54 protein-coding genes (2 of these 54 running past the window's edge) are annotated in these 57671 nt (G+C 58.1%); 38 read left to right on the top strand and 16 right to left on the bottom strand.

Going from position 1 to position 57671, the window contains the following annotated elements; translation table 11 throughout:
* The 16 genes from yidD to C6366_RS07525 form a co-directional block, all read left to right on the top strand.
* A protein-coding gene (gene yidD, locus C6366_RS07595) for a membrane protein insertion efficiency factor YidD (protein WP_306460424.1) crosses the window boundary here: on the top strand, nt 1-301 show its 3' portion. 50 nt of this gene lie to the left of the window's left edge; 301 of the gene's 351 nt are visible here — the last part of the coding sequence; the start codon falls outside the window, past its left edge; the stop codon is at nt 299-301.
* 3 nt (nt 302-304) lie between these two features.
* Nucleotides 305-2002 carry a membrane protein insertase YidC gene (gene yidC, locus C6366_RS07590; protein ID WP_107736722.1) on the top strand — a complete coding sequence of 566 codons (1698 nt, stop codon included), beginning with the start codon at nt 305-307 and terminating at the stop codon, nt 2000-2002.
* A gap of 74 nt (nt 2003-2076) precedes the next feature.
* Nucleotides 2077-2763 carry an RNA-binding cell elongation regulator Jag/EloR gene (jag, locus tag C6366_RS07585; protein WP_107736738.1) on the top strand — a complete coding sequence of 229 codons (687 nt, stop codon included), beginning with the start codon at nt 2077-2079 and terminating at the stop codon, nt 2761-2763.
* Nucleotides 2760-4238: a tRNA uridine-5-carboxymethylaminomethyl(34) synthesis GTPase MnmE gene (gene mnmE / locus C6366_RS07580; RefSeq protein ID WP_107736721.1), complete on the top strand. Its 1479-nt coding sequence runs from the start codon at nt 2760-2762 to the stop codon at nt 4236-4238. The genes jag and mnmE overlap by 4 nt, the downstream gene beginning before the upstream one ends.
* On the top strand, nt 4228-4710 hold the full coding sequence (locus C6366_RS07575; protein WP_158269688.1) for a SoxR reducing system RseC family protein: 483 nt from the start codon (nt 4228-4230) through the stop codon (nt 4708-4710). Before mnmE ends, C6366_RS07575 begins: the two co-directional genes overlap by 11 nt.
* 618 nt (nt 4711-5328) lie before the next feature.
* Nucleotides 5329-7086 carry a sulfate respiration complex hexadecaheme cytochrome HmcA gene (gene hmcA, locus C6366_RS07570; RefSeq protein WP_107736719.1) on the top strand — a complete coding sequence of 586 codons (1758 nt, stop codon included), beginning with the start codon at nt 5329-5331 and terminating at the stop codon, nt 7084-7086.
* A 23-nt stretch (nt 7087-7109) separates the two neighbouring features.
* Nucleotides 7110-8204 (top strand): sulfate respiration complex iron-sulfur protein HmcB, encoded by a 1095-nt coding sequence (hmcB, locus tag C6366_RS07565; protein WP_107736718.1) that lies wholly within the window; start codon nt 7110-7112, stop codon nt 8202-8204.
* On the top strand, nt 8201-9373 hold the full coding sequence (gene hmcC / locus C6366_RS07560; protein WP_107736717.1) for a sulfate respiration complex protein HmcC: 1173 nt from the start codon (nt 8201-8203) through the stop codon (nt 9371-9373). The genes hmcB and hmcC overlap by 4 nt, the downstream gene beginning before the upstream one ends.
* A 20-nt stretch (nt 9374-9393) precedes the next feature.
* Complete coding sequence (hmcD, locus tag C6366_RS20010) at nt 9394-9570, top strand: sulfate respiration complex protein HmcD (protein WP_199221459.1); 177 nt, start codon at nt 9394-9396, stop codon at nt 9568-9570.
* A gap of 148 nt (nt 9571-9718) precedes the next feature.
* Complete coding sequence (hmcE, locus tag C6366_RS07555) at nt 9719-10396, top strand: sulfate respiration complex protein HmcE (protein WP_107736716.1); 678 nt, start codon at nt 9719-9721, stop codon at nt 10394-10396.
* Nucleotides 10397-10435: 39 nt separating this feature from the next.
* Nucleotides 10436-11842 (top strand): sulfate respiration complex iron-sulfur protein HmcF, encoded by a 1407-nt coding sequence (hmcF, locus tag C6366_RS07550; RefSeq protein WP_107736715.1) that lies wholly within the window; start codon nt 10436-10438, stop codon nt 11840-11842.
* A 44-nt stretch (nt 11843-11886) separates the two neighbouring features.
* Nucleotides 11887-12786: a universal stress protein gene (locus tag C6366_RS07545; protein WP_107736714.1), complete on the top strand. Its 900-nt coding sequence runs from the start codon at nt 11887-11889 to the stop codon at nt 12784-12786.
* A 168-nt stretch (nt 12787-12954) separates the two neighbouring features.
* Nucleotides 12955-13308, top strand: a complete 354-nt coding sequence (gene divK, locus C6366_RS07540; RefSeq protein WP_107736713.1) for a DVU0259 family response regulator domain-containing protein — start codon at nt 12955-12957, stop codon at nt 13306-13308.
* Between the two features lie 343 nt (nt 13309-13651).
* A complete protein-coding gene (locus tag C6366_RS07535; protein WP_107736712.1) occupies nt 13652-15616 on the top strand; it encodes a response regulator in 1965 nt (654 codons plus the stop codon).
* A gap of 320 nt (nt 15617-15936) precedes the next feature.
* Nucleotides 15937-16317 carry a DUF5320 domain-containing protein gene (locus tag C6366_RS19250; protein ID WP_158269687.1) on the top strand — a complete coding sequence of 127 codons (381 nt, stop codon included), beginning with the start codon at nt 15937-15939 and terminating at the stop codon, nt 16315-16317.
* Nucleotides 16318-16388: 71 nt separating this feature from the next.
* Nucleotides 16389-17252, top strand: a complete 864-nt coding sequence (locus C6366_RS07525) for an Mrp/NBP35 family ATP-binding protein (RefSeq protein WP_107736737.1) — start codon at nt 16389-16391, stop codon at nt 17250-17252.
* Nucleotides 17253-17383: 131 nt separating this feature from the next.
* On the opposite strand, the gene C6366_RS07520 is transcribed toward C6366_RS07525, so the two are convergent.
* The 8 genes from C6366_RS07520 to C6366_RS07485 form a co-directional block, all read right to left on the bottom strand.
* Nucleotides 17384-18241 (bottom strand): MBL fold metallo-hydrolase, encoded by an 858-nt coding sequence (locus tag C6366_RS07520; RefSeq protein ID WP_107736710.1) that lies wholly within the window; start codon nt 18239-18241, stop codon nt 17384-17386.
* 58 nt (nt 18242-18299) lie between these two features.
* Nucleotides 18300-18545, bottom strand: a complete 246-nt coding sequence (locus C6366_RS20655; RefSeq protein ID WP_107736709.1) for an FmdB family zinc ribbon protein — start codon at nt 18543-18545, stop codon at nt 18300-18302.
* Nucleotides 18546-18572: 27 nt separating this feature from the next.
* A complete protein-coding gene (locus C6366_RS07510) occupies nt 18573-18968 on the bottom strand; it encodes a hypothetical protein (protein WP_107736708.1) in 396 nt (131 codons plus the stop codon).
* A gap of 138 nt (nt 18969-19106) precedes the next feature.
* The gene (locus C6366_RS07505; RefSeq protein ID WP_107736707.1) at nt 19107-19490 is read right to left on the bottom strand and encodes a NifB/NifX family molybdenum-iron cluster-binding protein; all 384 of its coding nucleotides are present in this window, start codon (nt 19488-19490) and stop codon (nt 19107-19109) included.
* Between the two features lie 70 nt (nt 19491-19560).
* Entirely contained in the window at nt 19561-20448 is an 888-nt protein-coding gene (locus tag C6366_RS07500) for an ATP-binding protein (protein WP_107736706.1), read from the bottom strand.
* Nucleotides 20441-21334 carry an ATP-binding protein gene (locus C6366_RS07495; RefSeq protein ID WP_107736705.1) on the bottom strand — a complete coding sequence of 298 codons (894 nt, stop codon included), beginning with the start codon at nt 21332-21334 and terminating at the stop codon, nt 20441-20443. Before C6366_RS07495 ends, C6366_RS07500 begins: the two co-directional genes overlap by 8 nt.
* Nucleotides 21331-21762, bottom strand: a complete 432-nt coding sequence (locus tag C6366_RS07490) for a NifB/NifX family molybdenum-iron cluster-binding protein (RefSeq protein WP_233248424.1) — start codon at nt 21760-21762, stop codon at nt 21331-21333. Before C6366_RS07490 ends, C6366_RS07495 begins: the two co-directional genes overlap by 4 nt.
* 840 nt (nt 21763-22602) lie before the next feature.
* Nucleotides 22603-23916 (bottom strand): sigma-54-dependent Fis family transcriptional regulator, encoded by a 1314-nt coding sequence (locus C6366_RS07485; RefSeq protein ID WP_107736704.1) that lies wholly within the window; start codon nt 23914-23916, stop codon nt 22603-22605.
* A gap of 496 nt (nt 23917-24412) precedes the next feature.
* Between C6366_RS07485 and C6366_RS07475 the strand changes: the two genes are divergently transcribed.
* The 8 genes from C6366_RS07475 (at nt 24413) to tmcB (ending at nt 33847) form a co-directional block, all read left to right on the top strand.
* The gene (locus C6366_RS07475; RefSeq protein ID WP_107736702.1) at nt 24413-25342 is read left to right on the top strand and encodes a universal stress protein; all 930 of its coding nucleotides are present in this window, start codon (nt 24413-24415) and stop codon (nt 25340-25342) included.
* A 3-nt stretch (nt 25343-25345) separates the two neighbouring features.
* Entirely contained in the window at nt 25346-27061 is a 1716-nt protein-coding gene (locus tag C6366_RS07470) for an FAD-dependent oxidoreductase (protein ID WP_107736701.1), read from the top strand.
* Between the two features lie 484 nt (nt 27062-27545).
* Nucleotides 27546-29927: a PAS domain S-box protein gene (locus C6366_RS07465; protein WP_233248423.1), complete on the top strand. Its 2382-nt coding sequence runs from the start codon at nt 27546-27548 to the stop codon at nt 29925-29927.
* Nucleotides 29920-30048 carry a hypothetical protein gene (locus C6366_RS20480; protein ID WP_255412086.1) on the top strand — a complete coding sequence of 43 codons (129 nt, stop codon included), beginning with the start codon at nt 29920-29922 and terminating at the stop codon, nt 30046-30048. The genes C6366_RS07465 and C6366_RS20480 overlap by 8 nt, the downstream gene beginning before the upstream one ends.
* 14 nt (nt 30049-30062) lie before the next feature.
* Nucleotides 30063-30464, top strand: a complete 402-nt coding sequence (locus C6366_RS07460) for a cytochrome c3 family protein (RefSeq protein WP_107736699.1) — start codon at nt 30063-30065, stop codon at nt 30462-30464.
* Nucleotides 30465-30570: 106 nt separating this feature from the next.
* Entirely contained in the window at nt 30571-31845 is a 1275-nt protein-coding gene (gene tmcD, locus C6366_RS07455; protein ID WP_107736698.1) for an electron transfer complex subunit TmcD, read from the top strand.
* Between the two features lie 4 nt (nt 31846-31849).
* On the top strand, nt 31850-32509 hold the full coding sequence (tmcC, locus tag C6366_RS07450; protein WP_107736697.1) for a TmcC family electron transfer complex membrane anchor subunit: 660 nt from the start codon (nt 31850-31852) through the stop codon (nt 32507-32509).
* An 18-nt stretch (nt 32510-32527) separates the two neighbouring features.
* Entirely contained in the window at nt 32528-33847 is a 1320-nt protein-coding gene (tmcB, locus tag C6366_RS07445; RefSeq protein WP_107736696.1) for an electron transfer complex ferredoxin TmcB, read from the top strand.
* 167 nt (nt 33848-34014) lie between these two features.
* On the opposite strand, the gene C6366_RS20650 is transcribed toward tmcB, so the two are convergent.
* Both C6366_RS20650 and C6366_RS07430 read right to left on the bottom strand, forming a co-directional pair.
* Nucleotides 34015-35259 carry a (Fe-S)-binding protein gene (locus C6366_RS20650; RefSeq protein ID WP_368731479.1) on the bottom strand — a complete coding sequence of 415 codons (1245 nt, stop codon included), beginning with the start codon at nt 35257-35259 and terminating at the stop codon, nt 34015-34017.
* A 25-nt stretch (nt 35260-35284) separates the two neighbouring features.
* Nucleotides 35285-35941, bottom strand: a complete 657-nt coding sequence (locus C6366_RS07430; RefSeq protein WP_107736693.1) for a nitrate reductase — start codon at nt 35939-35941, stop codon at nt 35285-35287.
* A 324-nt stretch (nt 35942-36265) separates the two neighbouring features.
* On the opposite strand from C6366_RS07430, the gene C6366_RS07425 reads away from it, so the two are divergent.
* From C6366_RS07425 to C6366_RS07395, 7 genes are all read left to right on the top strand, one after another.
* The gene (locus tag C6366_RS07425) at nt 36266-36742 is read left to right on the top strand and encodes an Rrf2 family transcriptional regulator (RefSeq protein WP_107736692.1); all 477 of its coding nucleotides are present in this window, start codon (nt 36266-36268) and stop codon (nt 36740-36742) included.
* Between the two features lie 404 nt (nt 36743-37146).
* Complete coding sequence (locus tag C6366_RS07420) at nt 37147-37623, top strand: Rrf2 family transcriptional regulator (protein ID WP_107736691.1); 477 nt, start codon at nt 37147-37149, stop codon at nt 37621-37623.
* A gap of 132 nt (nt 37624-37755) precedes the next feature.
* Nucleotides 37756-38994, top strand: coding sequence for an NAD(P)/FAD-dependent oxidoreductase (locus C6366_RS07415; protein WP_107736690.1), 1239 nt, complete (start codon nt 37756-37758; stop codon nt 38992-38994).
* A gap of 18 nt (nt 38995-39012) precedes the next feature.
* The gene (locus C6366_RS07410) at nt 39013-39660 is read left to right on the top strand and encodes a DUF1641 domain-containing protein (protein ID WP_107736735.1); all 648 of its coding nucleotides are present in this window, start codon (nt 39013-39015) and stop codon (nt 39658-39660) included.
* A 79-nt stretch (nt 39661-39739) separates the two neighbouring features.
* On the top strand, nt 39740-40093 hold the full coding sequence (locus C6366_RS07405; RefSeq protein WP_107736689.1) for a two-component system response regulator: 354 nt from the start codon (nt 39740-39742) through the stop codon (nt 40091-40093).
* 68 nt (nt 40094-40161) lie between these two features.
* A complete protein-coding gene (locus C6366_RS07400) occupies nt 40162-42156 on the top strand; it encodes a response regulator (protein ID WP_107736688.1) in 1995 nt (664 codons plus the stop codon).
* 76 nt (nt 42157-42232) lie between these two features.
* On the top strand, nt 42233-44008 hold the full coding sequence (locus tag C6366_RS07395) for a PAS domain-containing sensor histidine kinase (RefSeq protein ID WP_158269686.1): 1776 nt from the start codon (nt 42233-42235) through the stop codon (nt 44006-44008).
* Nucleotides 44009-44049: 41 nt separating this feature from the next.
* Here C6366_RS07395 and C6366_RS07390 read toward each other — a convergent pair whose 3' ends face one another.
* The 6 genes from C6366_RS07390 to C6366_RS07365 form a co-directional block, all read right to left on the bottom strand.
* Complete coding sequence (locus C6366_RS07390; RefSeq protein WP_107736686.1) at nt 44050-45534, bottom strand: NAD(P)/FAD-dependent oxidoreductase; 1485 nt, start codon at nt 45532-45534, stop codon at nt 44050-44052.
* Between the two features lie 15 nt (nt 45535-45549).
* The gene (locus C6366_RS07385; protein ID WP_107736685.1) at nt 45550-46590 is read right to left on the bottom strand and encodes a glycoside hydrolase family 99-like domain-containing protein; all 1041 of its coding nucleotides are present in this window, start codon (nt 46588-46590) and stop codon (nt 45550-45552) included.
* 19 nt (nt 46591-46609) lie between these two features.
* Complete coding sequence (locus tag C6366_RS07380; RefSeq protein ID WP_107736734.1) at nt 46610-47323, bottom strand: TVP38/TMEM64 family protein; 714 nt, start codon at nt 47321-47323, stop codon at nt 46610-46612.
* 92 nt (nt 47324-47415) lie between these two features.
* Complete coding sequence (gene arsS, locus C6366_RS07375) at nt 47416-48384, bottom strand: arsenosugar biosynthesis radical SAM (seleno)protein ArsS (protein WP_107736733.1); 969 nt, start codon at nt 48382-48384, stop codon at nt 47416-47418.
* Nucleotides 48385-48431: 47 nt separating this feature from the next.
* Nucleotides 48432-48764 (bottom strand): arsenosugar biosynthesis-associated peroxidase-like protein, encoded by a 333-nt coding sequence (locus C6366_RS07370; protein WP_107736732.1) that lies wholly within the window; start codon nt 48762-48764, stop codon nt 48432-48434.
* A 244-nt stretch (nt 48765-49008) separates the two neighbouring features.
* Nucleotides 49009-51093 (bottom strand): molybdopterin-dependent oxidoreductase, encoded by a 2085-nt coding sequence (locus tag C6366_RS07365; protein ID WP_107736684.1) that lies wholly within the window; start codon nt 51091-51093, stop codon nt 49009-49011.
* Between the two features lie 618 nt (nt 51094-51711).
* Here C6366_RS07365 and C6366_RS19550 point away from each other — a divergent pair.
* The 7 genes from C6366_RS19550 to C6366_RS07335 all read left to right on the top strand — a co-directional run.
* Nucleotides 51712-51855, top strand: coding sequence for a hypothetical protein (locus tag C6366_RS19550; protein ID WP_158269685.1), 144 nt, complete (start codon nt 51712-51714; stop codon nt 51853-51855).
* Nucleotides 51856-51998: 143 nt separating this feature from the next.
* Nucleotides 51999-52523: a 4Fe-4S dicluster domain-containing protein gene (locus C6366_RS07360; RefSeq protein WP_107736683.1), complete on the top strand. Its 525-nt coding sequence runs from the start codon at nt 51999-52001 to the stop codon at nt 52521-52523.
* Between the two features lie 115 nt (nt 52524-52638).
* A complete protein-coding gene (locus C6366_RS07355; RefSeq protein ID WP_107736731.1) occupies nt 52639-53754 on the top strand; it encodes a sulfite exporter TauE/SafE family protein in 1116 nt (371 codons plus the stop codon).
* Between the two features lie 80 nt (nt 53755-53834).
* Nucleotides 53835-54455: a hypothetical protein gene (locus C6366_RS07350; protein ID WP_107736682.1), complete on the top strand. Its 621-nt coding sequence runs from the start codon at nt 53835-53837 to the stop codon at nt 54453-54455.
* A gap of 82 nt (nt 54456-54537) precedes the next feature.
* Nucleotides 54538-55464, top strand: a complete 927-nt coding sequence (locus tag C6366_RS07345; protein ID WP_107736681.1) for a phosphate/phosphite/phosphonate ABC transporter substrate-binding protein — start codon at nt 54538-54540, stop codon at nt 55462-55464.
* 32 nt (nt 55465-55496) lie between these two features.
* Nucleotides 55497-57590 carry an ATP-binding protein gene (locus C6366_RS07340; protein ID WP_107736680.1) on the top strand — a complete coding sequence of 698 codons (2094 nt, stop codon included), beginning with the start codon at nt 55497-55499 and terminating at the stop codon, nt 57588-57590.
* A protein-coding gene (locus C6366_RS07335; RefSeq protein ID WP_107736679.1) for a response regulator crosses the window boundary here: on the top strand, nt 57590-57671 show its start. It continues 281 nt past the right edge of the window; only the first 82 of its 363 coding nucleotides appear in the window; its start codon is at nt 57590-57592; its stop codon lies beyond the right edge, outside the window. The genes C6366_RS07340 and C6366_RS07335 overlap by 1 nt, the downstream gene beginning before the upstream one ends.

Genomic DNA, 57671 nt, shown 5'->3' with positions numbered 1-57671 from the left:
TACGTTCATCGCCATGCGCTACTTGCTTATCCTGCTGATCCGAGGGTATCAACTCGTCGTTTCCCCTCTTCTCCCTCCCAGCTGCCGCTTCATTCCTTCGTGTTCGGAATACGCCAAGCATGCGCTGGAAACGCACGGCCTTGTGAAGGGAACCATGCTCAGCGCATGGCGCTTGCTGCGCTGCCAGCCCTTTTGTGCAGGCGGGCTGGACCCGGTTCCGGAACCCCGGTCCACGGCATATAGGCCCGCCGCTGTTCCATCCCCGTCGGCCGTCGCAAACCTCAACCCCCCCAATTCCTGAATCATGGATCACAAAAGAGCTTTCCTGGCAATCACCGTTTCCTTGTTGTTTCTGGTCCTTTGGAGCTGGATGTTCTCTCCTCCTCAGCAACCAACTCCGCAACCGGACTCCTCCACCGCTGAGTCCCGACCAGAAACACGACCGCTCCCGGAAATCCAGCCCATCGACCCGGCCCTGGCTCCTCAACCCATCGCTCCCAGGGACCAAACGGAGGGAGAACCGGAAGCAGGGCCAGACGTCCAACCGGAAACACCGCTCGACCTGGGATTTATCGGCTCGGCGACGCCCCGCGGACAGCGGATCACGGTTCGCAGCCCGCTTTTCGAAGCGGTTTTCAACTCCGAGGGCGGGGTGCTGGAACATTTCAAGCTACTTCAGTACCGCCAAACCATCGAGTCGAACGCCCCTTTCGTAGACTTGGTCGACTCTCCTGACCCGCGCAAGCGGCCTCTCGGCTTGCTCTGGAACGACCAACCCACATGGATGCAGGGGGAGTGGACCGTCGAAGGGCATAACCTGGACCTTACCCGTGGTGAACGCGGCTCCCTGTCGTTTACCGGCCGCTTCGGACAACTGGAACTGGTCCGCACCTTCAGTTTCACTGGAGACAACTACCTGATCGAGGAACATCTTCAGGTCCGCAACCACTCACCCAACCAGATCGGCGCCACCCTCGGCTTCACCATGGCCAGCGAACCCTTGAGCGCCATCCAGGACCGCTACACCCCGACCCAGGTCATGTATTACGACATCGGTGGACTGGAAAAGGAGCGCAAGGACAAGAACCTGCTGCCGGGCATCCGTTCCGACACGGCGGTCCGCTGGGGCGCGGTCCAGAGCAATTACTTTCTGGCCGCCGTGATCCCCGGCTTTTCCGACCCGGTGTTCAAGGCGCGTCTTGAAGATGGCATGCACCGCTTGGTCATGGAAACCAGAAACTTTTTCCTGGACTCCCAACTGGAAATGCAGTTTCGGTCCACCTACTACTTCGGCCCGCGGGAACGGGAAGCTCTCTCGGTCGCTCCCGGAAACCTGCTCGAAGCCCTGCATTACGGCTGGTTCGACCTCATCGCCAGCCCGTTGATCCAAGTGCTGAACTTCTTCCACGGGTACGTCCACAACTATGGGCTGGCCATCATTCTGCTGACCTTGGTCATCAAGCTGATCTTCTTCCCCTTGTCCCAGAAGAGCTACAAGTCCATGCAGCAGATGAAGAAGCTGCAACCCATGATGCTCAAGCTGCGCGAGAAGCATAAAGACGATCGTCAGAAGATGAACGAAGAGATGATGCAGCTCTATAAGACTTACAAAGTCAACCCCCTTGGAGGCTGTCTCCCCATCGCCGTGCAGATTCCGGTGTTCATCGCTCTGTATCAGGCCCTGATGGGGGCCATCGAGTTGCGCCACGCCCCGTTCATCACCCATGTTCCGTTCACGGACATCATCTGGCTGGCCGACCTTTCGGCCCGTGACCCCTACTACGTCACCCCGATCATCATGGGGGCGACCATGTTCCTGCAGCAAAAGCTGACCCCCGCTCCGGGGGACCCCATGCAGGCCAAGATCATGCTGTTTTTACCGATCATTTTCACCTTTTTGTTCTTAACTTTCCCGTCGGGTTTGGTCCTCTACTGGCTGGTGAACAACGTCCTCTCCATCGCCCAACAGTGGTGGGTGATGCGCGAACCAGCCAAGTCGTAGGCCCCAACCGTCGCCGGTTCGTCCATCGGTCGCGGCCAGGCCGTCCACCGATGGTGAAGGAGACCAACGTCAACATGAGTGAGCCAAAGGAATTTCAAAGCAAAAGTGTCGATGACGCCATCGAAGAGGCTTGTTCGTTTTTTTCTTGTGTCCGCGATGAATTGGAAATAACGATAGTGGAGGGCGGTTCAGCCGGGATCTTCGGGCTGGTGGGCGTAAAAAAAGCCAGGATCAAGGCCCAACCCCGAGTCCGGCTGTCAGAGTTGGAAACCATGATCCGCGCGGTCACGGAACGGATCACCGCCGCCATCGTGGATAACCCTCGGGTCGTGGTTGAGCATCAGTCCGATCTGATCAAGGCCACCATAAAATCCTCCGACGACATGGACCGACTCCTGGGACGCGACGGACAGGTGCTCGGAGCGGTGGAATACGTCGTCAACCGGATCGTTGCCCGCCGCTGGCCCAGCGCCGTGCGGATCATGCTCGACGCCGACGGGTTCCGGGAGCGCCAGGACCAGGAACTCAGCGCCCTGGCCGTGACCCTGGCCGAAAAGGCCAAGTCCACGCAATCACCGCAAAGCACCAAGCCACTCCCCTCCTATCAACGCCGCATCGTCCATATGGCCCTGCAGACGGTCATGGACATCCAGACCAAGAGCAAGGGCGACGGGCCGTTAAAACGCGTCCTGATCATTGCCAAGGCCCCTCCTTCCCAGGACGACGCCAAAGCCGAGAGCCTGCCACAGCAAGATTCATGACCGCTTCGGCCCAGGAAGCCATCTCCACCATCGCCGCCGTGGCCACGCCTCTCGGCCACGGCGCGGTGGGCATCATCCGCGTCAGCGGCCCGCGGGCCAAGGTCGCCGTCCTGGCCCGATTCACATCGCTCCATCCGAAATTCACCGACTTTCGCCCCTATCACCTGCACCACGGGCACATCCTGGGCGAGGACGGGCGTATCCTGGACGAGGTTCTGGCAGCCTTCATGCCCGGCCCGGGATCGTTTACCGGGGAGGACGTGGTGGAAATCCACTGCCATGGGGCCCCGGTGGTTCTGCAAGCCGTCCTGGAGTCCATCCTGGCCCAGGGAGTCCTTCCCGCCGGTCCGGGCGAGTTCACGCAACGCGCCTTTCTCAACGGCCGCATGGACCTGACCCAGGCCGAAGCCGTGGCCGAAATCATCGCCGCCACGTCTCCATCGGCTTCTCTCCTGGCTCAAACCAAGCTTTCCGGAGCCCTGAGCTCCTGGCTCCACGACCTGCGATCCACCCTGGAGGAACTCCGGGCCCAACTGTGTCTCGCGGTGGATTTTCCGGAAGAGGATCTGGAATGTCTCGCGCCGGAAGATTTTTTACGCGCCGTGGAGCGCATCCGAGATCAAATCCGCGCCGTCCTGGACAACTCCCGCCGCAACCGCATCTGGAACGATGGGGCACTATGCGTTCTTTCCGGGGCCGTGAATGCGGGCAAATCCAGCCTGCTCAACCTGCTTCTGGGTCGGGAGCGGGCCATTGTCAGCGCCACCCCCGGAACGACCCGTGACTATCTTGAGGAACGCCTTTTTCTCCAGGGGCTCGAGGTTCGGCTGGTGGACACCGCCGGCGTACGTCAGGACGCCGACGCCGTGGAACGGGCCGGCTTGTCCCTGGCTCGAGAACTCCAGGAGAGGGCGGACGTGATCCTTCTGGTGATGGACAACGCAACCCAGGGCGAGGGGCTTGCTGCGACCTTCCAGGCCGCATTCCCTCCGGAAACGCCTTCGGCGAGGCAACCGGCAGCCGACCTGAATCAAGAATTACCGGAACCCAAATCGATCCTTGAAATCTTCCCCGTCTCCAAAACCCTGGTCGTGGCCAACAAGGCCGACCTTCCCCCGGCTGCTCCTGAACCCGTCGTCGCCTTGGCCCGGCTCGGCTATGCCGTGGTTCACCTCTCGGCCAAGACCGGTCAGGGTCTGGACGCGTTGCAGAACGCCATGCGCTCCATGCTCACGAGCAAAGCCCCGACGCCCCGTCCGGACACCCTGACTCCAAACCTGCGCCAGTCGCTGGCCTTGGAACGGGCGGACCAGGAACTGACGCTTCTGCGCGCCGACATCCATGCGGATCTGCCCTATGACCTGCTCGGGGTTCGTCTGGAGTCCGTCAGCGTCATCCTCGCTGAAATAACCGGAGAAATAACATCGACGGATGTCTTGGAATCCATCTTCAGCAAATTCTGCATTGGAAAATGACGCTGCCCCCGAAACGGTGCGCCCCTGCGCGGGGCGCACCGGGATCGTCCTCTCCCGACAAGGCCGGATGGCCCGGGTTCAGATCCGTGAATCCCGGCAATGCGCCGCCTGCTCCTGCTCAACTCCTCAGGTCCGGGACCACTCCCCCCCAACGCGCATCCTGACGGTCGTGAATACCGTCGATGCCGAAGTCGGCCGGCATGTCCGGATCGTGGACTCGTCCCGAGCCGCCGTGGCCGCTCCCGCCGTGCTGTTCGGCATTCCCTTGCTGGGCATGCTGTGCGGTGCTCTCGGCGCGTATTGGATCACGCCGTTTCCCTCCGAGGATCTCAACGCCCTGATCGGGGCCGCGGCCGGATTGGCATTTGGAGTCGCCGGAGCCCGGTTGACCGCGAGTTCCAGGTTTGCCGGCCCTGAACACTCTCCTCAGGCCGTCGAGATCCTTTCCGATCCCAAGGATTCCCTTCCATGACCTAATCCCCAGCCCACCTCGGGGGATACATGCCCTGCCCTTGCCCCCGCACCCGAAGGCCTCACCTAGTCACCCGTTGCAACGGAGTTCCAACCAGGGGTGGCTTTGGAAGCTACCTGTAATTGATAAAGAAAATCATACATATAGACACTGAAGTCTTACGCTCTCTTTTTCACAAACAGCGCCCACGCCTTGACAACACGCCCCGGCTCATCTAGCAAGTCCTACTTAAAAACCCGCCTTTCAGAGAGGTTTTTCAGGTATCCGGAAGCCTCCCCCAAGTTCACCCGCAAGCCGTCCGGCCTTCACGCGGACGGTTCACATGGAACGCGATGATAACGCGAAGAATACGGGGAGGCCGGGGGGCCGGTGCGTGATCTTTACTGTCGAAATCCCCTCAAACCCGGAGGGGTTTTTGTCTTTTTCGGCCCAAGGGGTTCAGAACCTCGTTCCGCTGATTCCGGTTCGAGGAGCGACGTTGTTCATGTCAAAGGAGCGTACATGTGAAACAGTGAACATAAGTAAAAATCATAGAGTACTCGTCATCCGGCAAAGGCGTTTTTTTTCACCACCGCAAGCAACTCCGCTCGATAAATTGAGAAAAAGGGAGCGATTTTCATGGCATACAGGAAACTAGTACTGGGCTTGTCCGGGTGCCTGTTCGTTTTGGTTTGCGTGCTTTTTCTACAGGCCGACGTGATGAGCATGATCAGCTCTTCCGGAAAGGATTCCGGCAGGGCCGATTTGATCATGATCCAGGCCATAGCCAAACAGACCACGAAACAGGCCCCAGCCGTTCAATTTTTACACGATGCGCATACCGAAGTCCTGGCGGAACAGGGCAAGGACTGCGCGGCCTGTCACATCAAGGACGACAGCGGCACGATCTCCTACAAATACATGCGCCTCGAGGACCCCGCCGCGAACCGGTTGAAGGACCTGTATCACGACAACTGTACAGCCTGTCACGCGGAAAACGCCAAGGCGCGGATGGCCAATCCCGGCCCTCAGATCGGCGAATGCCGCAAGTGCCATGTTGAACCAGCGCCCCACACCCAAGCTTGGGTTTCCGGCGGCATGGACAACATGCTGCACTATATCCACTGGGACTCGGACCTGATCGCCAAGGACGAAGGCAAGGACACCAACTGTGGACAGTGTCACCACGAATATGACGAGGACAAGCAGGAACTCGTCTACATCCAGTTCGCCGAGGAAGGGTGCCGCTCCTGTCACACGGCCGACCCCCAAGAACCCGTCAAGGCCAACCTTTCCGAGGCTTTCCACGGCCAGTGCGTAACCTGCCACCTGGAGAACAAGGAAGCCCAGGCCGAGCGCAACGGTCCCTTGGACTGCGCCTCCTGTCACGGCGGGCCGCAACGCCTTGAAATGCAAGCCAAATTCGCCGAAAAGCTGGAAGAAATGGACGGCGTGTTACCTCGCCTGCCCCGCAACCAGCCCGATGCCGTGCTGCTGGCGGCCAAACTGCCCGAGTTGCCCGAGGACGCCACTCGGCCGACCCTGATGTACCCCGTACCCTTCAACCACGAACTGCACGAACAGGCCACGGATGCTTGCCGAGATTGCCACCACGAGACCCTGAAGAGTTCCTGTACGGACTGTCACACTCTGCAAGGTTCGGAGCAGGGCGGCTACATCACCCTGGAGCGGGCCATGCATGCCCCGGACAGTAAGTCCAGCTGCGTGGGCTGCCACAACGAAATGAAGCAGGATCCCTCCTGCGCCGGCTGCCACGCCGCCATGCCCCAGGGAACCGAGCCCCCGGCTTCCAGCTGCGCCTTGTGTCACGTCAACCCGGACATTCTCGCCCAGCGTCCCGACGGGCATCAGACGACGGATTACGCGGACTACACCGAGATGCTCATTCCGGCCCAGACCGACGGCAGACAGCCCGCCGGAGAGCCGGTGATCGTTCCCGAGGACAAGGAAGGCCGCGCCGCCCTGGCCCAACGGCTCATCGACCTGCGTCCCAAGGAAGCCTTGCTGATCGCCGAAGAAGACATTCCCGACGTGGTCAAGATCGACGTTCTGGCCGATGAGTACCAGCCTGCGGAACTGCCCCACCGCAAGATCGTCATGAGCATGATGGAGAAGATGAAGGACGACTCCCTGGCCACCTCCTTCCACGCGACTCCGGTGACCATGTGCCAGGGCTGCCACCACAACAGCCCTCTCTCCAAGACCCCGCCGAGCTGCCAATCCTGCCATGACCAGCGCTCACAGGAAGGGCGCCTTGGCCGACCGGGTCTTTTGGCCGCCTACCACATCCAGTGCATGTCCTGCCACGCGGAGATGGGCCTGGAAAAGCCCGCGGCCACGGACTGCACCTCTTGCCACAAACAGAAAGAGAACTGACAGCTCGTAAGGAGAACCAACATATGAAACGCAGATCATTCCTCGGATTGATGGGCGCGGCCGGGGCCGGGCTGGCGGCTCCGGCCGTCGTACCGGCCACCGCCCGGGCCGCGGCCAAGGACTTCAGAGGCTATCACACCACTCCAGGCGTGCTGTTCGACGGGACGCGGTGCATCGGCTGCCGCAAGTGCGAATTGGCCTGCAACAAGGTCAACAGTCTTCCTGAGCCTGAAGTGCCCTTCGACAACCTGGAAATCTTGACCACCCGTCGGCGCACGGACTCGGCCACCTTCACCGTGGTCAACAAGTTCGAAACCCCCAGCGGCCCCGTATACCGTAAAAACCAATGCAACCACTGCCTGGAACCGGCCTGCGCCTCCTCGTGCTTCGTCAGCGCGTTCCAGAAGAAACCCGACAGTGCCGTGGATTACGACGACACCGTCTGCGTGGGCTGCCGATACTGCATGATCGCCTGCCCCTTTGAAATTCCAACCTACGAATACCACAAGGCCTTCACCCCCAGAGTGATGAAGTGCACGCTGTGCGGCCCGCAGATGCGCTCCGGCGAACTGCGCCTGCCCGGCTGCGTGCAGGAATGTCCCATGGAGGCCATGATTTACGGTCCCCGCAACGAACTGCTCAATCTGGCCCGCCGCCGCTTCGCCGCCTTTCCGGGCCGCTACGTGGAGCAGATCTACGGCGAGCATGAAATGGGCGGCACCAGCTGGTTGTACATTTCCGGCACCCCCTTCTCCCAGGTTGGTCTGCGCGAGGATCTGGGCACCAAGTCGGCTCCGGAACTCACCGCCGGCGCACTGGCCGCGGTCCCCGTGGTGGTGGGCGTCTGGCCCGTATTGCTTGGTGGGATTTACGCCATCAACAAGCGCAAGGAAAAAATCGCGGCCCAGGAGCAGCAGCAGGCCGTGTCCGCCGCCCTGGCCAAAGCCAAGGCCGAGGCCAAGGAAAACTTGGACGCGTCTCTGGCCAAGGCGGAAGAGTCCGCCAACCGCCGCGTGGATAACGAAGTGAAAAAGGCCGTCAAGGAAGCTCTGGCCAAGAAGGAAGAAGAACTCAAAGCGGCTGAAGCGAGCGCAACGGACGAGGAGGAGGGCAAATGAGCACCGTGACCAATGACGACTTCAAGTCGTATTTGACGCCATTCAATATAGTGACCGGCCTGATCATCATCGCGGGCTTGATCGTCACCGTGATCCGCTTCTCCAGCGGGCTCGGGGCCGTAACCAACCTGGATGACAACTACCCCTGGGGCATCTGGATCAGCTTCGACCTGCTCTGCGGCGTCGCCCTGGCGGCCGGCGGCTACACCACAGCCGCGGCCTGCTACGTCTTCGGCTTCAAGAAATTCCATTCCGCGGTTCGCCCCGCGGTCCTGACCGCCTTCCTGGGCTACGCCCTCGTGGTCCTGGCCCTGCACTACGACGTCGGTCGCCCTTGGCGACTGCCCTACCCGATCTTCGTTCAGCAGGGCACGACCTCGCTGCTCTTCGAAGTAGGCCTGTGCGTGTTCCTGTACCTGACCGTCCTGTTCATGGAGTTCCTGCCCACCCTGTTCGAATGGGCCGGGTGGCGGAAGCTGCGGGATGTCCTGGTCAAAATGACCCTGGTGCTGGTCATCTTCGGCGTGGTTCTCTCCACGCTGCATCAGTCCTCGCTGGGCGCGCTGTACACCATTGCCCCGTCCAAGCTGCACCCCTTGTGGTACTCGGCCTATCTTCCGGTTTTCTTCTTCGTCTCCAGCATCGCGGCCGGGTTGTCCATGGTCATCTTTGAGGGCTCCTTGTCGCACAAGTACCTGCACCGGATGATGGACAGCGAATACAACAGGAACCACGACGACGTGGTCCTCGGCTTTGCCAAGGGCTGTTCCTGGGTGCTGTTCGGCTACTTTGCCTTGAAGATGATCGGCCTGACCTATGACAACAATTGGAGCTACCTGGCCAGCGGGTTCGGCGCGTGGTTCCTGGTGGAAATGCTCTGCTTCGTGGCCCTGCCGGCCTTCCTATACGCCGTGGGCGCGCGGGACAAGAACTTCGCCCTGATCAAGTGGACGGCGATTCTGACCGTTCTGGGCATCGTTCTGAACCGGTTCAACGTTTCCCTGGTCGCGTTCAACTACCACCTGCCCTCCGAGGACAAGTACTTCCCCCACATCATGGAAATCATCATCTCCGTGTTCATCGTCACCGTGGGCGTAGTCGTGTTCCGATTCGTCTCCACCAGGATGCCCGTCTTTTTCGAGCACCCTAATTACAAAGGCCAACACTGAGCATAAGGGAGGCTATACCAATGGAATTCAACTCGATGCACGAGTTTTTCATGCATACCAAGACCATGACCTACCTGCTCATGGGCGGGATACTGGTCGGTGCCGTACTCTGGTGGCAGTTCTTGATGGGTGAAAAGAAACCCATCGACAACCCTCACCGGACCGGCGAGGGACATGACAATGGCCATGGGCATTAGCGAAGCGGTCGAGCGGGTATCCGGTACGGACTGTACGTGCCGGATACCCGCGAAACGTGCCCGATTGCTCATGATCCCAACCCTCTGGATCGACGGACGAAATACCGTCCGGTTTGCAACAACATAAGTGATGCTCGAGGAGACGCATATGTATAATTTCTTGACTGGACCCATGGTCTGGATCACGTTCCTGGTCGTGGTCGTTGGATTGACGTACCATGTGGTGACGTACATCCGCGGCCTGGACTGGCGACTGGACCGTGTGGGCTATCGGCCTAACATGCAGCACGGCCTGAAAGGGGCCGCCAGATCCATCTTTTTCTGGATTTTGCCCTGGGGCTCCCACGGCTGGCGGGCCAAGCCGCTGTTCACCCTGCTCTTTTTCAGCTTTCACATCGGCTTGCTGTTCACGCCGATCTTTCTCGAGGCGCACAACATCATGCTCAAGGACAGCTGGGGCATTCGCTTGCCCGGGATTTCCTCCGGGTTGGCCGACTTTCTGTCCTGGGTCGTGGTGATCGGCGGGATATTCCTGGTCCTACGCCGGATCGCCTATCCCGAGGTCAGAATCCTCACCTCGGCCTACGACTACATGCTGATCGTCATCGCCGTGTCACCTTTCCTGACCGGCCTGATCGCCAGGTACAACGTGGGCAACTACGACTTCTGGCTGCTCATCCACATCATTACCGGCCACGTCTGGCTGCTCAGCCTGGTCTTCACCAAGCTGAACCACGTGGTTCTCTTCTTCCTGTCCCGCGCGCAACTGGGCATGGACTACGGCATCAAGCGTGGCGGGATGAAAGGCACCCAGATGACCTGGTAGGCGTCTGGGAAATACAAGCTCAACGAGAGGGAGAATACAATGCCCGAAGGAATTCTTTGCAACAAGCAGCCCATTGTCACCGACGAGCAGCTCAAGCTAACGCTCGGGGACAAGAGCGGCAAGCAATACTACGCGGAAATGGAACAACTGGACGTGGACACGGACAAGCTCTGGTCCACGATCCAAAACACCATGAAGTCGCGCCTGAAAACGTGGCTGAACATCTGCGCCAAATGCGGACTGTGCGCGGAAAGCTGCTTCCTGTACCAGGTCAACGACAGGGTTCCGGAGCAGGTACCGTCCTACAAGATCCACGCCACGCTGGGTGAACTCGTCAAGCGCAAGGGGAAAGTGGACAACGCCTTCATGCGCAAGTGCATGGACATCGCCTGGAGCTGGTGTACCTGCTGCAACCGCTGCGGCCAGTTCTGCCCCCACGGCATCGACATGGGCGTGATGTTCTCCTACCTGCGCGGCCTGCTCTTCTCCCAGGGGTTCGTGCCCTGGGAATTGAAGATCGGCTCCGGGATGCACCGGGTTTACAAGGCCCAGATGGACGTGACCACCGAAGACTGGGTTGACACCTGCGAATGGATGGCCGACGAGAACTCCGAGGAGTGGCCCGGTCTGGAAATTCCCATGGACAAGGAAGACGCGGACATCATGTACACCATCAATGCCCGCGAAGCCAAGCACTACCCGGAAGACATCGCCGAGGCGGCCATCCTGTTCCACGTGGCCGGCGAGAATTGGACCATGCCCTCCGAAGGCTGGGAGCAGACCTCACTGACTCTGTTCGCCGGCGACTGGGAAGGGTGCAAGCAACAAGTTCTGCATGTCTATGACGCCATCGAGAGGCTACGTCCCAAACGGGTGGTGGGCACGGAATGCGGCCACGCCCACCGGGCCACGGTCATCGAAGGGCCCTACTGGGCCGGTCGGGAAGACGGCCAGCCGCCCAGGCCGTACATCCACTACGTGGAATGGCTGGCCGAGATGCTGCGCACCGGCCGGATCAAGATCGACCCGACCAAACGGATCAAGGAACCGGTCACCCTGCAGGATTCCTGCAACTATGTCCGCAACCAGGGTCTGAAGAACATCACCCGGGAAATCATGAGCTATATCGTGGAGCCGGGATATTTCGTGGAAATGGCCCCAAACAAGGAGTACAACTACTGCTGCGGCGGCGGCGGCGGATTCAACGGCATCGGGAAGTATCGCCCCCAGCGAAACATTGCTCTGCTTAAAAAGAGGGAGCAGATTTTAGCCACAGGGTGCAAGCTCGTAGTCGCCCCCTGCCACAATTGCTGGGACGCCATCCGCGACCTGGAAGAAGAATATCCCATGGGCCTGCGCTGGTCCTTCCTCAAGCCGTTGGTGATCAAAATGATGATCGTCCCGGATCACCTCAAGCCCCAGGATGAGGAAGGCGAAGAGGAATAAATTCTGCCTTGTCGCACCAACAGTCAGCACATACGAGGTAACTCATGAAGAAGAAGATTCTTTTGGCGACCACAGGCTCTCCGGCAAGTTTTGGGGCCGCGCGGGTGGCCTTTGAGATGGCCAAACGGTACGATGCGGAACTGCTGCTCTTTCACGTCGCCGGCGTGCCCAAGAAGGGCTTTTCCTATCAGGAGGTCAGCGACGTGCGCTCCCAGGAGGCCGTGGAGGTCGACGACGACTACATGGCCTGGGTCGAGGAAGAACTGAAAAACACCTACGCCAAGCAGCTTGAGGAATGCAAAAGCTCGCGTATCCTTCTGGCAACAGGCCTGCCACACAGGGAAATCCTCCGGGCGGCCCGCAGCGAAGATGCGGACATGATCATCATGGGCGCGCATTCCGGCGACTCCAGTTCCATCTATTCCAAGGGCTACCCCGGTAGCACCCTGCAACGCGTGGCCAAGGCCGCCAAGTGCCCGGTGATGACCGTGCACCGCGAATCCGCATCGTATATGGGCGGCTTCTCCCATATCGTCTTTGCCACGGACTTCTCGAAGCAGTCGGAAAGCGCCTTCAAGTACGCCCTTTCCATGGCCAAGGAGTACGATTGTGAAATGACCCTGTTTCACGCCCTGGACATCACCAGCAAGGTCTTGGCCCAGAGCGATATAGAGGACAAACTGATCACGCTTCGCAAACGCCTGCGGGACGTGTACGGCCCCAAGATGGGCGATTTCAAGAATTTTGAAGTCGACGTCTGGGAAGGCAATCCCTACGTGGAAATCGTCAAGATCGCCCGAGAACGCATGGCCGACCTGATTGTCCTGGCCCACAACACCACAGAGTTGGATCCGGAACTGGCCAGCATGGGTTCGACCCTGGAACAGGTGATCCTTCGGGCCAACTGCCCGGTGGTCAGCGTAAACAGGCCGGACAAGGTCTAGAAGTATTGCGAGCATTGCGTCCACCGCCCGATGTCTCCGAACCCGGGCGGTGGAATTGTAGGGCATCGCATGCGAGACGAAATACCTTTGCATGTATGCCAGGCTCTCGTTGATTTCGGCAACCTCAAGGATTGGAAGTTCCTTCCGAATCTCACCAGGAGGTGTACAGTGGCGAAGAAAATCATGGTCGTCGACGACGACAAGGAAATCACCTCGTACCTGACCCAGTTGTTCAAGGACAACGGCTATGAAACCGTGGAAGCCAACGACGGCTCCGAGGCCCACGACATCGTGGCCAAGGAAAAACCGGACCTGATCACCCTTGACCTGGAAATGCCCAATGAATGGGGTCCACGCTTTTACCGCAAACTGACCCAGAACCCGGAACTGAAGAAAATCCCGATCATCGTGATCAGCGGCCTGCCGTCAAACCAGTATGCGATCCAAAAGGCCGTCGCCAGCCTGACCAAGCCTTTTGACCGCGACGAACTGTTGAAGATCGTCAAGCAGACCATCGGCTGAGTCAGTCCCTCGAATAATCGTCCGCCCTTGTTCCATCCGCGGAGCAAGGGCGGACGTCCTCATTTTCATCGCTTTCCGATATCGCCCTCCCATCATCCACGGGGTGTTTTTTCGCCATGCGTGGATTGCCTTTTCCGCCCGTCCCTTTTACTCCTTTTTCTTCCACCACTGGAGCTGTTCAGCACATTCCGTGTGTGGCCTCATTCCGATTCTGGATACCCGTCTGCGAGGGCATGACTGATTCGGAAACGAAAGGTTCGGCATGATCGGCACAAAGCCGCCCTCTTGGCTCGGGATATTCTGCATGGCCCGTTTTACGCCTTCACCTTGATTTGGAGCAAACATGATCACGGACAATAAATTACTGCTCGTCGACGACGAAGAGGGAATCAGACGGTTTCTGGGACTGACCCTGGAAGACATGGGGTACGAGGTCAAGACCGCAGAGAATGGAAGCGTCGCGCTGCAAGTCTTCCAAGACTTCCAGCCCTCCATCGTGCTCACCGACATCAAGATGCCGGTCATGGACGGGATCGAGCTGATGCGGCGGCTCAAGAAAGACTATCCTGACGTGGAGGTGGTGATCATCACCGGCCATGGTGATCTGGAACTGGCCATCGAGGCTCTGAAACACGAAGCCGCGGACTTCATCACCAAGCCCATCAACGACGACGTGCTGGAAATCTCCCTGAACCGCGTTCGGGAGAAGATCGTCATGAAACGCCAGCTACGGAACTACACGGAGAACCTCGAACGCCTCGTGGAAGAAAAAACCCAGCACATTGTCAAGCTGGAACGCCAGACCGCCGCCGGACAAATGGTGGAAAAATTCAGTGATTTTTTATCCGGAATCACCACCGAGGTGGAAAACCGAACCGGACTCTTCAACGAACTGCCCTGCCTCGTATCCCTGCACAACAAGGACCTGCGGGTCGTCGCCTGCAACAGTCTGTTCAGAGAGCGCATCGGCGATTGCAACGGCATGAACACGCCCCAGATGTACGCCCAGGAGGCCTCCGCCGATTCCGAATGTCCCGTCCAGGCGACCTTTCTGTCGGGAAACGGTCAACGCCTCAAAGCGACCCTGGCCGGAAAGGACGGAACGCCGATCCCGGTCACGGCGCATACCTCGCCGATCCTGGACAAAGGTGGGGAGGTCGGACTGGTTCTGAGCATCGCCGTGGACATGACGGAACTCAGCCGCCTCCGGGATGAACTGTTGGCCACCCAGCGCAAATACCAGCGCCTTTTCGATGAGGTCCCCTGCTATATTACGGTGCAAAACCCGGACTTCACCGTCGCGGAGACCAACCGCCGCTTCAAGGAGAAGTTCAACGAGGCCGAGGGGCTGAGGTGCTATCGGGAGAAGAAGGGCCGGGAAGCACCCTGTGCGGACTGCCTGATGCAGCAAACGCTCCAGGACGGTGAGTCGCATCAGATGGAAACCGTGGTCACCACCAAGGACGGCGAGCAGCTCAACGTGCTGGCGATTTCCTCGCCCATTCGCAACGCTCATGGTGACATTCACCAAGTCATCGAAATGTACACCGATATCACCGAAATTCGACGTCTCCAGGACCACCTGACCTCCCTGGGCATCATGCTTGGCTCCATGTCCCACGGGGTCAAGGGATTGCTCACGGCTTTGGACGGCGGCATGTACCGCCTGGAATCCGGACTGAAGAACGATCAGCCCGACCAGGTCGCGGACGCCATGAACACCCTGAAGAACATCATCGGCAAGGTCCGCAAGCTGGTGCTGGACATCCTCTACTACGCCAAGTCCCGGGACCTCGATGTCCAGGACCTCGACGCGGCAAAATTCCTGGCCGACACGGCCGGACTGATTCGCCCGCGATCGGACAAAGCCGACGTCCAATTCTCCTTTCATGCCGAAGAGAACCTCGGCTCCTTTGAGATCGACGCCGCCGCCCTTTCCGCGGCCCTGGTCAATTTTTTGGAAAACGCGGTGGATGCCTGCGAGGGAGTTGCGGACGAACAACGCCAGGTCGAGTTTTCAGCCTCGGGAACCCCGGACCACGTCGTCATCACGGTCAAGGACCAGGGCCAGGGCATGGACAAGGAAACCCGCGACAAAATCTTCACTCTCTTCTTCTCTTCCAAGGGCAGCAAGGGCACCGGCCTGGGTCTGTTCATCTCCAACCAGACCATCGAAAAACACGGCGGCTCCATAGCCGTGGAGTCCGAACCCGGCAACGGCAGCACCTTCACCATCACCCTGCCTCGGAAACAACCGGCGATTTGTCCAAGTCGGCGATCGCCCGAGCTGAAAGAGTCCGGCGCATAATAGTTTTTTCGAGGGGACGATCTCATTGCCTTCCGTCCCCTCGCTCCACCCTTTCATTTCAAGAGAATAAATCCGGGAGCTATGGACGATGGGTCCGTCTTCATGGACCTCGGTGGCCATATGCCGTTGCATCAGTCTTTGAATAGTGCTGCTACCACAACTCCACTCTGATAGCGGGCTCCAAGGGCGTAAAAATAGCCTATTATCCACCCCAAGACGCATTACAAGCCCAGTTTGCGATCACCCTGCCATCTTTTCGCGCTATCCACATAAAATAATTACACCTCTTCGTTTGGCACAGATTGTGTTTAAGCCTTTACATGGTCAACAGACCCCAATCAAGGAACAGCACACAGGAGGTTGTCATGCCAAAAGGTGATGGAACCGGACCCACCGGACAGGGCGCGATAAGTGGCTTGGGCAATGGGAATTGCCCACAGGGTCAAGGTCAAGGGCGAGGCCGTGGCGGTTGCCGCGGTCAAGGCGGCCAGGGGATGGGACGAGGTCAAGGCAAAGGTCAAGGTCGAGATTGGAGCCAAAGTGGCTCGCGCAACCAGCAAGACGGAAGCACCGCTCAGGCGTCGGCATCCGTTCCTACCGGATCTGGCGAGCCCGGTGCGTCGACAACCCCAAAACCCATGCCCGGCAACCGCCTCAGGCAACGACGCCTGCGGATACATCGTTGCTGGAACCTGTCATAGCCATCGAAAAATGTTGGACAGTATCCGATTACCCGCACCCTCCAACCATCAGATTCAGGAGTATGCGCATCATGAGCGACCATGATTGCGAGACGTGTTCGGACAAGGATTGCGCCGGGCAGAGCGAGGAAGAAAAAGCTCTCCTGGCCAGCCTTGCCCGGATCAAAAACAAAATCGTCGTTCTTTCCGGAAAGGGCGGCGTGGGCAAGAGCACCGTGGCCGTAAATCTGGCTCAGGCTCTGGCCATGGCCGGAATGAAGACCGGTCTGCTGGATGTGGACGTCCACGGTCCCAGCGTTCCCAGACTGCTCAGCCTGAGCGGAAAGCACCCGCATATTGACGCCGGACGTCTGGAGCCCATCAATGCCGGTCCGAATTTGTGGGTCATGTCACTGGGCTTTTTGCTGCCAAACAACCGGGAACCCGTGATCTGGCGTGGTCCGGTAAAGATGGGGATGATCAAGCAGTTTCTGCGCGACGTGACCTGGGGCGACCTGGATTTCCTGGTCGTGGACTGCCCGCCGGGGACCGGGGACGAGCCCTTGTCCGTGCTCCAGCTGCTGGGACCGTCGGCCAAGGCCCTGATCATAACCACCCCCCAGGAAGTGGCCGTGGATGATGTCCGGAGGTCCGTGACCTTTTGCTCCGAGGTGGGCAACCCGGTTCTGGGCATCGTGGAAAACATGAGCGGCCATGTCTGCGGCCACTGCGGTCATGTGGATGATATTTTCGGCAGCGGAGGAGGACAGGCTCTTGCCGAGGAGATGGGCGTTCCGTTTCTGGGCAGGATTCCCCTGGATCCGGAAGTGGTTCGCTCCGGAGACGAAGGCTTCGCCTTCCTGCGCATCCACCAGGAAGGCCCCACGGCCCAGGCTTTACATCACATAATCAAGCCGATTCTGGCGATCTCGGAGAGCCGGCTGGCTGAGAATTAACCAAAAATTGTTCCGCCTCCCTCGCTTGAACCCAGGCCGCATTGGGCGGCCTGGGTTTTTTAAGCGCCTTTCGCAACTATACAGACGCTTAAAAAGCCCGAAACGGCAACGCCCTGAACCTAAGCGCCGACTCAAGCCGCGTCCTCCCCGGGATATTCCAGAATCAACCCGCTGCCCGTTTCCCGAACAGGAAGCCGTCCGGCCAGGGCGATCTTGGCCTCCAGGTCCGTGCAATGGCAGGCATGCAGGGCCTCGAGTCCGACGTTGGCCAAGTAATTCGTTGTCTCTTCCAGACGCTCTCGTGAGGCGCCAAGCAGGTGCAACCCGCCGATGATGTCCACGACCCGATCCACGCCGGTCAAGGCCATTGCCTGGGCCGCGATATTGCAAATACCACTGTGCGAGCAGCCCGTGATCAGCACCAAGCCCTTGGCGGAACGAAACGCCAGGGCCGTATCGTCCAAGAGGACATCCGGTTGCGGTCCGTCGTGCGTCCTGTGCATCCTCTCTTTCGACTCGACAAGTTCAAAAGCAAACCGTCGCGGGATCTCGCCCAGGTAGACGAGTCCCCCACCCAGCTGCATGGGGCGGCTGCGCAGATTCAGGTGAAAGTGACATCCGAGGCGCTCGACATCCATTAATGATCCAATTTCCGGAAGATGATCGCGGTATTTGCCATGCAGGGCCAATGGATGGGCCAGCAATTCGGTCTCCGGGACAGTGCGCCGCATGATTGCCGCCTCGGTGCGTAAGCGGACCAGTTCGGTCAGGCCCCAGGAATGATCCAGGTGACCGTGAGACAACACCACCCTGTCCAAATGCAGCAGATCCTGACCCAACTTAGCGGCGTTGCGCAAAAAGACGTCCGAGTATCCGGTATCCAGCAGGGTCCGCCGCCCCTCGTGCTCCAGCAGAATGCTCAAGCCCGGCTCACCCAGGAGATAGCGGTCCGTCAGAGTGTTATTGTCCACAAGGACAGTGACGCGCATGCCTTTTCAACCCTTTTCAGCCTGAATCGGCTCCAGCGGTTCGCTCGATGAGGAGTGATCAGCTTCTGCCGCAGCAGGAACCAGGCGTACAGCCCTTCTGGCCGGGCCGCTCCCCGCAGCATCCGTGATCTTTCGGACCAGGAACGGCCTGTCGGACGGAACCAACGCCAGAGGCAGGGACGGAAAGCACTTTTGTCGCCTCTTCCGCCCCGCAGAACGGACATCCCGGTTGTGGCCGGCTCCCTATCTGGATGGCCTCGTACATCTTCCCGCAAGAAGCGCAGGTATATTCGTGAATGGGCATGGAAACTCTCGGGTTTAGGGTTCAGGATCATGAAAAGGCAGGTACGCCCGCGCCTCCTATAAACCGTTTTATACGTCGAGCCAAGGCCTCTCCGTCCTCAAAGCTGGGTTCCACGGGCAGTGGAGCGAAAATCCCCAGGCCTTCTCCAGCTTCGTGAAAGGATTCGTCGTCCAGATCGGTGATCACGATACAATTCACCGCCACGTTCACCGACATCAATTTACGCACCAGATCCAAAGTCTCGCCTTCGGGCAGGCCTTGGTCCAGGATCAGGAATCCCGGCGGCATGACCTTCACCGCGGCCAGGACGTTGGTCCAGTTGTGGGTGAACAGTAACTCCACATTTTCCACCTCTTGTCGCAACGCGTCGCAAAAACGAGCGAATAATTCCTCTGAACGATTGGTGGCTATCAGTATCTGCATGCGTCTCCTCCCTTGACCCCGATACTTCGCGACAGGGCGATTCAATAGTACCTCATGGAAAAGATGATCCGACGCTTTTCGTGCGAAGAGCGGCACAGAGAAACGTCGGATTATCTGCGTGGCAATGAGGAAGATCGGTTAGTGCTGTGCTCCCCCGCCGCACGTATTCTCGGTGCTGAAGGTCGGCAGGGAATCCGTCAGAAAGGCTTGCACGGCGTGGCCCACGGAAGGCAAGCCGCCACCATGCACGACCCGTACTCCAGCCTGCTGAAACCCCATCAACGGCCGCAGCCCCATGCCCCCGGCAATGAGCACCTTGACGCCGTTGCGGGCCAAGTGATTGACCGGGGCCATGCAGCCGCCTTGCTGGTGGGGGACGTTGGGCAGTGTTCGCACGTCCACGATCTCCCCGTTTTTGGCTTCCACGATGGTGTACAGATCGCAATGGCCGAAATGCATCCCGACGGCGGCATCCAGACCGCCGGGGGTTTCGGACGGGACGGCGATAATCAACGTGTCCATGGTGTCATCTCCTTTATTTCATCGAAGCAGTTAGCAATTTAAGAAACCAATACGCGTTGCGTTGCAACAGTTAAGCGAGACGCAACGGCCCAACGGGATAGGCGACAATCTTCTCCCATATCCCGCGCAATTCGTCGCCAAAGTGAGAGGCCGGCATTTCCGTGATGCACTTGCCCAGAATCATGGCCTTGGTCATCTGCTCATCGTAGGGCAGCATGCCCAACAGGCCATGCCCCTGCTCGCGGCAGTACACGCCGATCTCCCGGCTGTTATCGAGATTCAGGTCAAACTTGTTCACGATTACGGCCACGGGGATGCGGAAATGGTGGCATAGGTCGGCCACGCGCTCCAGGTCGTGACGTCCGGAGGGGGTCGGCTCGGTGATCACCACCGCCAGGTTCGCCCCGGAAAGCGAGCTGATGACCGGGCACCCTATACCCGGCGTTCCGTCGCACAAGATCAGGGACAGTCCTTGTTTTTTGGCGCGCTGGCGGGCTTCTTTCTTGAGCAGGGCCACGAGCCGTCCGGAGTTTTCTTCCCCTGGAAACAACTGTGCATGGATCATCGGCCCGAAACGCATGGTTGAAGAAAACCACTGCCCACAATGCTTTTCCACGAAATCCACGGCCTGATCCGGACAGAAATGGACACAGACCTTGCAGCCCTCGCACCGCAACGAGTCAACGACATACTTCCCCTGGTCTTCGCGCACGGCCCCAAAACGGCAGAGTTCCGCGCACACGCCGCATTTCGTGCACCGCTCTTGATTGATCACCGCTTCGTGCCCGGAGCGAAACGCATGCTCTTCCTCGACAACCGGGGCCAACAGCATGTGCAGGTCCGGCGCATCCACATCCAGGTCGCAGACAATGACGCTTTCAGCCAAATGCGCGAACGCTGCCGTGATGCTGGTCTTGCCCGTGCCGCCCTTGCCACTGATCACCACGATCTCACGCACGTTCCACCTCCCGGGACACGGTGACGGCGGCCCGCATCCGCTCTTTCAACTCCTGAAAAATCATTTTCAGTTCCGGCAGCTCTCTGGCGACGATCTCCCCCCGCGAATAGGCTTTGGCCGCGAGGATGCTATTGGGAATGTGGGCCCAGATTGGAATGCCGGTGGCCCGACAGTAGTCGTCCACGCCTTGGTCCCCGATGCCGACCCGGTTGATCACCGCACCCATGGGTTTTTTCAGCCCGGAAAAGGCTTCTACGGCCAGACGAAAATCATACAGCCCGAAAGGCGTGGGCTCGGTGACCAGCAGGATCGCGTCCGCGTCCATCACGGCGTGCATCGCCGGACAACTCACCCCCGGAGGGGCGTCAATCAGCACATCGCCCAGTACGCCATTAGGCATCCCAGCATGACTCGTTTGCTCCTTTACCCGCTGCTTGACCTGCTGCATCAGTGGCGGACTCATGGCTTCACCCACCCGCAACCGGCCCATCACAAAACGTCCGAACTCCGTTTGGCCCTCGACGATCTGTCCCAGCTCCCGTCCGCCCGGACTGAGAGCACTCTCGGGACAGATTTTCAGACACCCGCCGCAACCGTGGCACATTTCCGGATAGAACAACATGGTTTTGCCCATGATTGCCAAGGCCTTGTATTGGCAAAACGTGGCGCACTCCCCGCACAGGGTGCACTTTTCCGAATCGTGGACCGGAACCTCCAGCATGGCCGCGGTCTCCCGTGCCACCTCGGGCTTCAGGAACAGATGCAGATTGGGCTCTTCCACGTCCAGATCCACGAGAGTCAGCGGTCCCTCCCAAATGGCGGCCAGGGAGGCGGTGACCGTGGTTTTCCCCGTCCCCCCCTTGCCGCTGGCAACAGCGAAGATCACCGCCGCGCTCCCTGGCTGCGTCCTTGACCGCTCCCTTGCCCACTCCCTCGACCTGCTCCACCATGCGCCTGGGAGTTGGGCGCATCGGCCACGGTCAGTTCGCCACGCTTGAACCGTTCCACGGCCTGCCCCACGGTCACGCCCTCCACATTTTGGATGACCTGGATTCCCGCGGCGGAAAGAGCTTGAAAAGCCTTCGGGCCGACAAACCCGCTGATCACCACTTCCACCCCGGCATTGGCTAGATTTTGCGCCGCCTGGATCCCCGCGCCTTGGGCCATGACCTGGGATGCGCCATTGTCAATGTAGCTTGAAGCGTTTCCGACTTGCTCCACGACGACGAAGCCCGCCGCCCTGCCGAACCGTGGATCCACCATGTCGTCCAGGAGAGGGCCTTCACTGGAAACCGCAATGCGTTTCATCTGCATTTTCGAACTCCTTCTAGTTGTTCGTCGCCGTCCTCGCCCTGCTGGACAGTCACATCTTCCAAGGCCAGGCATTTTGTAGGACCGAACGCGACCTGTAAACCAGGCTTGCGCCACTTCATTCGCTTTGCCACCAATCCACGGCTCCACCTGTATCCCGGCGAAAGTCAGGACTTCCCTGTCCGAACAGGCCAAGCCGCCACAGAGCAACCATTGGACATCCAACTGCACCAGGGTCCGCGCAAATCCCATCATACCAAGATCACGAACCGTACTCGGCAACACGTGCATTTCCGGCCCATGACTCGACTCCGGTAGCACCTGCTCCGGAATGTCGCGCATCGCCTCATCTGACCATTCATGATCATAGAGGTGAAGCGACGTGGCCGTATCCAGTAATGTTGCGATACGGTTCCCGTAGCAGGCCAAACACACTCGCATCGATCTTTCTCCGAAATGCTTCGGGGGGAAAAAAGTCACACTGATGATTTATCCCTTCACTTGGCACATTGCATGCCAAGCAAAAATAACCATTTGTTCCAGCACGTAAGGAGAAACCAACTAGCCTGGTGCAAAGCAATGGACGAAAAATTCGCCCGGATCAATGCGTGAGGAATGAAGATGGATGCCGGGCCTCATGATGAGAAACCGGCAGTGCATAAAACGAGGAGGGAGAGGGAAGGTCGAGGCGCATCTCCAGATATGACGTATAAAAAAACCTGGATTCCCGCCTTCGCGGGAATGATTTCAATAGGCACGCTTCTTCAAGCTCGTCATTCCCGCGAAGGCGGGAATCCAGGTCATGTTTACCTCAAGTTTTTGAACGGTTACGATATTTAACCATCACCGACGCAGCAACCGCCGCAGAGTGTCCTTGGACACATCCAACTCGCGGCATGCGGCCATGACCCGGCCGTTGTTGCGGGCCAGTGCCTGGGCCGCGGCCTGCTGCTTGATATCGGCCATGGTGCCGCACATGGTCACGGTCGGCGTGGCCGGGGTGTCGAGAAACAGCCCCTCGGGCAGATGCTCCGGCTTGATCACCCCCCCAGGACAAAGGATGAACGCGTACTCGATGATGTTTTCCAGCTCCCGGACGTTGCCCGGGAACGGATGGCGCACCAGCAGGCGCATCACCTCCTCCGTCACCCCCTGAATGTCCTTGCCGGTCAAGACGTTTTGGCGTTTGACCACATGCTCAACCAGCAGCGGAACGTCCTCCGGACGCTCCCGCAAGGGCGGCAGGACCAGCCGAACCACGTTCAGTCGGTAATAGAGATCTCCCCGGAAATCCTGACGGGCGACCATCTCCTCCAGATCCTTGTTGGTGGCCGCGACGACCCGGACGTTCACCGGCACACCGCGCACCGCGCCCAGAGGCTCGACCACCTTTTCCTGCAAGACGCGCAGAATCTTGACCTGCAGAGGCAGGGGCATATCGCCGATTTCGTCGAGGAACAGAGTTCCGTCGTCGGCAGCCTGGAACCGGCCAGGCTTGTCCCGCTTGGCGTCCGTAAAAGCCCCGGCCTTGTGGCCGAACAACTCGCTTTCCAGCAATTGCTCCGGCAGAGCCCCGCAATTCACGGCCACGAACGGCTTCCCGTTGCGGCCGCTCAAATTGTGGATCGCCCGGGCCACCAGTTCCTTGCCCGTACCCGACTCACCCAGCAGCAGCACCGTGGAACCGCTGGCCGCGATCTGGGGCAGGATGCTCAAGGTCCGCTGAAACACCGGGCTCCTGCTGATGATGTCTTCCACCCGGTACAACCCATCCAGCTTTTTCTGGATCTGACGCAGCGCCGAAAGGTCACGAAACGTCTCCACTCCGCCCACGATTTTGCCGCGCCGGTCCCGCAACGGAGCGGCGTTGATGCTGATAGGCACCCTGGTGCCATCGCTACGCACGAAATACAGCGACCGATTGGCGCGGCTTTCCCCGGCTTCTAGAGAGGCCTTCAGGGCACAGGCCCCGTCGCAGATGCTGGATCGAAAGACTTCCCAGCACTTCCGCCCCAAGGCCTCGTCCTTCAATACGCCGGTAATATCGCAGGCCGCGCGGTTGAAGAAGGTGATGTTCCAGTCCTTGTCCACGGTGAACACCCCGTCGGCAAGGCTGTCCATGATATGTTCACAGGATATGTCGTGTAAAAAATGCATTATCGCCTCACTCGACAATCAACCTCTCTCCCATCGGGAGAAGAATGCGCCCAGCAAAACAAACCGGGCAAATTTTACGCCCAGACAACTTCTATGCAAACCCTGGAAGATGTCAACCCACTCAAAATACAGGCAACTCTCTGGCGGCATGAAAGCTGCTTATGCAATGTCAGACGGATGACAACCAAAGGACGCTGTTTATGCCGAACCAAGATGGAACAGGCCCCATGGGCCAAGGTAAAAACAAAGGCAGCGGCAAGGGCCGTGGACCATGCCGCCAAGGTGAACAAGAAACCGGCGGGCAAAGTTGCGGACGCAATAGAGGACGTTCTTCAGGCGGCTCTCCGCGTGGCCCCTCGAGCACGTCTTCGGGCACTTCGTCCAAACCTGCTGAATAAAACATCGGCTCGGGGCAGGACCAACGGCTCCGAGCCGGAGCGGTAAACCGCTCCAAACACCGACGCAAAAAATGTGAACAGTTCCGCGGGAGGCGCAAATGTTCAAGTTGGTACTCCTGACCCTGACGGACAAGGCCGACGGCACGTCCGCCCTCCAGTTGGCGGCGGCTGTCGCGGCCCGACACAAGTCAGGCTTCATGGTCCAGTATGTCAGCGCTCCTCATGAGCGTGAGAAAAGTTGCGTGCTCCAACTTTCCGACGAGCGGGAACTCTCGGCCCGTCGGGCCGAAATCGAGGCATTCTGCAAAGCGAACATGCCCGAAGGGTTGACGGCGGACGTGATGCTCGGCTCCGGATTTGTCCATATCGAGGTTCTCAAGACCGTCCGCCTCTTGGAGCCGGATCTCGTGGTCATCGGCGACCAGGGCGACGCCGAGCACTGTCGGCGGGAGCTTTCCGCCTCGACCACGGACACCGCCCTGCTCATCGCCCGGGAAGCCGCCTGTCCTGTGCTCGTCGCTTTGCCAGGAACGTCGACGGCTCCCAATCGATCCTTATCCGGAACGGTCCGTCGCATCGTCGCCGCGACCGACCTTTTGGACGGCGCGGAGGATGTCCTGACCATGGCGGAGCGAGTCCGTGAGACGGATGCGGGAACCCTTTGCGCGTTCCATGCCCTGCCGCTGGTCCACGCCGCGCCCGAAGGAGCCGCCCTGGGCCGGGCATTGGACCAAGCCAAGAGCCGCCTTTCATATTTCGGACGAAAATTAGTCCTTCCCCTCTCGACAAAATTCGCCGTCCGCGAGGGTGACCCATCCGTAGAAATCCTGAAATACGCCCGTGAAAGCGAGGCCGACCTGATCGTCCTGGCCCCGGACTATTACACCGGAGCCCCAGGCTCCCAAAAAATGGAATCCAGGGTCTCGTCCCAAGTTATTGCCGGAGCGCGTTGCCCGGTCATGCTTGTTGGTCCGGACGCCCTGGCCGGTCGTTTTCAAAAACAACGTCAGACAACGAGGAAGGCGTAATCCATGTCGCAACACATCGTCATCATCGGAGCCGTTGCCCTGGGTTCCAAAGCCGCAGCGCGTTTCAAGCGCCTGGAACCGGAAAGCCGAGTCACGCTCGTGGATCGAGACAAACGCATCGCTTACAGCGGATGCGGCATTCCGTTTTATATTTCCGGCGAGGTTAGCGACGTCCCGGAACTGCAAAGCACGTCATTTCACGTCCTTCGTGACGCTGAGTATTTCCGGAAAAGCAAAGGCGTGGAAGTGCGCACCGAAACCGAGGCCGTGGCCATTGACCGCACGGCCAAGACCGTGACCCTTGCCCACGTGCTCACGGGACACCGCGAGATTCTGACCTACGATCAGCTGGTACTGGCCACGGGCAGCACTCCGATTGTTCCCCCCATTCCGGGGAGAGAGTTGGTCGGCGTACATACCGTGCACAACCTGGAATCCGCCGAGCACATCCGAAACCTCGTATCCAGTGGGAGCGTGAAGCGGGCCGTGGTAGTGGGCGCGGGCTTCATCGGCCTGGAAATGGCCGTGGCTCTGGCCGATCTCTGGGGGGTGGAGACCACGGTCATCGAACTCCGGGAGCAAATCTTGCCCGGCGTGATCGGAGGCAATTTGTCCCTCACGGCTCTGCGGCACATGCGGGACAAGGGTGTGCGGTTCCATTTGGGCGACCAGGTGCTCAGCCTGGAAGGCGACGACCAGGGCCGGGTAACCAGGGTGTGTACCAAACACGACGAGATCCCAGCGGACTTGGTCATCGTCGCCGTGGGCGTACGGCCCAACACTGAACTGGCCCGTACCTCGGGCTTGGCCGTCTCTGAGCGCGGTGGAATTACGGTGGACGAGTACCTGCGGACTTCCGATCCTCACATCTATGCCGGGGGAGACTGCGTGGAACTGCGCCACCTGCTGACCAACGCCAAAGTCTTCCTGCCCATGGGCTCATTGGCCAATCGCCAAGGCCGGGTGATCGGCGACAACCTGGCCGATGGCGCGACCCGCTTCTCCGGCGTGGTGGGCTCCTGGTGCGTCAAGCTGTTCGACCTCGCCGCCGCCGGAACCGGCCTGACGTTGCAGGCCGCGCGATCCGCCGGTTTCGACGCCCTGAGCGTCCACGTCAGTCAGTTGGACCGGGCTCACTTCCACCCCGACAAAGGGGTGATGAACCTGGACCTGATCGTGGAACGCGAAACCGGCCGCGTTCTGGGAATGCAGGGAACCGCGGACAGAGGCGACGCCCTGGTGGGCAAGGTGAACGTGGTCGCCGGACTCCTGCCCTCGGGCCTGAAGGTGGATGACTTGAGCAGCCTGGAAGCGGCCTACTCTCCGCCGTTTTCCGCCGCGCTGGACATTCTGAACGTACTGGGCAGCGCGGCGGAGAACATCCTCACGGGGCGAAACCAAACCATTCAGGCGGATGAATTCTTCACCCTCTGGAAGCAACGGGATAACAACACGCACTTCTTCCTGGATTGCCGCGAATGGTCCGACGCCAAAAAAGAAGTCCGGGCCCATCCGGAGCACTGGATCAACATCCCGCAAGGAGAGTTGCTCGAAAATCTGAACAAGCTGCCCCGAAACAAAAGCATCGTCGCCATCTGCGGCACCGGAGCACGTTCCTATGAAGCGCTCATAACCCTGGCTCGCGAAGGTTTTCAGGACGTGGTCAGCGTGGAAGGCGGCATGAGCGCTGTCAATACCATGGGATTCAGCGTTTCCTGACCTAGAAGATCATGGTTTCGGGTTTGACGCCGTCAAAGGAGATCTTCAAGTTTCCTTGGGGATTGCCCGAAACCTTTTTTTTGAGTTCATTTCAGAAATCATTTCCAGTCCCTTTCTTTCCCTGCATTTTCCCCTCTCGCAACCAACAAGCCCTTGCCCATCCTCCTCCCGCAGTCTGCTGAAAGGGAAGCTTTCCGCCTGGTTATCAAAGAGAACGCTCCTTTTCCTCCCTCTTGCATTACTTTAGAAAGTATGTGTATTATGTCACAAACTAAAAAACACAAAAAAGAAAGAGTAAATACGACAAATATAGTCCAGATTGCGCCGTTCTTTGTATGAATCCATTCAAAGAGGACATGGAATAGAAAAACCAAGATTAAAAAGAGTACGCGACAAAGACAAGAGTTTCGCCTTTTCCCCTTAAAACAAAGAATCGGTAAATGCCATTAAATTTGTCAACATTGCTTCGCGTCAAGGGATGTCCATGAAAATTAAAAGCATGGTTCAGAGTTTGACGTTCAAGATGCTGCTCTCCGGCGGAGTAACGTTCTTCATTTGCGCCGGTCTTTGGACCGCGTTCAATATCGTCTACCTGCGCGACTTCATCCTCCGCAGCGTCAAATCCGACATCATCATCCTTTCGGACACCATCCTCCTCGGTTTGGACTATGCCATGCTCCTGGACTCCGAGGACGACATCAAGCAGATCATCAACAATATTAGCAGGCAAGAAGACATCAAAGCCATCCGTCTTTTGGATAAAAAAGGCCGGATCGCGTACTCCAGCAAAAGTGAAGAGGTCGGGACCTACCTGGACATGCATGACGAGTCCTGCTGGACGTGCCATGCCCAGTCGCCGCCCCCGGCGACCATGAGTCAGGAGAAACGCAGCAGAATCATCCAGGCCGACGAGGCGACCATCGTCGGCACCATCACTCCCGTTCCGAACAAGCCCGGGTGCTACGGCCCGCCGTGCCACGTGCATTCCGAGGACGAGCAACTGCTCGGCCTGCTGGACATGGAGGTGAGCACGGAAATCAAAGGAACGAAACTGCGCGATTTTGAACGCGCCAACATGCTCATTTCCTTCCTGGTCTTTCTGGCCACCTTTCTGGTCTTGTTCCTGAACTACCACATCCTCATCTTCAAGCCCATCCGTCGGCTGATCAACGTGACCAGGGACATCTGCTCCGGAGAGGACTACACGGGCATCAACATCAAGCAGGCCGACGAAATCGGGGTCCTGGCCGACTCGTACAACACCATGTGCCGCAAGGTGGCGGAAAAGGAAGCGCTCCTGGTCGCCCAGCGCGAGGAGTACCGCAATCTTTTCCAGAACGTTCCCTGCCTGCTCAGCGTCGTGGACAAGAACTACAAGGTCATCCGCCACAACACAAAATACGAGGATCACTTCGGCGGCAACATCCAAGGGCGGCATTGCTTCGAAATCAACAAGGGGCGCACGGAGCGCTGCCCCGTCTGCCCCGTGGAGAAGACCTTCCTGTACGATTCCCCGCATGTCAGCGAAGAAGTCGGTCTTTCCAAGGAAGGAAAAACCATCCATTGGATCGTCTATACGGCTCCGGTCAAGGACGCCGAGGGCAACACCGTGGCGGCCATGGAAATGATGCTGGACATCTCGGCGCGCAAGGAACTCGAATTCAAGCTGGCCGCCTCCGAATTGTTCTACCATTCCATTTTCGAGGCCATTCCCAGTGCGCTGTTCGTCCTCAACGCCCAAAACCTGTCCATCATGAACTGCAACGACGCGGTCCTCAAGATGTACGGATACAAGCCCGAGGAATTATTGAGCAAGCCCTTTACGTCGTTGTTCAAGGAAGAAGAACGGGAGTATTGGACGCGGAACCTGCGAACCACCCGTGAAATCAACCAGACGTCGCAACTCACCAAAGACGGACGAAGCATCTTCGTCTCCATGCGCATCTCTTTGTCCACGTTCGAAACCTACGAAGTGTTGATCGCCTCGTGCAGTGACATCACCAAGCGCCTGGAAGCGGAACAGCAGTTCATCCATGCCAGCAAAATGACCACCCTGGGAGAAATGGCCACAGGCGTGGCCCACGAACTCAACCAGCCATTGACGATTCTCAAGTCCATCAGCGGATTTCTGGCCAGGAAGGTCGGCAAAGGCCACGAGATCGACATGGCGATGTTGGAGGAGATCTCTCAAAGCATCAGCACCCATGTGGATCGGGCCGGAAAGATCATCTCCCACATGCGCGAATTCGGTCGCAAATCGGAACTCAAGACCATGCCCGTCCAGATCAACGACGTCATCAAGCGCGGATTCGAATTTTTCAGTCAACAACTCAATGTCCGCAATATTTTCGTCGACTGGCGACTCCAAGAGGATCTGCCCCTGATCATCGCTGAACCGAATCGCCTGGAACAGGTTGTCATCAACCTGCTGGTCAACGCCCGGGACGCCATTGAAGAACGTTGGAACGGCAAGGACGTCAAAACCGGTGACAAGACTATCACCATCGCCACCGATTCCACGGACGCCTCCGTGATCATCAAAATCTGCGACACCGGCGCGGGGGTTCCCTCGAACCTGAGCGAAAAGATTTTCGAGCCGTTTTTCACCACCAAGGATGTGGGCAAGGGCACTGGACTAGGTCTTTCCATCTCTTACGGCATCATCCAGGACTACAATGGAACTATCGTCGCCGAGAACCGGAAAACCGGCGGCGCCTGCTTCACCATCACCTTTCCCGCGGCCGATAAGGAACAATGCCCATGGATTGACGACCGAAACGTCCATCCTCGGGCGGGATTCGACGAATCAGAGGATATCCGGGGTGAGAATAGACAAGAAGAACGCAACAAGGAGGATCATGCCTGAAAACGCCGCGAAACGAGCAACAAAGGGCCGCCGCAACGTGGCCCTCAACGGCCTTGGAACGCGCACCGGCCTGAAGACGACGGTGAGCGTCATCAACCACTATGACTCTCTAAAACCGTAACAACGGAGGAATGCATGCGAAGCAGAGTTCTTTTCGTCTGTTGCCTTGCCCTGTGCGTCTTCATCGCCGGGACCATCGTCGCCCAGGAAGACCGCTACTTCATCGAAAGCAAGGCCTTTGAAAACCGGCAACGCCCCGGCGTGGAGTTCAACCATCTGTTGCACTATGAAATCATCGACTGCATGGACTGCCATCACGATTACGTCGACGTCAAAGGAAAAAAAGAAAACGTCTGGGACATGTTTTCCGGAAAAAACTACTGTTCCGACTGCCATACGGTGCACGGTGAGGACGAGACGGACCTTGGGCTAATGCAGGCCTTTCACGAGCAGTGCATCGGATGTCATCAGGATTACTTCCAGCAGGGCAAGAAAACCGGATACATCATGTGCGGGGAATGTCACGTCAGACCATGAACATGGTCCATGACGTCACGGTCCGACAGCATCCCGCCGAACGGCGGTGACGCCGGAGCATTTCCCGAACTTCAGCATTCCAACAGAAACAAAGTGAGGAGTGATTATGCAAGATGCTGCATCGTCCTGGGATTGGCAGCCGGGTGAGCGTGTCATTCTGGATTCGACCACCTGTGGGGTTGCGCACCAGTGGCAGGAGGAGCCCTACGTCGCTCCGGACGGCGAGAGTCTCGCCGCCGTCGTCCGCCTGGAAGACGACACGTTTTCCATGTGCGTGAACGGAAAAACCTGGGAATCTGGTTTCGAAAAATTGTGGAAGCCCGGTTTCTCCCCTGACGGACGCCTCGTGGCCATCGCCCAGCAGGACGGCGAATGGACCCTGGCCGTGGATGGAGAACCCTGGGAGGAATTCTACGCCTATCTCTGGCACCCCTGTTTTTCAGCGGACGGCTCGGTCATTGCCGCCGCCATCCAGAACGACGGCCAATACGGTATGAGCTTAGACGGCTCACCCTGGCCGAACCTGTTCGACAACGCCAACGAATACGCCGTCAGCGCCAACGGGCAAAGCACGGCCGCGGTTGTCCAGACCGAGGCCATGGCCGCCGCGGACCTGGCCGCCTTCCGCCGCGGGGTCTACACCGTGGCCGTGAACGGGGAGGCCTGGAAAAAGACCTTCATGAACGCCTGGACCCCAACCTTCGATCCCCAGGGCCGAAAAGTGGCCGCCCAGGTTCGCCTGAACCTTTATGAATACTCCATTGCCGTGGACGACGCGGTTTGGGGTCAAACCTACAATTGCGTCTGGGAACCACGCTTCAACCCGGCCACCGGCGCGGTGGTCGCTCCGGTGCGCGTGGCCGGGGCCTGGGGCATGGCCCAGGACGGCAAGACCATCTGGGATCCAGTCTTTTTCCAGTGCTGGCACCAGCAGTTCAGTGCCGACGGCAAGACCCTGGCCGCCATCGTGGCCCCCACCTTCGGCGCGTTTACTGTGGCCATGAACGCCAAGCCCTGGTCCGCAACGTTTCCGGTACTCACGGACCTGACCCTGTCCGGCGACGGGAAACGTGCCGCGGTTCTGGCCAACGACAGCAATGTCGACTGGCGGGTGGTCGTGGACGGCAACCCCTGGAGCGGAACCTACGACATGGCCTGGAAGCCGGTCTTCAGCGCCGACGGAACCCATGTCGCCGCCAAGGTGGAACGGTCGGGTCGGCATGCCGTGCTCGTGGACGGCAAGGCCTACAAACGGGATTTCGACCGAGTCTGGGATCCCGTCTTCAGCCCCGACGGCTCCAAGGTGCTCATCCGGGCCGTGGACAAGGGCGCGTTCGTGCGCATCGTCGCCACACTTTCGGACTTCTCGTCAAGGGGGTAGCCATATGTACGGCATATACAATTTCGTCACCGGACCCCTGGTTTGGGCGTCCTTCGCCATCTTCATCTTCGGGTCCATCTATCGCCTGGTTTCCATGTATGCCCTGGCTAAGAAGAAGGACGCCGTATCCCTGGCCTACATGGACTGGAAATTCTCTTTTCGATCCATCTTCAACTGGCTGATTCCCTTCAACGCCTTGGGCTGGAAGAAGAACCCGGTCCTGACCGTGGTCACGTACGTGTTCCACATCTGCCTGCTGGCCACGCCCATCCTGCTCTCGGCCCACATCATCCTGATCGAGGAATCCTGGGGCGTCAGCTGGTGGACCCTTTCCGATTCCACCGCGGACGTCATGACCATCCTGGTCATCGTTGCCTGCGCGTTTTTCGCCGGACGCCGCCTGTACCAGAAGGACGTCCGCTTTCTGACCACCGGCCAGGACTGGTTTATTCTGGCCATCGCGGCCCTGCCCTTCATTACCGGCTTTCTGGCCTATCACCAGCTCTTCAACTACCAGGTGCTGATCATCGCCCACGTGCTGGCCGGCAACATCATGATCGCCGCGATCCCGTTCACCCGCCTCAGCCACATGTTTTTCGCGGTGTTCACCCGCGCCTACATGGGCTCGGAGTTCGGCAAAATCCGTAGAGCCAGAGACTGGTAGGATCACAAGGAGAAACATATGGGCATTCAAGACAGACTGATCGAGGACGTGGGGCTCCGTGAAGGGGTTTCGCGTCTGACCGAAGACAAAATACAGAAGACCGTCAACGCGGTGATTCAGGGCGAGACCGGGGCGCGGCTCAAGGCCTATGCCGAGATCTGCCTGCGTTGCGGGATGTGCACCGAGGCCTGCCACTTCTACCTCTCCCACGACCAGGACCCCTCCTACGCCCCGGCGGCCAAGGTCAAACAGACCATCGGCACGCTGCTGGCCAATAACGGGAGGGTCACCCCGGGCCAAATCTACAACATGGCCCAGATCGCCTACTCGGAATGCAACCTCTGCCGACGCTGCGTTCATTTTTGCCCCGTGGGCATCGACACGGCCTACATGATGATCACCATGCGCCGGATCTGTCACAAGCTGGGAGTCACGCCGCAGTATATTCAGGACACGGCCCACAGCCATTCCGCCACCTTCAACCAGATGTGGGTCAAGGATGACGAGTGGCCGGACACGCTGCAATGGCAGGAGGAAGAGGCCCGAGAGGAATTTCCGGATTTACGGATACCCTTGGACAAGGAAGGCGCGGATGTTTACTACTCGGTCATAGCCCCGGAACCGAAATTTCGGACCCAACTGATCTACCAAGCCGCGGCCATTCTGCACACGGCCAAGATAGACTGGACCATGCCTTCGGAGCCGGGTTGGGACAACTCGGACATGTGCATGTTCACCGGCGACTTCGAAATGATGGGCCGTTTGAAGCGCAAGCACTTCGAATCCGCCCAGAAACTCAAGGTCAAGCGGATCGTCATGGGCGAGTGCGGCCACGCCTTTCGCTCGATCTACGACGTGGGCAACCGCTGGGCCGGCTGGAAGCACTACCCCGTCCCGGTGATCCATTCCATTGAATTCTTCTGGGAACTGCTGACCCAGGGCAAGATCAAGCTGACTTCCAAATACCCGGGGCCGGTCACCATCCACGATCCTTGCAACGTGGTTCGTGGGCGAGGTCTGGGCGACAAACTGCGCGAAGTTGCCCGCATCCTGGTGGACGGGGAGATCATTGAAACAGAGGCCCATGGCGATCACAACATCTGCTGCACCGCCGGCGGCGGCGTGATCAACTGCGGCCCTCCCTTCAAAAATTCCCGGGTGGCCGGCAGCAAGGCCAAAGCGGATCAGCTCCGGGTCACCGGGGCCAAGACCATCATCGCCCCTTGCCACAACTGCCACGGTGGTCTGGACGACACGGTGCACAAGTACGAGTTGGGCATGGACATCAAGTTCCTGGGGGACATCATCTATCAGTGCATGGAACGCCCAGAGGCCTAACGGTCGCCTAACGGTCGCCAGACGGCTACATGACGGTTCGTTAAAATCGCCGCGACGGACGCCGATCAAGGCGTCTTCGGCTCGGTCAAAACGCGAAAGGCCCGGTAAGCAGATGCTTGCCGGGCCTTTCACGTTTGAAAGAGATCTTCGAGCCTTTCCGTGAAAGCTCAAACCGCCTCGGGCAAAACCACTGCCTCGGCCAAAAAGGCGCTGAACAATTCGACCTTGGCGTCCAACTCATAGTTTTTGCAGGTTTCGTGAATCCCGTCCTCACAGTTGTGGCAGGCTACCACGACCATCTTCGCACCCGTGGCCCGAATGCAGTCGGCCTTGGCTTTAAGGGCGGCAATCTTGGCCTGCTTGTATTCCGGCATCAGGCCCTGGCCGCCGCCGTTGCCGCAACAGTACGTCGCGTTGCCGTGGGGATGCATTTCCCGAAAGTCCATGGCCACAACGGACATCAAATCCCTGGATTGCTGAAACATACCCGCATTACGAATGAAGTTGCAGGAATCCTGAAACGTGACCGGAGCTTCATGAAAACCGGACTTCAGCTTGAGTGTTCCGGCATGCAGACACTCCGCCCAGACCTTGATCGGCGGTATGGCCTCGAAGGAAAATTTCCTGCCCAACCAGTATGGCGCCTCGAACCCGAGGGCCTTCATGGAGTGCCCTCACTCCGCGGTGATCACCGCCTTGGCCTTGAGTTTTTCAGCCGTGTCCGCCACATTGGCCGCCAGCCTAGAGGCCTTGACCGTGTCTCCGGCGAAAAGCCCGAGATTGGTGGAATCCCAGGCCTTGGAGGACAGGGTAAAATCGATCCCAGCGGCGTTGTAGAGCTTGAGATAGTTGAAGAGATTTTGCGGATAGAACTTGATGTCCCGCGGATGAAAGGTCAGCAGGTAGTCCGCGCCCTCCTTGTCCATGGGTGCCTGGGCCCCGGGCATTTCCTCCTGAAGTTCCTCCAGTTGCCACTCCACGGTTTCCAGAAAATCTGCCTCGGTCACTCCGAGGTTGTTGCCGAACTCCAGGGCATTCTCCAAGCCCTTGGCCAGTCCGGGCGGAGTCAGTCCCATGGCCACGGCCACTCCGCGGGCCGCGTGGACCAGGGAGGCGATGCCGATACCGTGCGGGCAGTACATGGTGCAGCGCTGGCACAGGGTGCAGGTGCCGTAGCAGACGTCGCGCAACGTTTCGAGCACCGCGGCGTCCACTCGGCCGCGCTTCTTGTACAGGTTCAGCAGCGGCTTGATCCGGTAGGCCGGAATATGTTCCGGCTTGGGGTTGGATGCATAGTAATGACACCCTTCCGCGCACATCCCGCACCGGGAACAGATGGCAAGCCACATTTCCAGCCGCGCCCCGGCCTTGTCGGCCAGGACCTGGGAAAGTGCCCGGGAATCGATGGTCATGGGTTGCTCCTCATGCGGATGAAGGTCACCATGCCCCCACCCGACGTTTGCCGAAATCGCTGCCCGTGGCCGCGCGGGAGACAAAGAAGAGCGCCATGTGCGAAAGCTTGGTGAACGGGATGAGCATCAGAAGAATATTGGCGCTGAGCACATGCAAGGTCAGCATCAGCGAATAATCGCCCCACTGCTGGTGCGCGGCCAGCCCGGTAGCCAGGGGCAGAGCGACCAACAACAGGATCAGCAGATCCTTGGGTTCCGTCAGCCCACGCAACGCCGGATGAACCAACCGTTTCGCGGCCAGGAATGTCAAGGCGACCAGGGCGATGATGGTCAGTACATCGGCCCAGACATCGGGAATCGTCGGCCAGGAAACGCCCCAACTTTGCTCCAGCATGACCACGTGGGCCGAGAGAAAAAAGGCCACCACGAACAGGGGGATATGCAGTGCAAACCCGGCCGCCGTGGACCAGGGGCTGCTTTTAACCGTCCGGTTCAACGGCAAGAGATAATGTATCAATGATCCCACGGCCCAGATTGTTCGAAAATCCGAAGGCAGGCCTTTGCTCGCGGCGACGGCCTTGCGGCGATATCTGATCAGACGATAGACCAGCCCCGCGATAAGTACCGTAAACGCCAGCCAGACCATCGGTCCCGCGGCAAAATTGTAGACGACATAAATCACGGTTTTCCTCCAACACCGTCGCGAACGTGGCTAGGCTCCGCACATCACCGGGGCCCTTCCGGAAACCGACTGCCGGTCGCGGCATTCGATCCGTACCCGGAAAGGAGTCCGTTCGGCCGGAGGCAAGTTATCGAAGAGCCCTTGGGGTGTCCAGCATGCCGGCATGAGCTTTCAAAATTGTATTTCCTGAACGCAGGATGATTTCTTGACTTGCCTGGATTCGGAACCTACACCCAAAAGCAGTGTCAAGAACGAAGGTCCCCACGAAATGGAGATTTCCGTATCCAGTTCCCGACAAACGTCGCGACGAATGGGAGATGTATCATGAAACTGTCCGCCCGCTCACGCTATGCCACCCGCATCCTGCTCGACTTGGCCGAACACACCGAGAACAGGCCGCTGTGCGCATCCGCGATCTCCGAAAGCACGGACATTTCGGTCCCATTCATCGAACAAATCCTCCGCCCCCTGAAAAAGGCCGGCTATATCAAAAGCGTCCGTGGAGCCTATGGCGGCCATATCTTTCTCAAAGACCCTTCCTGCATCACCCTCGGCGACATCGTGCGCACCATGGAAGGCGAAATCAACATCAGCCAGTGCTTCTCGGCCCCGGAGTCCTGCGAACGTAGCGGCGACTGCCGCACCCGGTTCGCCTGGGGCCATATCTCGCGGACGATCGAGCGCGAACTGGACGCCATCACCCTGGCGGACCTGATGTTCAACCCGGAACAAATCGCCGTGAAGTCCGCGACTCCTCCAACACCCCGCATCCACTGCCCAGAAGACGCTCAACCGAACTAACGCCCGCAAAAAGTGAACGCGACCTCACGAAAACGACCACCAATGACAATCGGCCTTGAATAACGAGGACCCAAACGGACCTTGACAGGCTTCCACATTCGGTCTAGGAGCCTCAATCGTTTGTCGACATTTTTAATTTATATAAAATTAGTCTAAATTAAAAACGTCGACATTGCTTTACCAAACACCGCCTTGAAGGCACAAGACGGTGCGTTTTCAGCACCTTAGACGAATTATCTCAAACCGAGAGAACCTAAGGAGTATCCTCCGAGAATGAAGCTTGGAGACCAGAATTACGTACAGCAATGCGCGCCTATATACGACATATTTAATCAAAATTAAATCTATCGCATACACAAATAATACCCATTCGAAATCCACCGAACAACCTGAAGAGACACGACATGCAACTCTCCTCGCGAACACGCCATGGCGCCCGCCTGCTGATGAATCTGGCTCATTTTTCCCAAAAAGGCCCTCTCCGAGCGGCCCACCTCTCCAACAATATCGGAATCTCCATCAAGTATCTTGAAAAGATCATCAAACCGCTGCGCCAAGCCGGTTTGATCAAGGGGTTGCGAGGCCCGGGCGGCGGATATTTTCTCTGTCGCGCCCCCGAGGACATTACGCTCGGTGAAATCGTCCTGGCCTTGGACGGCGGACCGCAGTTGTCCTGCTGTGCCGCCCCGGACGCCTGCTTGCCATCGGACTTCTGCGGTTCCCCGGCCCTTTGGGCCGACCTTACCAGCACGCTCCAAGGCAAACTGAACTCCATCACTCTGGGCGGGATGATGCGCCAGGATTCCATTTTCAAGGTCACGCCGTCGGCACGGAAACCCAAGGCGGACGTACACCGTCGCGACACGGCCCAAGCGGCCTGAACACCCGCCAAAGCAACTGCTGGAACACCGAGGCGACAACGCATTCACAAGTCGTTTTGCGACTTTCTGAACACGGACCGTTCCACGGTGCCCCATCAAAAATCCTAAACCTTTCAACAGGAGATGCTCGTCATGAAAAAATTGCTCATTCTTGGTTCCGGTTCCGGTGGAACCATGGTTGCCACGAAGATGCGCGAAAAGCTTCCGGAAAAGGAGTGGGAGATCACGGTCATCGACCGCGACTGGGAACACCACTACCAGGCCGGATGGCTCTTCGTCCCCTTCGGCGTCTACACCCTGGAAGACTGCGTCAAGCCCAAGGCCGACTTCATTCCCAAAGGCGTCAAGCTGGTTATGGATTCCATCGAGTCCATCGACCCGGCAAAAAAAGTCGTCACGTGCAAGAACGGCAAGTACACCTATGACTGGGTGGTCGTGGCTACGGGGTGTCGCATCTGCCCGGAAGAAGTGGAAGGCATGATGGACGACTGGGGCGGCAACATTCACAACTTCTACACGCCCAACGGTGCCGTGGCGTTGTTCAAGAAGTGGAAGAACATGAAAGAGGGGCGCATCGTTCACCACATCGCGGAAATGCCCATCAAGTGCCCTGTGGCCCCGTTGGAATTCGTCTATCTCGCGGACTGGTTCTTCACCATCAACGGCGTGCGCCAGAATATCGAAATCGAACTGGTCACCCCGCTCACCGGTGCCTTTACCAAGCCCGTGGCCGCCAAGGTTCTGGGCAAGGTCTGCGAGGACAAGAATATCAAGGTCACTCCGAACTTCGTCATCGACAGCGTCAACGTGGGCAAAAAGACCCTGGAGTCCGTTTCCGGCGAGGAAGCGCCCTACGACCTGCTGGTGGCCATTCCTCCTAACTTCGGCCAGCAGGTGATCATCGATTCCGGAATGGGCGACGCCATGGGCTACGTGGATACGGACAAACATACCCTGAAGGCCAAGAACTTCGAAAACATGTACGTCATCGGCGACGCCACCAACGTGCCCACTTCCAAGGCCGGCAGCGTGGCCCATTACCAGTCCGACATCGTGGTGGACAACCTGGTCCGGGAAATCGAAGGCGAAGAGCCCCGGCCCGAATTTGACGGCCACTCCACCTGCTTCATCGTCTCCGGGTACGAGCAGGCCTACCTGATCGACTTCAACTACGAGGTCGAGCCGCTTCCGGGCAAGTACCCCTTCCCCGGGATTGGCCCCTTCTCCCTGCTCGGCGAGTCGCACATGAACTATTGGGGCAAGATGATGTTCAAGTGGGTCTATTTCGACATGATGCTCAAGGGCAGCGAACTGCCTCTGGAACCGCAGATGTTCATGGCCGGAAAAATGCGTCACTTGGCCAAAGCCTAACCTGGGAGGTTCATGCAGATGTCCAAAGAAGACCTCATCCTCAAACGGCTCGACGAGATCGAGGCCAAGGTCGCGCTGGTGCACGAACGCGCCGTGGCCGCGCAGAATCTCAGGCGGGAACTCCAACCGGTCATGAACGACGCCTTCAAGCTGATGCTCCATGAGCTGGGCGACGTGGAGACCGGATTTCAGCTGGAGGACTCGTTCGAACTGCTCAAGACCATGATGCGTAACGTCAAGAATATCACCTATACAATCAAACAGCTGGAGAACGTCATCGACCTCTGGCACACCTCCGAGCCCTTGCTCAAATCCACGGTCCCCAAGGCCATCGCCTACCTCGACGACCTGGAACAGAAGGGCGTCTTCCGCACCTACCAGGCCATGCTCTCCCTGCGCGCCAAGGTGGCCCAGGAATATGGTCCGGAGCAAATCGAGCAAATGGGCGATGCCTTCGTATTCCTGATCGGCATGCTCAACAAACTCTCGGATCCCAAGGTTCGGGAGATGATCGAAAAGGCCTCCGACGCGTTCACCTCCATGGACCTGAGAGAAGTCGAGCCCTGTGGGATGTTCGGCATGATGAAGGCCATGTCCAGTCCGGAAGCCAAACAAGGCCTGGGCGTGATGGTCGAAATGACTAAGACCCTCGGCAAGCTGAAATAGTTGTTTCGCGGCCGCGGACCAGTATCCTGGTCCGCGGCCGCCCTTGCTTCACGACGCACCCGTCACAAAGGAGGACCCCGTGCCCAAGAAAGTTCTGATTGTCGACGACGACCCGGAAATTCTGGACTACCTGAGTGAACTGCTTCAGGACAATGGATACGAGACTGTAACCGCGCACAACGGCGTGGACGGCCTGGAAAAAGTCCACGCCGAACAGCCGGCCTTGATCACCCTGGACATGGACATGCCCGAAAAGGGCGGAACCAATTTTTACGCCGGTCTGCGCAAGGACCAGACTATCCGGGATATCCCGGTCATCGTCGTCAGCGGCGTGGGTCCGCGACCTCCGGTGCTGACCAAAGACGTCCCGACCATCTCCAAGCCCATCGATAACGCCAAGCTGCTCCAGCTTGTCTCTGAGATGATCCAATAACCTCGCTTGCGCCGCGACCGATCCGCCATTCTTCGAATCGGTCGCGGCCCTTTAGACGCCCCAATCCCGTGAGTGAACCGCCTCTTTCATCCGTCCCGCCCTCCGAGCCTCTGTCCGCCTTGATCGTGGACGACGAGCAGGACATCCGCGAAATGATGGATATCCTGCTCCAGGAACTCGGCTTCGCCACCTTCCTTGCCGCCGACGGCTTCAAGGCCATCGAGCTTTTTCAGAGCAACCGGCCCCACATCGTACTCACGGACATCAAAATGCCGGGCAAGGACGGCATCGCCGTGCTCAAGGAAATCAAGTCCACGGCCCCGGAAACCGAAGTGATCATGATCTCCGGTCACGGGGACATGCACTTGGCCATTCAAAGCCTCAAGCACGACGCCGCGGATTTCATCACCAAGCCCATTGACGAGGAACTGCTGGAAATCGCCCTGGGGAAAGTTTCGGAACGAATTCGCCTGCGCCGTCAGGTGCGCGAGCACACGGAAAACCTGGAAGCCTTGGTCAGTGAAAAATCAGCGGCCCTGGTGGAAATGGAGCGCAAGCTGGCCGCGAAGCAGATCATGGAAGGTATGGGCCAAGCCATGGCCATCCTGGCCACCGACCCGGCCTCCGGCGACTATTTTCCCGAGATGCCCTTCTATGTCGCCATTCATGACGCCGGATGCAATGTCGTCACCGTCAACCAAGCCTACCGGGAACGCTTCGGCGATCGTATCGGGCAGGCCAGTTGCGGCACCTATGAGCGATGCGGAGAGCCGGACTGGAAAAGCCCGGTGCGCGAATCCGCCGACCTCCAAGCCAGCATACACCGTCACGAAAGCATGATCGCCGCGGACCAGACCAGGCTGCCCGTGATCACGCACGTTTCACCGGTCATCGGCACCAGAGGCGAGTTGGAGCTGCTTCTGGAAATCGCCGTAGATGTTTCGGAGATGCGCCGCCTCCAGGAAGAGCTGTCCCGCACCCAACGAAAATTCGAGCACTTCTTCAACACGGTACCCTGCGCCATCACCGTGCAGGACCGCGAGCTGCGCGTCGTGGAAGCCAACGCCACCTTTCATCGGGACTTCGGCGACCCTGGAGGCCGGACCTGCCACGAACTCTACAAGCACCGCGATGCTCCCTGCGACGACTGCCCGGTCCTGGCCAGTTTCGCCGACAACGCTCCGCACCAGTACGAAACCGTGGTCACCACCCGCGGCGGCGAGCAGCGTAATATCCTGGTCTGGACCGCGCCCCTGGCCGACGGCGACGGCAAGGTGAACCACGTTCTGGAAGTGTCCACGGACATCACCCAGATTCGCCAATTACAGGACCACCTCGCTTCCCTGGGCATCATGCTCGGCTCCATGTCCCACGGTGTCAAAGGTTTGCTCATGGCCATCGACGGCGGGGCTTATCGGGTGGACAAGGGTCTGGAAAAGGGCGACTTGCAACGAATTGCCGCGGGCTGGAAAACCGTTCGGCACAGGCTGGACCACATGCGCCGGACCGTGATGGACATTTTGTATTACTCCAAGTCCCGCGAACCCAACCTCGCCCCGCACCCCCTGCACGGCGTGGCCGAACATTTGGCCGAAACCGTTTCCGCCAAAGCGAGCAAGTCCGGAATTATCTTCCAGACGGACTTTTCCCAGGCGGACGGCCAAATTCTGATCGATGACGTCGCCTTCTACTCAGCCATGGCCAATATTCTGGAAAACGCCGTGGACGCCTGCCTGTTCAACCGTGACGTCGCGGAACATCGAATTGATTTTCTCGTCGCCCAAGCCGACGGACACGCCGTATTCACCATCCGGGACAACGGCATCGGCATGGACAGGGAGACCATGGACAACATGTTCACCCTGTTCTTCTCCTCCAAAGGCGCCCTGGGAACCGGGATCGGCATGTTCGTCTCCCATGAGATCATCACCGGACACGGAGGAACCATCACCGTGGACTCCGCGACCGGAAAGGGAACCACGTTCCGGATCACGCTTTCCCTGGCTGAACCCTCGGTTTCCGAGGACGAGCCAACCAGCGACCATGCCCCATTCCTCTCCTGATCGCCCTTTCCTGTCCCTTTTTCGTTCCCTGACGTTCAAACTCTGTCTGGCAATGACGCTTGGAATGGCGGCGCTCATGGCCGCCTACTTTCTTTTTGCGATCGCTCAGGCCGATCCGACGGTTCGCTGGACGACCGCCGCCCAGGACCTGCTCCAGGTCCTGCCAATATCCCTGCTGATCCTGACCGGCTTCGGCTTCCTGGTCGCTCATCGCCTGACCCGTCCGTTGCATGAGTTACAAGAGGCATTGAAGTCCAAGTCACAGGGGACAGCCTGGGCAGGTCTGGACGAAACCAGGGCCGGGGAGTTCCGTGAACTGGTCAGGACTGTTAACCGCATCGCCGCCTCAGTTCGTCAACGCCGCCTGGATCTGGACGAGCAGTTAAACATGTATCAAAGTCTGTTTCACAACGTCCCGTGTCTGATTACGGTTCACGACCGGGAATATCGGCTGCTTCGATACAACAGAATGTTCTGGGAATTGTTCGACGCCAAACCCATGGAGCATTGCTACAAGGTCTATAAAAACCGGATCACGCAATGCGAGAACTGCCCCGTTGAGCGGACCTTCAACGACGGCAAGTCACACACCACGGAGGAAAAGGGGTTTTACAAGGACGGCACCCCGGCGCACTGGATCGTCCGCACCGCTCCTATCCGAGACGCCGACGGCAGAGTCACCGCGGTGATGGAAATGTGTCTGGACATTACCGACCGGAAACTTCTGGAACAAAAGCTTCGCAAGTCGGAGAAAAAGTATTCCACGATTTTCGACAACATACCCGTCGCGGTCTTCGAGTTGAACGCCGAAACCCTGGATGTACGCAACTGCAATCGAGGCATGTCCCAGCTTTACGGCTACTGCAAAGGAGAGGTGATCGGCAAATCCTTCTCCATGCTCTTCGCGCCGAACTCCACGGACGCCCACCTCACGGCCTTACGCAGCCCAGGGCACATCCCACAGGCCAGGCACATGGACAAGGACTGTCAGGAATTTTTCGTCTCCATCGACACCTCCCGAACAGCACTGGAGGGCAAGGAGATTCTGCTGGCCGTGGTTTCCGACGTCACGGACCGCATCCGGGCCGAGCAGCAGGTCATCCAATCCAGTAAGATGGCCACCCTGGGCGAGATGGCCGCGGGGGTGGCCCACGAGCTGAACCAGCCCCTGGCCGTGTTAAAGATGGTCGCCAACTTCTTCAGTCGTCAGACGAACAAAGGACTGACTCCGGACCAGGACCAGTTGAGCCAGATGACCGCCAAGATCGTCAACAACGTTGACCGGGCCACCAAGATCATCGAGCACATGCGCGAGTTCGGACGCAAACCCAACCTGGAAAGTACGGAGGTCCAGGTCAACGACGTCCTGCGCCGGGCCTGCGATTTTTTCAGCGAGCAGCTCAAAATCCGGGACATTACCGTCAACTGGGAGTTGGACGCGGACCAGCCGAGAGTGCTGGCCGACCCGAACCGCCTGGAACAGGTGTTCATCAACCTGCTGGTCAACGCCCGTGACGCCATCGAGGACAAATGCTCCGGCAAGGAATGCATGGAGGACGACCGGATGATCACTCTACGCACGCGCTCCAACGCCCGGCACGTGGTGACCGAGGTCGTGGACACCGGACCGGGCATCCCCAAGGCCGTTATCGGACGCATCTTCGAGCCCTTCTTTTCTACCAAGGAAGTCGGCCGTGGCACCGGCCTCGGCCTGTCCATCTGCTACGACATCGTCACGGACTACGACGGCACCATCCATGTCTTTTCCAAGCCAGGCCACGGCGCCCGCTTCGTCGTCACCCTGCCCATCGCCGGAACCATGCGCAATGGTTTCAACACGACATCCGCGTAACTGTGTGCTGAAAATGTCCTTTGCAGGCCTGCTTCCAACACTCATCGCGGCCCGTCACGCTCGCCGCCGCAAGCCCGGCCCTTGAACCCGAAGAATAACTTCAGAGTCTTCTTCACGCCGTCAGAAAAAATCTTCTCGCTCAGATGCTTTCCGGCCACCTTCTTGTTGATCTCGGCCAGGGTCGGATAGGGGTGGACCGCTCCGGCCAGAGTGCTCAGTTTGACCTTGCCGCCCAGCACCGCCACCCATTCGCCCAAAAGCTCCCCGGCATGCGGCCCGACGATCTGCACGCCCAGCGGTTTGCTTTTCTTATCCAGCAGCAGCTTGATCCGCCCTTCCCGCTCCTCTTCGGCCAGGCTGCGGTCGTTTTCGGCAAACTCCTCGGTCCAGACCGTATAATCCAGCCCCTGTTTTTGAGCTTGCTTCTCGTTCAGTCCCAGGCTGGCAAACTCCGGGTCCGTGTAGGTGCAGGCCGGCATCCAGGTATAGTCCGCCTTGCGCGGTAGGTGAAACACGGCGTTGGTCACCACCACCCCGCCCTCGTATCCTGCGGCGTGGGTGAACTGGTACGCCCCGGTCACGTCGCCGCAGGCATAGATGTGCTTCTGGGAGGTGCGCAACCGGACGTCCACCGGGATGCCCTTGCTACCGACCTCCACCCCGGCGTTCTTCAAACCAAGGCCACGCGTCGTAGCGCTACGGCCCAAGGCCACCAGCAGGACAGTAGCCTTCACCGACGTCTCGCTCCCGTCCTGGGTCTTGAAGTCCACCTCCCGCTCCTGTCCAAGGTCCCTAACGCGGAGCAGTTCCGTGCCGAGATGGAACGTCACCCCTTCACGCTCCAGAATACTCTGAACCAAACCAGCCATGTCCGCATCCTCGCGAGAGAGGATTTGCGTACTGCGCTGGATCACATGCACCAGGGAGCCCAGCCGGGCGAAGGCCTGAGCCATCTCCACGGCAATGGGCCCGCCGCCGATAATCATCAGGGAGGACGGCAGGGAGTCCAGGGAAAAAATCTCCCGGTTCGTCAGGTAAGGCGTACTGTCCAGCCCTTCCAGCCTGGGCACGGCCGAGGTGGAGCCCGTGGCCACGACCCAGCTTTTGGCCGAAACCTTACGAACCTCTCCAGCGTTGGTCGTGATTCGGGCCTGGTGCTCGTCCAGGAACTCGGCCCGACCGAATGCCACCTCCGCCCCCAGCTTGCAGAACCGCTCCGGGGAATCGTGCGGCTGGATGGTGGCGATGACCCGTTGGATGCGCTCCCGGACCCGGCTAAAATCCACAGCCGGGACCGCGACTTCGGGTAAGCCGTAACGGGCCGCCTGCTTCATCTGGTGATATATGTGGGCCGATTTGATCAACGTCTTGCTGGGCACGCAACCATAATGAAGGCAGTCCCCGCCTAGAACCGATTCTTTCTCCACCAAAAGCGTCTTGGCCCCGGCCTGAGCCGCTCCCGCAGCCACGGTCAATCCAGCTGCTCCGGCACCTATCACGGCGATGTCATAGTCGTATTGTGGCATGGCATGTATCCAAAACTATAAAAAGTGGTCTCTCGTTAGATTTTTTATTATATTCAACTTAGAAAATCCATATTTGACATCCGGCTCCAAATAACAGCCCTCACCCCATTCATTCCATGCATTAACAAAGACATATTGATAATCAGAAGAAAAATTTTTCTTTGTCTCAGAGATACGATTTTCAATAAAGTACTTGAATGTTCCAAGAGAAAAATTATCAAAACAAATTCCAGAATTCTTATACCTAGGTGTATTGTCCCAGCCAGGGAAAGCGCCTTTAAAGCGGATATAACCAGGTTCGGGCTTCATCATCATATTTATGGCGGTTTGCTTGTAATCGTAAATCCGAAATCCTGTTTCAAGCTTTTTTTCAAGACAAGAAACTGTCCAGTCCGGAGCAAACTCAATAGAAGCATCAAATCCATACAATTCAGGGTGTATATTATACACCAAAGACTCCACACACATCAGATACAAGCCTGTAAAACCATGCTTCTTTGCAAGATATCTCCAAACATGGCTATACATTTTCGCATCTGTGATATCGTCAGGGTTGTACACGACAAAAACAGGTTTTCCTTCAATCTTTATATATCGAGAATCTTTGAAATATTTAATCAATGAATAAAAAATTTGGACAGCATTATCTTCGGAATAATTTTGCTTGATCAAAACTTCTTTGTTTTGACCGTACCAGGCCCTTGTCCAACTTTCATTGGCCCAGCACAAGCAGAATTTATTTCGTATTTTCTTATTATGATGAACGATCTGAAGCGGTTTTTCCAAAAGAGTGTGTCCATCAAAATTATAGTAATAATAACAAAATCCATATATCCCAGAATTTAACGCCATATTATGCTGAAACAACAAAAAATCTTCACTTGTTAAATCGTAGTAGCCGATGACCTTGGCGGGGATCTTCGGCTGATCATGCCCACTGAAAAAAGGCTTCGCACTTTTTACATTGTCCCACTCAGTAAAACCATCTCCCCACCAGGAATTATTTTCTGGGATAACATGGTATTGCGGCAGGTAGAAAGCTATTAACTTAACCATTCTGATGCCATGATTTACCTTATTCAGGAACGTCTGGATAAAGCTTGTTCTGTCTTAAACGATACCAGACCATGATCTTTTTCGTGGCCAATGGGAAGATACCCAGCAGGACAAAAGAAAAAATCAAACCCGGAGAGAGGATACCACCTAATGAATCGATCCGCCCCAGTTCCCGGCCGGCGTTGACGTAGACAAGGGTGCCGGGGAGCATGCCCACCTGGGAGACCCAGAAGAAAGTGCGCAGCTTCATCCGGGTCAATCCCATGACCAGGTTGATCATCCAAAACGGGAAAAGGGGAACCAGGCGCAACGTGAACAGATAAAAAGCCCCTTCCCGCTCAATGCCTTGGTTGACCGCAACAAGACGTTGCCCGAACCGGCGCTGGACCCAATCCTGAAGAACGAACCGGGAAACGAAGCAGGCCAGCGTGGCCCCGATGGTGCTGGCAAAGGAAACCACCACCGTTCCCACCGCCAGGCCGAACAAGGCTCCCCCGACCAGGGTCATGATGACGGCCCCGGGCAGAGACAGGGAAGTGACCAGAATATAGACGCCCATGTACACGGCGATCACCGTGACGGTCTTTTCAGTGTACAGGGACTGAAACCGTTGCTGGGAATCCTTGATGTAGTCGAGGGAAAAATACTGCCCCAGGTCAAAGAGAAAAAACGCCCCAACCAGGGCGGACAGGGCCAGTACGAGTGCGATTTTCTGAACGGATTTTGATTGCATTTTGGTTACCGCGATTGTTTTGTGCTTCAAACCAGGTCTGCTGTGTGCAAGCGACCGACCGGCCGCCTCTACGTTGCCGCGATGCTCCCCCCTCAGGTGAACCCGGAACCCGCGGTACAGGCATAGCAATGCTCGGCCGTGGCAATGGACGCGCCGGGAATAGGGGGGCTGTGCATTTTTGTGACGTGCTGTCGCATCCCGCCCAGGAGAATGCCCTTGGCCAGATGAAAATCGCAGTCGTGCAGTTCCCCGCTCCAATCCACGGAAACCAGATTCCGACACATCAGGCCGGTCACAGCCTCGGGATTGAAGGCCTCAGTCAGGCGAGCCACGTACTGTTCATAGTTGCCTGAAGCCTCGAGCCATGTCCGAAACCGGCCCAAAGGTACATTGGCAAAGGTGTACAGGCTGTTGAAGACGATACCCCACTTGCGTTGCAGATCCCGGCGAAAACGCTCCTCTGTCCGACCCTGGTCCGGCGGCATGAACGCCCCGGCCGGGTTGGAAACCAGGTTGAGCTCCAGCCCGGTTCCGGGCTGTCCGTAGCCCAGGGTGTTCAGCCACTGCAGGGCGCTTACGCTGCAATCCATGACCCCGCTGCCGCGCTGGGCGTCGGTCTGGGAGGCATGGGTCGCCGGAAGCGAACAGACGAGAACGATCTTCAAGTCGCGACAGAGCAGTCCGAGGTGCTCCCGGTCCGAGTCCGTGATGGCGGTGAGGTTGGAGCGGAGCATGACCCTTGGCACTGCCGCGGCCAGACGAGTCAGGAGATGATCGATTCCCGGAACCATTTCCGGCGCGCCACCGGTCACGTCGGCCGTCTGGAACCCGCCTCGGGCCGCGTAGTCCGCGACCTGGTCCATGGTTTTCCGGTCCATGACCTCTTTGCGGGACGGCCCGGCCTCCAGGTGGCAGTGTCGACAGGACTGGTTGCACAGCAGCCCAGTGTTGATCTGCAGTGTATGAGTCTGCTCACGCACCAGGCGCAGCCCGTACTGGGCCAAGGTCTGGGCAAAACCGACACAGGCGGAAGGGCAAGGTGCTGGTTGGGTTTCCTGCATGGCAGGATCTTGCGGTTCCAACGTCATGTCAAAATCATCCGACATGCCTACAAGGAAAGCTTATCCACGACATTGCGCATCTGTAATCCATGAACGAGAGACGCGCCCCCGCGGATCGCCGCCGCCACATGCACGGCTTCGGTCATCTCCGCCGTGTTCGAGCCCTGCTCCAGGCATTCCTTGGCATAGGCGTCGATGCAGTAGGGGCACTGCACGGCATGGGCCACGGCCAGAGCAATCAGGCTCTTTTCCCGAGCCGTAAGTTCTCCCTCGGCCATGACGGCACCGTAGTACTCGAAAAACTTCGCGGCCAGTTCCGGCGCGTCTTTGCCGATTTCAGAAAAACGCGCCAAATCCTGCGGGTCGTAATAGGATGTCATGGGTTCCTCGCTTTGCATCAAAGGTTGCAAGGACGTCGGGATATACGCCCTATTCGTTCAAGTCCCAGGTATAATCATTAGGATATTCTGCCGGAAAAGCAACACCCGCCAGTGGCGGCGCGTTCGCCGAGATTTTGCCAAGCGACTCCGCCTCTCGTTTTAGAGCAACTTGAAAAACAAAACGGCGGCCTACTGGATGTAAGCCGCCGTTCTTGATTCACTCGAGTATACGCGTCGACGTTGATCAGACTTTGCGCACCGTGACGAAGTGCTCCTGCATGGCAATGGCCCCGCCGGCCAGGTCCCATTTCTCGATACCTCCGGGCATGAGCATGTGGTCCGCCACGCCCTTGCCTCTGGCTCGGCTTTCCACCGGGAGAGTATGCCCGAACCCGTGAATCATGAACACGGCTTCGGGGTGAATGAAATCGGTCAGGAATGTCTTGATCTTTCCAGCATACCCGTTGGCCGCGACTTCCACGGTCTGGCCGTCGGCGATACCCATGGCCTTGGCCGTCTCATTGTTCATCCAGAGCACGTTCTCCGACATCTGACCAGCCAGAATCGTGTTGTTCACGGTATGGCCCTGGGTATGCACGCCGCAACGCCCGAACGTAATCCTGAACTGGCCTTCTCCGGGCTTATCCGGGCTGACGTAGGGTTTGAGCGAGGGCAGGCCCTGCTTTTCCCATTTCTGGTTGATGATTTCGATCATCTTGGACGGCGTCTTAAACGCGTACTCGTCCGGGGTGAAGTACTTGGGCGTGTCGGTCAGGGAAACCGAGCCCTTGGCTTGGAAATCTTCGATTTTCACACCGGTTCCATCCAACTGGTAAGCCCAGATGTCCTCAATGGAATCAAAGGCCAGCTTGTCCATGCCCAATCGCTTGGCCAGCCCGCCCAGAATCTCCCAATCCGCCCTGGTTTCAAAGCGCGGGGGAACGGCGCGGTTACGGATAAACATGGACGGCTTCAGGCCGCCTTTTCCCGCCAGGATGCTTTCCCGCTCCAGATACGTGGACAGCGGCAGGACCACGTCCGAGTACCAAGCCGTGTCCGACCAACTGAAGGTCACGGAAACCATCAGATCCAGCTTGTCGAAGACCTTCTTCAAGGCCTCCGGGTCCGGATAGGCCATCAGCGGGTCATGCCGGTAGGCGATATACGCCTTGACCGGATAGGGCTCTTCGGTCTCGATGGCTTTGAAGGCCAGATGCAGCAATCCCGGCCCGGCGTCAAAGTGGGGATACTTCCAGCCTACGCCGTCCGCGCGTTTGTCTTCCGGCTTGGGATAAAAATCGACCAACTTTTTCAAGCCTTTGCGGCCGACGTCCTTGGGCGTTGCGGCGATGGGCAGCCCACCCTTGGCCCCGATGGAGCCCAACAACGCGTTGATAATGTAGGCTGTGCGGGACATGTAGAAGGAGTCGGAGTAGCGGGCGTTCATCCAGCCAGGATGCCAGATCACGGAGGGGCTGGCCGTGGCCAGTTCTTCAACGAACGTCCGGAGTTCCTTGGCCGACACCCCGGTTTCGGTCTCCGCCCATTCCGGAGTGTACTGGGCGGTGAAGGCTTGGAGTGCGTCCATATCCTGGATGAAGCGGGAAGCGTACTCCGCGTCGAAGAGCTGCTTGTTCAATATCTCGTGGATAACCGCCAGGTTGAACGCATAGTCCGTTCCGGGCCGAACCATGAAAAACCGGGTGGCCTTGCTGGCGGTAACAGTGGCCCGGATATCGATGACGGTCAGCTTGCAGCCTTTGCCCAGGGCGTCCAGGGTATCATTGACCTCCTTAACATTGATGGCCTCGAACAGATTCCGGGTTTGCAGCACGATATGCTTGGCGTTCTTGTAGTCGTAGACCATGGCCTTGCGGCCGAAGCCGAACACGGATTGGGCCGCGTGCTGGACATTGCGGGCGCAGGCTGAGTCGTGGTTGCAGTAGTTGGGGGAGCCCAAGCCGCGCATAAAGGCTTGGTGCAGATCAATGAACGGGCCGCCCCGATCGCTCCAGAGCACGCCCTTCCCGCCGTGAACGTCCGTCACGGTCTTGATTTTCTCCGCGACATAATCCAGGGCCTCGTCCCAAGTCACCCTCTTCCATTTGCCCTCGCCTCGTTCGCCTTGACGGATCATTGGAAACTGCGGTCGCTCTGCGTCGTTGAGCAAGGCAAGCCCCGCTCCGCCCCGTGCGCACAAGGCTCCCTGCAAGCCCGGCGCATGAGGGTTACCCTGGATGTACGTACACTCGCCGTCCTCCACGTCCACCTGGATGGGACAGCGCACCGTGCACATCCCGCAGACACTGAAAACTTTTTCCTTGGCCATTCGTTCCCCCTGACTATTTTTGTAATCCCATGAGCCACTGCACCTGGAACGGTGCGACGTAACAATGGACAATAAATCAAAAAAATAATTCGTAGTATTTAAGTACATATTTATAATATCACAAGTTGACTCGCCAACGCAATATGGTTTCTCAAAACACATCAAAGTATTTTTTTCACAAAACGAACATCCCTTGACACCGATTTCCAAAATATGCTTAACACTGCTTACTTCAAAAACAACAAACTTTTTAGATTATTAACGAGTTAGTATTATTCGCATTCAAGTTACGCTACAGCGAAATTTTCACGGAAACAGCGGACGAGACGACCTTGCATTCAAACTTTTCCGTGTTTTTCCGTGTGTTTTGTGGGCCATATTTTGGACGTCTTGATGATGAAATCATGACGTTTTACTGTAGTGACAACCATTCACAAAAAAATCACACATTGATGCCATTTAGTGAATTTGGTCTCGTAAACAAGAAACGAATATCGCCACATCTTGAAACATGACGGTTCTCTTTTTTAGTTGCGTAAAAGTTTTGATACGCCCATTTTTTGCGTATTTATCATTCAAGGAACGTGCTTCAACACCACCCTACATGTGCCGCTCCATGTGCTTCTGCCCCATGACCTTCGGCTGGCCTGCTGCGTCATTTCCGGTGGCCCCTTCGCCTACGAGGATCAGTACGCCATCGTCGATGGCCGTGGACGAACCGTCCAGAACCGCAACGCCTGTTTCGCCCTCAACCCCTCCTGACGGTAGGACAACCTGATGCGCACATTGGCCTACGTCGCCTTCGGCGTCCACCTTGGAGCCCAAATCCCTGATGCCACATTTTTGCGGCAGTTTTGTCGCGGATTATCGTAAAAGACTCTTAACCCTTTGCAGGAGGTGTCCTCGTGAGCAAATATTTCATCAAAACCAACCAGAGCCGCTGCATCGACTGCAGGGCCTGCGAGATTCACTGCCAGGCCAAGAACGAGCTGCCGCCCGGGGTTCGGTTCGGCAAGATGGTCAGCGCCGGACCGGTCATGAAGAAAGGGCTGCCCAAAATCATGAACATGTTCATCCCTTGCTTTCATTGCGACCCGGCTTGGTGCATCCTGTCCTGCCCCACCGGGGCCATGACCAGGCGAGGACGGGACGGTATTGTTCATGTTCAAACAAATCTCTGCGTCGGGTGCAAGGCCTGCATCCAAGCCTGTCCCTGGAATGTCCCGGCCCTGAACAAAGATACGAAAAAGGCCTTCAAGTGCGATTTGTGCATGGATCGACTGGATCAAGGCTTGAAGCCAGCCTGTGTAAGCGGATGTACGGCGCATGCCTTGGAGTTTTTGCCAGCCGCGGAGGTTTCCTTCAAAAAGACCGAGGCTCCTGCAGTCGGGTTGCTTCTCCAGAAGCATCGATCATTGCCCAGGCAGTAAGGCGAGGCAGGGCAATATGCAGGTTTTCGTAAACAGTGTAACATGCAGGGGAGGGTGTGGAATGCACAGAAAAACATTTTTGATTGCAGCGTTACTGCTGACATTTGGGACGATCATGATAGCATCCGAATCGGGCTGGGCACAGGTGGCCAACCTCCAGGAGGCCATTGACGCTGCTCCCAAGGGCACGGAACGGGGCGAAATCAACCCGGAAGCGCCGCTTGGCTACCTCGGCATTCCCGGCGGGCCGCAGATCAATCTGATCCTGGCCTTCTTCTGGGCCATCTGGGTCGGCTGGATATTCTCCACCGTCGGCGCTTTCGGCGGCATCATGGCCGGCGTCGGACATATTACGGTGTACGGTCTGGGCAACTATGCCGGAACCTTCCGACAGTCCGCCCCGACCATCAACCGGGCCGTCACGGACTCCATTCGCGTTTCCAACCAGTTCATGGTCGGAACCAGTGCTCTCATCTCCTCCATCAACTACTACAAGATGGGTCGGCTCGTGTTGCCGGTGGCCGCGGCCCTGGCCATCGGTTCGATAGCGGGCAGCTATCTGATTCCCTTGCTGACCGCCGGTAAAATATCCTTCCGTGACTATGTCGGGTACTTCGGAATCTTCGTCTTGTTCCTGGGCTGCTACATGCTGTACGAAACCACGCCGCGCGGCGCGGCCGGCAAAAAAAAGGCCAAGCAGGCCGCGGACGCTTTTGAATCCACGATGAAAAAGAAACGATCCGGCGAGAAAGTGGACACCAGCGAACTGGGCGTTAAGATGACCAAGTTTTCTCTCGGCAAAATCGCTTTCACTTTCTATGGCGTCGAGTTTTCCTTCAATCCGCTCTTCCCGATTTTCGGCGGCTTCATTATCGCGGCCATCGCCGCCTTTTTGGGCGTGGGCGGCGGGTTCATGCTCGTGCCCTTCCTGACCAGTGTCACCGGCCTGCCCATGTACCTTTCCGCGGGCACCTCGGCCCTGGCCGTGCTCATCGGAATGATCACCAGTATTCTGAGCTATTTGCAGCAGGGCGTTCTGGTCCACTGGCCGCTCATCGGCACCCAGTTGGTGGGCATTGTCGTCGGCTCCATGGTCGGTCCGTATACCTCTCAGTATATCCCGGACAAATGGCTGAAACGCGTCTTCATCATCCTGGCCTTCTACGTCGGCCTGGACTTCATGGCCCGCGGTTTCCTGGGCAAGAACATCATGACCATGTTCTTCGGCTAGATCGATAACCTTCTTGAGAAAAAGGCTGGCGGCGACCGCCAGCCTTTTTTTTCTCTTCAATCTGGGATATGTATTCCTGTATGCAAGAATTTCACGAAATATACACTTCCATATACCAATGGCTGGATATGTTCCTCATCTCCACCTTTCGCCTCATCTCCAATCCGGTCAGCGGTTTTTTCTTCGGAACGTTTCTCTTGTCCCTCTGGTGTACCTTGATCGGCGAACTCACTTCCCTCGGGGTCGGGCGCATCAACCGCACACATCTCAAGAAATTGGAGCAGGAATCCATCCGCCTGCACAACCTGTCCGTCAAGGCCATCATCCACAAGGATAAGGAAAGCTACCGGGCCTGCAACAAAATGGCCAATGAAGCCTGGGGCAAGTACTTTTTCGCCACCATTTCCCAGAGTGCGGCTTCGGTCTGGCCCGTGCCCTTTGCCCTGGCCTGGATGCACACACGGTTCGAGGCCATTGAATTCGAACTGGCCTACCCCATCCCCCTGCTGCCCGATGTGGTGGGCTATCCGGCCGTGTTCATCCCCATGTACATTCTGGTCCGGATCTGCTTTGCCAAGCTCAAGCCCTGGCTGCCCCTGTTCCATGGCGACGACGCGCCCAAGCTGCGCCGCCCCGGCCAGGAAGACGAAAAAATGATTACCTGGGCGGATGTGGACAAGCACAAGGGATTGCCGGGGTGATCACTTCCCGGAGGTGCTCTCGCAACCGTCCTTCCGGTCCCAATATCCAGTGTCACAGCGGTCACGTTCCACCGGAGGTCTCATGACGCCCAGACATCACCTGAAGATACTGCTCTCTTTGTTGTTTCTTTTTTTCCTGGCAGCATGCGGCGATCAACCGGCCCCGGTCAAAGTAGACATGACCCTACGAGAAGAACAGACATCCGGAGAGCGCCAGCCGGTGATCACCTATGCCTACCTACCCCAGTTCTCACATACCGTCTCCTTCGAGCGCCACCACCGCCTGGTCCAGTATCTGTCTGAAACCACGGGATTGAACATCCAACAGATCTTTCCGGAAACCTTCCATGAGCACATGCTCATGGTCGCCCAGGGCAAGATCGACATTTCCTACGCCAATCCCTTTGTTTACGCTCTGACCGCGGAAAGCTCAGGGGCCAAGGTCTTCGCCAAGATCGTGGAGCCCAGCGGCGAAGCGGCCTTCGGGGGTCTGATCATCGTCCGCGCGGACAATCCAGACATCCGCACTCTGGCGGACTGTCGCGGCAAGCGCTGGATCGCCGTGGATCAATTTTCCGCCGGAGGCTACCTGTTCGGTCTGGGCCACTTCATCGACAACGGCATCCAACCCGAGGACTTCGCGGAGATCGTCTTTGCTCCCGGGCCGGGCGGCAAACAGGAAAGCGTAATCCTCGGCGTCTATGCCGGGCGCTACGACGTGGGCACGGTGCGCGAGGGTGCGCTGGAATTGTTGGAAGACAAAATCGATCTGGGTCAGATCAAAATTCTGGCCCGCACGCCGCGCTATCCAGGCTGGAGCTTCGCGGCACGGGCCGGATTAGCCGAGGAAGTGATCCGGGATGTCAAGGAGGCCATGTTCGCCCTGGACATCTCCAATCCGGAACACCGCTTGATCCTGGAAAGCGCGGCCATGCGCGCCATTCTTCCCGCCAGCCCCGAGGATCTCGACGCCGTGCGCGATCTGGTCCGCCGGGCCGGATTGGAATAGCCGCCAACAAAGGACTTTTCCAACACTCAGCTATGCGCGCCGCTCTCCAGTACCTTTCCCGCCTTTCCTTCCAGACCAAGATCAATCTCGGACTGGCCCTGATCATCGTCTGCTTCGGCCTGCTACTTGGGGCCATCAACTACGCGGTCAGTTCCCGGGCCGTGCTCCGAGAAGCCTTGCTCCGGGGCGAGGTGCTCTCCGTGAACCTTTCGGCCCGCTCCGCGGAATCCATCCTGTCCATGAACTTCCTCCGGCTGACCAACCTGGTGACCGAGATGGTGGACCAGGGCGACCGCAAGGACTTGGTCTATGCCTTCATCGTGGACCGCCACGGCCAGGTCATGGCCCACACCTTTCGCGACGGATTCCCCGTGGCCCTGCTCCAGGTCAACCAGGTAGAGGATCATCAACCCTTTGGAATGCGCTTTTTGGATACCGGACGAGAACGGCTGTATGACTTCGCCGCTCCGGTGATGGTTGGGAGCACCCGGCTAGGAACGGTGCGCATCGCCCTGTCCCACTCCACCATCAAGACGGCCATCGACCGTCTAATGTGGATCAACCTGGCCGCCACCGCCGGGGCGACCCTTTTAGCCCTGATCGGCAGCACCTTCTTTGCCCGCACCGTGACCAGACGGATCAATGCTTTGCGCCACTCCGCGGAACAGGTCGTCAAAAGCAACCTGGACGTTCAGATCAGCCCCGCCCCGGACAGGAACTGCTGGGAAATCATGAACTGTAAGGAAAAACGCTGCCCGGCCCACGAGGACCGCCTGCGCCGCTGCTGGTACCTCGCCGGAACCTTCTGTCCGGACTGCTCCGCGGGCAGCTTTCCGGAAAAACTCGACGACTGCCGGAACTGTCCGGTCTACCGCCGCAACTCTGGTGACGAGATCCAGAGCCTGGCCGAATCCTTCGACTTCATGGCTCTTACCTTGAAGAACCATATCGAGGAACTGCGCCGTTCCGAGCGCAACCTGGCCCGACAAAAGCAGCTCTTGAACACCATCTTGGACGTTACCCCGGACCTGGTCGCCCTCCAGGACGAAGAACTGGCCTATCTGGCCGTGAACAAGGCCTTTTGTCGGCACGTGGGCCGGGAGGAGGAAGAAATCATCGACGGCACGGATTTCGACATTTACAGCGACGAGCAGGCGGATCGCAATTACCATGAGGACATGCAGATCCTGCTCACCAGTCGCCCCTTGTCCAAGGAAATCATGACCCGAGGAGGCAAAGGCAAGAAGTGGCATCACGTGGTCAAGGTTCCGGTGGTGGAGAACGACAGAATCATCGGGCTGCTTACCACGGCCCGGGACATCACGGTGGTCAAGCAGTATCAGGAAAAACTGATCCATTCCCAGAAGATGGAGGATCTGGGACGACTGGCCGGAGGAGTGGCCCACGAAATCAACACCCCGCTGAGCATCATCCTCGGTTATTCCCAATTGCTGCTCAAGGACTTTCCCGCGGACGACCCAGTGGCCCAGGACATTGGGATCATCGAGAAACAGGCCCAGGTCTGCCGCAAGATCGTGGCCGACCTCCTCAGCTTCTCTCGGACCACGGAACAAGCCGCCCTGCCCATGGATATCAACGACTCGCTGCGGGAAGTGGCCGAGCTGGTGGAGCATATCTTTCGACAGAACCGGATCATCATCAACCTGCACCTGGATGACAGGATTCCGCCCATTTCCGGGGACAAGGAGCGACTGAAGCAGGTCTGGATCAACCTGTACAACAACGCCGCGGATGCCATCGGCGATGACGGTTGCATTTCCGTCACCTCCAAACTCTGCGCCCATCGACGTCGGCTGGTGGTAGCCGTGGCCGATACCGGAGGCGGAGTGGCCGAAGACGACCTGGACAAAATATTCGAGCCTTTTTTCACCACCAAACCCGTGGACAAGGGAACAGGGCTGGGGCTATCCGTGACTTTCGGCATCATCAAGGACCATGGCGGACGCATCAGCGCCATCAGCCCGGTACCCAGCGAGTATGTGGACGTTTCCCCTGCCTGCTCCAAAAAACCCGGACCGGGAACGGTTTTTTTCGTGGAACTGCCGCTGGAAGGCAACGAACTCCCCCCGGACGAATGCATTGAAATTCCCAAAAAGGAGGCGTGATGGCCGATATTCTGGTTTTGGACGACGTCCTGGACGTGGGCATGATGCTGCGCCGCATTCTGACCCGCAAGGGCCATCAGG

Source organism: Desulfonatronum sp. SC1, from assembly GCF_003046795.1.
Lineage (GTDB): Bacteria > Desulfobacterota > Desulfovibrionia > Desulfovibrionales > Desulfonatronaceae > Desulfonatronum.
This window is presented reverse-complemented; position numbering and strand designations above follow the sequence as displayed.

Bases quoted from the DNA above. Each gene is read 5' to 3' on its own strand.
- C6366_RS07415 (WP_107736690.1), top strand. From the start codon at position 37,756: ATGAAAAAATTGCTCATTCTTGGTTCCGGTTCCGGTGGAACCATGGTT.
- hmcE (WP_107736716.1), top strand. From the start codon at position 9,719: ATGTATAATTTCTTGACTGGACCCATGGTCTGGATCACGTTCCTGGTC.
- C6366_RS07475 (WP_107736702.1), top strand. From the start codon at position 24,413: ATGTTCAAGTTGGTACTCCTGACCCTGACGGACAAGGCCGACGGCACG.
- C6366_RS07510 (WP_107736708.1), bottom strand. From the start codon at position 18,968: ATGCAGATACTGATAGCCACCAATCGTTCAGAGGAATTATTCGCTCGT.
- C6366_RS07425 (WP_107736692.1), top strand. From the start codon at position 36,266: ATGAAACTGTCCGCCCGCTCACGCTATGCCACCCGCATCCTGCTCGAC.
- C6366_RS07465 (WP_233248423.1), top strand. From the start codon at position 27,546: ATGAAAATTAAAAGCATGGTTCAGAGTTTGACGTTCAAGATGCTGCTC.
- yidC (WP_107736722.1), top strand. From the start codon at position 305: ATGGATCACAAAAGAGCTTTCCTGGCAATCACCGTTTCCTTGTTGTTT.
- hmcF (WP_107736715.1), top strand. From the start codon at position 10,436: ATGCCCGAAGGAATTCTTTGCAACAAGCAGCCCATTGTCACCGACGAG.
- mnmE (WP_107736721.1), top strand. From the start codon at position 2,760: ATGACCGCTTCGGCCCAGGAAGCCATCTCCACCATCGCCGCCGTGGCC.
- C6366_RS20480 (WP_255412086.1), top strand. From the start codon at position 29,920: ATGCCTGAAAACGCCGCGAAACGAGCAACAAAGGGCCGCCGCAACGTG.
- C6366_RS07525 (WP_107736737.1), top strand. From the start codon at position 16,389: ATGAGCGACCATGATTGCGAGACGTGTTCGGACAAGGATTGCGCCGGG.
- C6366_RS07470 (WP_107736701.1), top strand. From the start codon at position 25,346: ATGTCGCAACACATCGTCATCATCGGAGCCGTTGCCCTGGGTTCCAAA.
- tmcB (WP_107736696.1), top strand. From the start codon at position 32,528: ATGGGCATTCAAGACAGACTGATCGAGGACGTGGGGCTCCGTGAAGGG.
- hmcD (WP_199221459.1), top strand. From the start codon at position 9,394: ATGGAATTCAACTCGATGCACGAGTTTTTCATGCATACCAAGACCATG.
- C6366_RS07485 (WP_107736704.1), bottom strand. From the start codon at position 23,916: ATGCATTTTTTACACGACATATCCTGTGAACATATCATGGACAGCCTT.
- C6366_RS07460 (WP_107736699.1), top strand. From the start codon at position 30,063: ATGCGAAGCAGAGTTCTTTTCGTCTGTTGCCTTGCCCTGTGCGTCTTC.
- C6366_RS07350 (WP_107736682.1), top strand. From the start codon at position 53,835: ATGCAAGAATTTCACGAAATATACACTTCCATATACCAATGGCTGGAT.
- C6366_RS07380 (WP_107736734.1), bottom strand. From the start codon at position 47,323: ATGCAATCAAAATCCGTTCAGAAAATCGCACTCGTACTGGCCCTGTCC.
- jag (WP_107736738.1), top strand. From the start codon at position 2,077: ATGAGTGAGCCAAAGGAATTTCAAAGCAAAAGTGTCGATGACGCCATC.
- arsS (WP_107736733.1), bottom strand. From the start codon at position 48,384: ATGCAGGAAACCCAACCAGCACCTTGCCCTTCCGCCTGTGTCGGTTTT.
- hmcB (WP_107736718.1), top strand. From the start codon at position 7,110: ATGAAACGCAGATCATTCCTCGGATTGATGGGCGCGGCCGGGGCCGGG.
- C6366_RS07395 (WP_158269686.1), top strand. From the start codon at position 42,233: ATGGCCGCCTACTTTCTTTTTGCGATCGCTCAGGCCGATCCGACGGTT.
- C6366_RS07355 (WP_107736731.1), top strand. From the start codon at position 52,639: ATGATAGCATCCGAATCGGGCTGGGCACAGGTGGCCAACCTCCAGGAG.
- hmcA (WP_107736719.1), top strand. From the start codon at position 5,329: ATGGCATACAGGAAACTAGTACTGGGCTTGTCCGGGTGCCTGTTCGTT.
- C6366_RS07385 (WP_107736685.1), bottom strand. From the start codon at position 46,590: ATGGTTAAGTTAATAGCTTTCTACCTGCCGCAATACCATGTTATCCCA.
- C6366_RS07340 (WP_107736680.1), top strand. From the start codon at position 55,497: ATGCGCGCCGCTCTCCAGTACCTTTCCCGCCTTTCCTTCCAGACCAAG.
- C6366_RS07345 (WP_107736681.1), top strand. From the start codon at position 54,538: ATGACGCCCAGACATCACCTGAAGATACTGCTCTCTTTGTTGTTTCTT.
- C6366_RS07420 (WP_107736691.1), top strand. From the start codon at position 37,147: ATGCAACTCTCCTCGCGAACACGCCATGGCGCCCGCCTGCTGATGAAT.
- tmcD (WP_107736698.1), top strand. From the start codon at position 30,571: ATGCAAGATGCTGCATCGTCCTGGGATTGGCAGCCGGGTGAGCGTGTC.
- C6366_RS07410 (WP_107736735.1), top strand. From the start codon at position 39,013: ATGTCCAAAGAAGACCTCATCCTCAAACGGCTCGACGAGATCGAGGCC.
- C6366_RS07365 (WP_107736684.1), bottom strand. From the start codon at position 51,093: ATGGCCAAGGAAAAAGTTTTCAGTGTCTGCGGGATGTGCACGGTGCGC.
- C6366_RS07390 (WP_107736686.1), bottom strand. From the start codon at position 45,534: ATGCCACAATACGACTATGACATCGCCGTGATAGGTGCCGGAGCAGCT.
- C6366_RS07370 (WP_107736732.1), bottom strand. From the start codon at position 48,764: ATGACATCCTATTACGACCCGCAGGATTTGGCGCGTTTTTCTGAAATC.
- C6366_RS07505 (WP_107736707.1), bottom strand. From the start codon at position 19,490: ATGGACACGTTGATTATCGCCGTCCCGTCCGAAACCCCCGGCGGTCTG.
- C6366_RS07545 (WP_107736714.1), top strand. From the start codon at position 11,887: ATGAAGAAGAAGATTCTTTTGGCGACCACAGGCTCTCCGGCAAGTTTT.
- C6366_RS07520 (WP_107736710.1), bottom strand. From the start codon at position 18,241: ATGCGCGTCACTGTCCTTGTGGACAATAACACTCTGACGGACCGCTAT.
- C6366_RS19250 (WP_158269687.1), top strand. From the start codon at position 15,937: ATGGTCAACAGACCCCAATCAAGGAACAGCACACAGGAGGTTGTCATG.
- tmcC (WP_107736697.1), top strand. From the start codon at position 31,850: ATGTACGGCATATACAATTTCGTCACCGGACCCCTGGTTTGGGCGTCC.
- C6366_RS20655 (WP_107736709.1), bottom strand. From the start codon at position 18,545: ATGCCCATTCACGAATATACCTGCGCTTCTTGCGGGAAGATGTACGAG.
- hmcC (WP_107736717.1), top strand. From the start codon at position 8,201: ATGAGCACCGTGACCAATGACGACTTCAAGTCGTATTTGACGCCATTC.
- C6366_RS07490 (WP_233248424.1), bottom strand. From the start codon at position 21,762: ATGCAGATGAAACGCATTGCGGTTTCCAGTGAAGGCCCTCTCCTGGAC.
- C6366_RS07535 (WP_107736712.1), top strand. From the start codon at position 13,652: ATGATCACGGACAATAAATTACTGCTCGTCGACGACGAAGAGGGAATC.